The organism is Streptomyces sp. NPDC000348, from assembly GCF_042898795.1.
GTDB lineage: Bacteria > Actinomycetota > Actinomycetes > Streptomycetales > Streptomycetaceae > Streptomyces.
Genome location: NZ_JBIAZD010000012.1, coordinates 57,672 through 114,008, shown reverse-complemented (window position 1 = coordinate 114,008; position 56,337 = coordinate 57,672). Strand labels below are relative to the sequence as shown.

The following is a 56,337-nucleotide window of genomic DNA, read 5'->3' as shown; positions in this document are numbered from 1 at the left end:
TCTCCGCATCCGAACTCGCGAGCGCGCTGGCGGGCGCCAACCCGCCGGTGCTGCTCGACGTCCGCTGGCAGCTCGGCGCGGCCACGGCGGCCGGTGAACCGCCGTTCGACGGACGGGCCGCGTACGGGGCCGGGCATCTTCCCGGCGCCGTCTTCGTCGACCTCGACGAGGAGCTGGCGTCCGCGCCGGGCGGTCACGGACGCCATCCGCTGCCGGACCTCGCGGTGTTCGGCGCCGCGATGCGGCGGGCGGGCGTGTCGTCCGCCGCGCCGGTGGTCGTGTACGACGGCGGCATGGGCTGGGGTGCCGCCCGCGCGTGGTGGCTGCTGCGCTGGACGGGTCACCCGGACGTGCGGGTCCTCGACGGCGGGTTGCCGTCCTGGGAGGGCCCGTTGGAGACGTCGGTGCCACAGCCGGCCGAGGGCGACTTCGTACCGGTGCCGGGGGCGGCCGGGCTGCTCGACGCCGACGGCGCGGCGGCGCTGGCGCGTTCGGGGGTGCTGCTGGACGCCCGCGCGGGGGAGCGGTACCGCGGTGAGGTGGAACCGATCGACCGGGTGGGCGGGCACATTCCCGGCGCGGTCTCGGCGCCCACGACGGAGAACGTCGGCGCCGACGGCCGTTTCCTGCCCGCCGCGGAACTCGGCGCCCGCTTCGAGGAACTGGGCGTGTCGGAGGATGCACCGGTCGGCGTGTACTGCGGCTCGGGCGTCTCCGGCGCGCACGAGGTGCTGGCGCTGGCGGTCGCGGGCATTCCGGCGGCGCTGTACGTCGGTTCCTGGTCGGAGTGGTCGTCCGACCCCGGGCGGCCGGTCGCGGTGGGGCCGGATCCGCAGTAGACCGCTCCGCGGCGCATGAAGGGGCGCCCGCCGTACGGCGGGCGCCCCTCGCCTCACGTCAACCGGCCGCGGTCACGGACCACTCGAACCGGCTACTCCTGTTTCTTCCGGCGCGTCCCGAACACGATCTCGTCCCAGCTCGGCACCGCCGCGCGGCGGCCCGGACGGACGCCGTCCGCCTCGGCCTGACGGTCGGTCGAGCCGATGAGCCGGTCCCGGTGGCTGCCGACGGAACGTGGCATGAGGACGTCCGCGTAGGCGGACCCGGCCGAGGCCGCGGGGGCCGGCGGATCCTCCGCCTCGGGCTCGGGGTCCGGCTCCTCGGGAGCGGCCTCGGGCGCGCGCTCCGGGACCACCAGGTCGCCCCGGAAGCTCGGCACCGCCTCCAGCAGGCTGGTCAGCGAGTCCCGTTCGCCCGACGCCGTGGCCGTCAGGGACTCCTCCTCGGGCTCGGCCGCCTGCGCGGGCAGACTCGGCCGCTCGCGGTCGCCGGGACGGTCGAGCGGGCGGTCCCGCGGCAGCCGGGCGATGCGCGGCACGAACGGGAAGCTGGGCTCGGGCGCGGCGAGGTCGTCGGACTCGCCGATCAGCGAGCGCGCCTCGTCGTCGACGGCCTGGACGAGCCGCCGGGGCGGGTCGTAGGTCCAGCTCGCCGAGTGCGGCTCGCCCGCGACCCGGTAGACCAGCAGCACCTCCCAGGTGCCGTCGTCGCGGCGCCAGGAGTCCCACTGGACGGTGTCCTTCTCCGCGCCGCGCAGCAGCAGCCGCTCCTGCACCGCTTCACCGAGCGGGGGACCGGAGTTCTCGCCGGGGCGGCGGACCGGGGTCTTGCGGGCACGCTCGGCCATGAACGCGCGCTCGGCGAGGACGGGGCCCTCGAAGCGGCGTACGCGGTCCACGGGGATGCCGGCCATCTGCGCGACCTCTTCCGCGGTCGCGCCGGCCCTTATGCGCGCCTGGATGTCGCGGGGGCGGAGGTGGCTCTCCACCTCGATCTCGATCTGGCCGAGGCGGGGACGGTCGCCGCGCACGGCGGCGCGGAGCCGTTCGTCGATCGGAAGCGTGTACTCCGTGCTGTCCGCAGCCTTCAGCACCAGCCGTGTGCCGTCATTCGAGACGGCCACGACACGCAGTTCCGGCATGGGGACCTCCCGGGTGGTGCCTGCCGACGTCACGTGCGTCGCTGCTTCCGCTAGTCGAGTGTGGCCTGCCCGGGTGCAGCCTGCCACAACCTTGCCGAGTTGCCCGGCGTGTCGGGCGCGGGCCCTGGATCGCCGTTATGGCACGGTTACTTATTCGCAACGCTAAGTGACCAACTGCCTCACCCTGCGCAACTAGTCCCCTCCCGGCGGTCCTCAGGGTCCCGAGCACCCTGACGGGAGACCGGACCCAGGGCTCGCCACAGTACTCCATTTGGGCCACCTGCGTGGATTGGCACGCCGCGCAACGAATCTTCTACGACCCCAGGACCCTCCGCAAGTAGTCGTTGCGGAACCGGCGTTCCGGGTCGAGCCGGTCCCGGAGCGCCGTGAACTCCTCGAAGCGCGGATACACCCGGGAGAGGTATTCCGCGTCCCGCGTGTGGATCTTCCCCCAGTGGGGCCGCCCCTCGTGCGCGGTGAAGATGCGCTCGGCCGCGGTGAAATACCCCTGATAGGGGGTGCCCTTGAACATGTGGACGGCGATGTAGGCGCTGTCCCGGCCGGACGCGGTGGAGAGCGTGATGTCGTCGCGCGGGGCGGTGCGCACCTCCACGGGGAAGCTGACCCGCAGCGGCGAGCGGTCGACCATCGCCTTCAGCTCCCGCAGCGTCTCCACCAGGGCCTCGCGCGCGACGGCGTACTCCATCTCCACGAAGCGCACCCGGCGCGGCGAGGTGAACACCTTGTACGGGAGGTCGGTGTAGGTCCGCGCGGACAGCGCCCTGCTGGAGACCCGCGCGAGGGCCGGAACGCTCGCGGGGACCGCACGGCCGACCCAGTTGGCCACCCGGAACACCCCGTTGGAGAGGAACTCGTCCTCGAACCACCCCTTGAACCGCGGTACCGGCCGCTCCGGGCCCGCGCTGCGGTTGTTGCGCTTGGTGTTGGTGTTGCCGGTGTGCGGGAACCAGTAGAACTCGAAGTGCTCGTTCTCGGCGTGCAGCCGGTCGAACTCGGCGCAGACCCGGTCGAAGGGCATCGGCTCCTCGCGGGCCGTGAGCAGGAAGACCGGCTCCACGGCGAAGGTGATCGCGGTGACGACGCCGAGGGCGCCGAGCCCGATCCGGGCGGCGGCGAAGACGTCCGGGTTCTCCTCCTCGGAGCAGGTGAGCACCGAACCGTCGGCGGTGACCAGCTCCAGGCCCCGGATCTGGGCGGCGACGGAGGCCGAGTCGCGGCCCGTGCCGTGGGTGCCGGTGCTGGTGGCCCCGGAGACCGTCTGCTCCATGATGTCGCCCATGTTGGTCAGCGACAGGCCCTCCCGCGCGAGGGCCAGGTTCAGTCTCCTGAGCGGGGTGCCGGCCTCCACCGTGACCGTGCCGGCCGCGCGGTCGATGTGCCGTATGCCCGTCAGCAGGTGAGGGCGGATCAGCAGGCCGTCGGTGGCGGCTATGGAGGTGAAGGAGTGCCCGGTGCCGACCGCCTTCACCGGCATCCCGTCCTCGGCGGCCCGGCGCACCTCGGCGGCCAGCTCCTCCACGGAGGCGGGCGCGGTCTCCCGCGCGGGACGGACGGATACGTTGCCGCCCCAGTTACGCCATGTGCCGTTCCCCGTGCTCGCTGTGCTGCCCAACGGAGCCTCCCCGACCCGGAGCCGGCCGCTTGAGCCGACGGTACCCGAGGAAACCGACCGCGACCGCGACGGCCCCGGCCACCGCCGGAACCCCGTACCCGGCACGCGCCCCGGCCTCGTCGATCACCCAGCCGGCCACGGAGGAACCGACGGCGATCCCGACCGCGAGCCCGGTGCTCACCCAGGTCATGCCCTCGGTGAGCTGCGTGCGCGGTACGTGCTCTTCGATGAGGGACATCGTCGTGATCATCGTCGGAGCGATGGACAGACCCGCAACGAACAGCGCCACGGCCAGAAACGGCAGGTTCCCGACCAGTAGGAGTGGGATCATACTCACGGCCATGGCGCACACGCCCAGCAGCCAACGACGTTCCGGCGCCCCCGCGAAGTGCAGCAGCCCGAACACGACGCCCGCCACGCAGGAACCCAGCGCGTACACGGCGAGCACCACGCTCGCGGCGGCCTTGTGCCCCTCCTCCTCGGCGAAGGCCACGGTGACCACGTCCACGGCGCCGAAGATCGTTCCCGTCGCCACGAAGGTCGCGACCAGCACCTGAAGGCCCGGGGCGCGCAGTGCCGTGCCGCCGCGCCGGTGCTCGCGCGGGTGCGGCTCGGGCTCGGTGGCGCGCTGCGCGGTCAGCCAGAAGACGCCGGCCGCCAGGAAGCAGGCCGCGAGCAGCGGGCCGGCCTCCGGGAACCAGGCCGTGGAGAGCCCGATGGAGATGATCGGCCCGAAGATGAAGCAGATCTCGTCCACCACGGACTCGAAGGAGTACGCGGTGTGCAGTTGCGGGGTGCCCCGGTACAGGGCCGCCCACCGGGCCCGGGTCATCGCGCCGACGCTCGGCACGCAGCCGATGCCGACGCACGCGACGAACAGCACCCAGTCCGGCCAGCCGTAGTGCGCCGCGAACAGCAGCACCGCCGCCGCGGTGAGCGAGACCAGCGTCGCGGGGCGCAGCACCCGCCGCTGCCCGTACCGGTCCACCAGACGCGAGACCTGCGGGCCCGCCACGGCGGCGGCCAGCGCGATGGTCGCCGACAGGGCGCCGGCCAGCCCGTACCTCCCGGTGAGCTGGGAGACCATCGTCACGACGCCGATGCCCATCATGGACAGCGGCATCCGGCCGAGGAACCCCGCGGCGGAGAAGGCCCTGCTGCCAGGGGCGGCGAACAGGGCGCGATAAGGGCTGGGCACGGGATCTCCGAAGGTCTCAGTAAGGTGCGAACGCAGTCGATACAGCTTACGGGTTAGGTCACCCTCATACACCCGTTCCCGCCGCGTCGCGGCCGGTGGCACCCCCGCCCCGTCCCGCCCGCCGGCGTCGAATGGCAGGATCGAGACATGCCAGACGTGCTCGATGCCACCCCTTACGACGCCCTGCTCCTGCTCTCTTTCGGCGGTCCCGAAGGCCCGGACGACGTGGTCCCGTTCCTGGAGAACGTGACGCGCGGGCGCGGCATCCCCAAGGAACGCCTCAAGGAGGTCGGGCAGCACTACTTCCTCTTCGGCGGGGTCAGCCCCATCAACGACCAGAACCGCGCCCTGCTGGACGCGCTGCGGGGGGACTTCGCCGGCCACGGCCTGGACCTGCCGGTCTACTGGGGCAACCGCAACTGGGCGCCCTACCTCACCGACACCCTGCGCGAGATGGTCCGCGACGGCCACCGCCGCATCCTCGTGCTCGCCACCAGCGCCTACGCCTCGTACTCGGGCTGCCGCCAGTACCGCGAGAACCTCGCCGACGCCCTGGCGGCCCTGGAGCAGGAGGGGCTGGAGCCGCCGAGGATCGACAAGCTGCGGCACTACTTCAACCACCCCGGTTTCGTCGAGCCCATGATCGACGGGGTCGTGCGGTCGCTCGCCGACCTCCCCGAGGACGTCCGGGACGGCGCGCACATCGCCTTCTGCACCCACTCGATCCCCACCTCCGCGGCCGACACCTCCGGCCCGGCCGAGGGGCACGGCGACGGCGGCGCGTACGTCCGGCAGCACCTGGACGTGGCCCGGCTGATCGCCGACGCCGTCCGCGAGCGCACCGGTGTCGACCACCCCTGGCAGCTCGTCTACCAGTCCCGCTCCGGCGCCCCGCACATCCCCTGGCTGGAGCCCGACATCTGCGACCACCTCGAGGAGCGGCACGCGGCCGGTGCGCCGGCCGTGGTCATGGCCCCCATCGGCTTCGTCTCCGACCACATGGAGGTCCTCTACGACCTCGACACCGAGGCCACCGCCAAGGCGGCGGAACTGGGCCTCCCGGTGCGCCGCTCGGCGACCGTCGGCGCCGACCCGCGGTTCGCCGCCGCGATCCGTGAGCTGATCCTGGAGCGCGCCGCCGCCGAACGCGGACAGGACGTCGCGCCGTGCGCCCTGGGATCGCTCGGCGCGAGCCACGATCTCTGCCCGGTGGGCTGCTGCCCGGCCCGTGCCCCGCGCCCCGCCGCCGCGGGCGCCGACAGTCCCTACGCGTGAGGAGCGCCGTGACCGACCCCCTGCACGCGGAACTGCTGCAGCTCGCCCGGGAGGCGGCCCGCCGCGCGGGTGAGCTGCTGCGGGACGGCCGCCCGGCCGACCTCGCGGTCGCCGCGACCAAGTCCAGCCCGATCGACGTCGTCACCGAGATGGACATCGCGGCCGAGAAGCTGATCACCACGTTGATCGCCGAGCGCCGCCCGGAGGACGGCTTCCTCGGCGAGGAGGGCGCCTCCACCGAGGGCAGCAGTGGCGTCCGCTGGGTGATCGACCCGCTCGACGGCACGGTCAACTACCTGTACGGCCTGCCCACCTGGGCCGTCTCCATCGCCGCCGAGCAGGACGGCGAGACCGTGGCCGGGGCGGTCGCGGCCCCCATGCGCGGCGAGGCGTACCACGCGGTACGCGGCGGCGGCGCCTGGGCCACCGGTGCCTGGGCGGGCGAGCGGCGGCTGACCTGCCGTCCCGCGCCGCCCCTGGACCAGGCCCTGGTGTCGACCGGCTTCAACTACGTCACCGAGGTCCGCGCCCACCAGGCCGACGTGGCACAGCGGCTGATCCCCCTGCTGCGGGACATCCGGCGCGGCGGCTCGGCCGCGATCGACCTGTGCGACCTCGCCGCGGGGCGTCTCGACGGCTACTACGAGCGCGGGCTGCACCCCTGGGACCTGGCAGCCGGTGACCTGATCGCCCGCGAGGCGGGCGCGCGCACCGGAGGCCGCCCCGGAGACCGCCCCTCCCGGGACCTCACGGTCGCGGCGACCCCGGGCGTCTTCGAGCCGCTCCAGCACCTCCTGGAGGACCTGGGGGCCTGGCACGACTGACGGGTCGCCGGCGGGGGTGGCATCCGGCCGAGGTCCGGCATCGGGGCAGGTGAACCAGCGGCAAGGGGCCACCGGCGCCCACTGTCCCCACGCGTCGGCCGTGAGAGAGCCACCGGCGCGCCCCGAAGGCGAACGAACGGACACGAACGGGCCCCGGCGCTGGATTCGCCGGGGCCCGTCGTCGGTGCGAGCCGGTCAGAGGCTGTACACGCCGACCTCCACGCCGTGTTCGGCGGCGAGGCGGCGCAGGTCGTCGAGTTCGCCCTGTTCCACGTCGACGAGGAAGTCGTCGCCCTCGTCGCGGGCCCGCGACAGATCGGACTCGGTCGCCTTTATGCGCTGCAGAAGTCCTGCGGTGAATGCGTCCATGCTGCGCCCCCTCGTCCTGGGTCGGTGGGTCGGTGGCACGGGGGTGTGCCGGTTCGGAAGGGACGATCACGTCCGGAGCGGATGCCCAGCGCCGCTCGGCCGGGCGGCGACGGTGCCGGACATCCACGCCCGCTCTGCGGAAGCGGACTGATGCGCACCGCGTGGTGGCGCGGTACGTGCAGAGCGTGATCGCGGGATGTAAAACCCGTCCTCCCCAAGCTCTCTTCCGAGGAAACCTCACCGGACGAGAAAATCTTGTATTCCCGGCCCGTTCGCCCGGACGTTCCCCGGTTTCGCACCCTCCGGCCACCGTCCGTTCCCCGCCTTACAGCCGACTTACGGCCGAAAAGGGCAGGATGGAGGCAACACACCCACCCGTACCCCTGCCCGAGTGCGCCCTGCGGCGCTGCCCGATCGATCGAGGGCGGGACCCGAGGAAGGACAAGCGACGTGCGCGTACTCGTCGTCGAGGACGAGCAGCTGCTCGCCGATGCGGTGGCCACCGGACTGCGCCGGGAGGCCATGGCCGTCGACGTCGTGTACGACGGTGCGGCCGCCCTGGAGCGCATCGGCGTCAACGACTACGACGTGGTCGTCCTCGACCGCGACCTCCCGCTCGTGCACGGCGACGACGTCTGCCGCAAGATCGTCGAGCTCGGCATGCCCACGCGCGTGCTGATGCTCACGGCGTCCGGCGACGTCAGCGACCGTGTCGAGGGGCTGGAGATCGGCGCCGACGACTACCTGCCCAAGCCCTTCGCGTTCAGCGAGCTCATCGCGCGCGTGCGTGCCCTGGGGCGGCGTACGAGCGTGCCGCTGCCGCCCGTTCTGGAGCGTGCCGGGATCAAGCTCGACCCCAACCGCCGCGAGGTCTTCCGCGACGGCAAGGAGGTGCAGCTCGCGCCGAAGGAGTTCGCCGTCCTGGAGGTGCTCATGCGCAGCGAGGGCGCGGTCGTCTCCGCGGAGCAGCTGCTGGAGAAGGCCTGGGACGAGAACACGGACCCGTTCACCAACGTGGTGCGGGTGACCGTGATGACCCTGCGCCGCAAGCTGGGGGAGCCGCCGGTCATCGTGACCGTGCCCGGCTCCGGATACCGGATCTGATGACCGATGGCCGCCACACCCGCGCCCCCCGCGGCGCCCCCCAAGCCCACCTGGGACCCGAGGAAGGGCGATCCGCCCTTCCCGTGGCTGCGTCCCACCATCCGCATACGCCTCACACTGCTGTACGGCGGCATGTTCCTGATCGCCGGGATCCTGCTGCTGTCGATCATCTATCTGCTGGCCGCCCAGGCCCTCCATGACGGCGGCAGCGGCCAGTCCTTCCAGGTGACCGGCAGCAACATCGACATCACCAGCGCGACCTGTCCGCAGCTGGACGGCGCGACCACCAACGGCCAGCTCAACGACATCCTCAAGCAGTGCAACACCGCCCAGCGGCAGCACGCGCTGGACGATCTGCTCAGCCGCTCCCTGGGCGCCCTGCTCGGTCTCGCGATCATCGCCTTCGCCTTCGGCTACGCCATGGCCGGCCGGGTCCTGTCGCCGCTGGGCCGGATCACCCGCACCGCCCGCGCGGTGGCCGGCTCGGACCTGTCCCGCCGGATCGAGCTGGACGGCCCGGACGACGAGCTGAAGGAGCTGGCCGACACCTTCGACGACATGCTGGAGCGGCTCCAGCGGGCGTTCACCGCCCAGCAGCGCTTCGTGGGCAACGCCTCGCACGAGCTGCGCACCCCGCTGGCGATCAACCGCACCCTGCTGGAGGTGCACCTCTCCGACCCCCACGCCCCGGTGGAGCTCCAGCAGCTGGGCAAGACGCTGCTGTCCACCAACGAGCGCAGCGAACAGCTCGTGGAGGGCCTGCTGCTGCTCGCCCGCAGCGACAACCAGATCGTCGAGCGCAAACCCGTGGACCTCGCCGAGGTCGCCACCCAGGCCATCGACCAGGTGCACGGCGAGGCGGAGGCCAAGGGCGTGGAGATCCGCGGCGCGCGCCGGCCCGCGGTCGTCCAGGGCAACGGCGTGCTGCTGGAGCGGATCGCGCTGAACCTGGTGCAGAACGCCGTGCGGTACAACGTGCCCGAGGGGGGCTGGGTCGAGGTCACCACCGAGGTGGAGCACGGACAGGCGGTCCTGGTGGTGTCGAACACCGGCCCGGTGGTACCCGCGTACGAGATCGACAACCTCTTCGAGCCGTTCCGGCGGCTGCGCACCGAGCGCACGGGCAGCGACAAGGGCGTCGGACTCGGTCTGTCCATCGTGCGCTCGGTCGCCCGGGCGCACGGCGGGCACATCTACGCACAGCCGCGCGAGGGGGGCGGGCTCGTGATGCGCGTCACCCTGCCGATCTGAGATGATGCCGCCGACACAACGCGGTGTTCGCTTTGAGCGGAATTTCCGGGGCGCCTCTCCGGCAATCCCGTGTGTGATCGATCACAAGGGCGATTCTCCGGCCGTCCACTCTCCGTGATCATGTATCCCCGTGAAAGTCGGGAAAGTCCCGGTTTTCAGGGGGCCTGATCACGGGAAGTACACGGTGAGGCGCCTTTGAAGTGCGGCATTCGGACCGTGTACGGTCCCCATCGCCATCCAAGCCGATCACCCGTGAGGGGCCCGGTTGGGTGTCGATTGAGTAACAGACCTTGATGTGAGGCAAAATCTCCGCCTCAGGTCGGGCACAAGTCCGGCCTCTCACGCGTTACGTGCGCTGGAGACACCGCATACACCCAGAGGGGGAGAGCGACAATGGCAACCGACTACGACACTCCACGCAAGACCGACGACGACGTCGACTCGGACAGTCTCGAAGAGCTGAAGGCCCGGCGGAACGACAAGTCGGCCTCGGCCGTGGACGTCGACGAGTTCGAGGCCGCCGAGGGCCTGGAACTGCCCGGAGCGGACCTCTCGAACGAGGAGCTGGCCGTCCGGGTCCTGCCCAAGCAGCAGGACGAGTTCACCTGCATGAGCTGCTTCCTGGTCCACCACCGCAGCCAGCTGGCCCGCGAGAAGAACGGCCAGCCGATCTGCCGCGACTGCGACTGAGGCGGGGTCGGCCGTGACTGGCTCGACCCCTCCGCGGAAGCGCCGCTTCTTCACCAGGGGAGCGGACCCAGGGCCCCAGGAGGGCCCGCAGCACGACACGCGTGACCAAGAGCGGGGCTCAACCGGTACCGGGGCGGCCTCGCTCGGAGCGGCAGCCGGCCGGGGTGACCTCCCGGCACCCCTGGAGGTCACCGCGCCCGTGGCGCACCGGCGGGCCGCCGTGATCCGTGAGAAGGCCCTGCAGGGCGCCCGCAAGGGCGGTGCCCGCGCCCGCGCGGGACTGGCGCACCTCGCGGACCGGATCATCGAGATCGCCCCTCGGGTGCCCGTACGCGATCTCGGGACGCTGCGCCGGCAGTTCCCCGGGCTCGGCCCCGAGGAGCTCGCGGACAGGCTCGTGGCGGGCGCCGCGAAGGCCACGGCGACGGTCGGGGCCGGAGTCGGCGCGGCGGCCATGATGCCCGTACCGCCCGCGATGCCGACGGAGCTGGCCGCCGAGATCACCGGCGTCGCCGCGATCGAGCTCAAGCTGATCGCCGAACTCCACGAGGTCTACGGCGTACGACCGCCCGGCGGTCTCACCCAGCGCAGCACCGTCTACCTCAACTCCTGGTCGGAGGAGCGCGGCATCGAGGCCACCAGGCCCTCGACCGTGAACGCGGCGCTGAACAGCCGCATGAAGCGCGAACTGCGCCAGCGGATCATGAAGCGCACCCTCCGCAACCTGCCGAACCTGATGCCGTTCCTGGTGGGAGCCGCCGTGGGCGCCGCCATGAACCGCAGGGACACCAGAAAGCTCGCCGCACGCATCCGCGACGACCTGCGCCGGATCCAGGTGCCCTGGGACGCGCTGCCGGCCCTCCCCGCCCTCGAGCGCCCCGAGGACGTCCTGCCGGAGGACGCCCTCAAGGAGCTCGGCGGCCGTCCCGGGAAGCACGACGGGCGTCAGGCGCCATGATTCCCCCCGGGTGACGCCTCGCCCGCGTGTCCCTCGTGCCGCCCCTACGCGGCGTCGGCGGCGTCCTTCGCCGCCCGGAGCGCCTGCGCCAGCCGCCGCGGCTCGCGCGTCGACAGGAAGACGTAGGGAGTCGGGTCCTCGGGATCCGTGACGTCCACGCGCAGGGCGCCGGGGACGTACGCCCGCAGCAGCATGAAGCAGCGCGGGTCGGCCTTGTGGGTGCGCCAGGCCCGGGCCTCCTCGGCGTCCAGGACCTCCGCCTCGCCCAGCGCCGACACCGGGATCCTCGCCTCGCCCGCGATCAGGTGGCCGCCCACGACCCGGATCCGCACCGAGCCGTACGAACTGACCACGACCGCCGCCGCGGCGGTGCCGCCGGCCAGGCCGCCGAGCATCGGCAGCGTGCCGAACGGCAGCAGGATCAGCGCCAGGGAGACCCCCGCCAGGAAGGAGATCAGCCACCAGGAGCGGGGGGCGGTGAGGCGTTCTTCGTACGGGGTGGCGGAGAGCTGCATGGATCCAAGCTTGGCACGGTGTCGGGGCGGGACCCGCGCGCGGGTAAGGTCTGCGGCTGTGAGTGGTACTTCCGCAGCTCTTCAGCCCCCGGCCGACGCCGTGCGACCGGTGCGCCATCCGGACGCCCCCGCACCCGGCGAGCTCCTGGGCGCGCACTACGGACAGTGTTTCGGCTGTGGCGGCGAACAGCCCCACGGGCTGCACCTCGAGGCCCGCGCCGGCGAAGGCGTGTCGATCACCGCCGAGTTCACCGTGCAGCCCGCCCACCAGGGCGCCCCGGGGCTCGCGCACGGCGGGGTGCTCGCCACCGCCCTGGACGAGACGCTCGGCTCGCTCAACTGGCTGCTGCGCACGATCGCGGTGACCGGCAGGCTGGAGACCGACTTCGTCCGGCCCGTGCCGGTCGGCACCGTGCTGCACCTGGAGGCCGAGGTGACGGCGGTGGCCGGACGGAAGATCTACTGCACCGCCACCGGACGCATCGGCGGCCCCGACGGGCCGGTCGCGGTCCGCGCCGACGCCCTGTTCATCGAGGTCAAGATCGACCACTTCGTCGACCACGGCCGCCAGGAGGAGATCCGGGCCGCCCTGGAGGACCCCGACCGGCTCCGCCGCGTCCGCGCCTTCGAGGTGAACCCGTGAGCGGGCCCCGCCCCGCCGCACTCGAGGTGCTGATCAGGCGCGTCGACCCCGAGGTGCCGCTTCCGGCGTACGAGCACCCGGGGGACGCGGGCGCCGACCTGCGGACCACCGAGTCCTGCGAACTGGCTCCCGGCGAGCGGGCCGTACTGCCCACGGGGGTGTCTGTGGCGCTGCCCGACGGGTACGCGGCCTTCGTGCACCCGCGATCCGGTCTCGCCGCCCGCTGCGGCGTCGCCCTGGTGAATGCCCCGGGGACGGTTGATGCCGGGTACCGTGGGGAGATCAAGGTGATCGTGGTGAATCTCGACCCGCGCGAGACCGTGCGGTTCGAGCGCTTCGACCGGATTGCCCAACTGGTCGTCCAGCAGGTCGAGAGGGTCCGCTTCGTGTCGGTCGCGGAGCTTCCCCCCTCGGTCCGGGCCGACGGGGGCTTCGGTTCCACCGGCGGCCACGCCGCGGTGGGAGAAGGTAAGAGCGGCACAAGCGTTCAGGCCGCCATGGGCGGTACAGCGGGTGGGAATCGATACGCTTCGGTCGTATCCGACCGGGAAGGACAGTGACGTGTTCGGACGTCGCAAGAAGAAGGATGCCGCCGACGGTGCGGCCGGCGAGGCCGAGCAGGTCGTCGACGGTGTCGACGCTGAGGCGGGCGAGGAGGCCGAGCGGCTGAGGCTCGAGCCGGCGCCGCGGCCCGACGGGCCCTGGGACAGCACCGAGGTCGGCCGGCCCGGCGAGGGCCGGGTCGACCTGGGCGGCCTGTTCGTACCCGGTGTCGACGGCATGGAGCTGCGGGTGGAGGTCGCGGGCGACGCGATCGTCGCGGCCACCGTCGTGCTGCGGGACAGCGCCATCCAGCTGCAGGCCTTCGCCGCGCCCAAGCGGGAGGGCATCTGGGGCGAGGTGCGCGAGGAGATCGCGGCCGGCATCACGCAGCAGGGCGGCATCATCGACGAGGTCGAGGGCCCGCTGGGCTGGGAGCTGCGGGCCCAGGTGCCGGTGCAGCTGCCGGACGGCACCGGCGGTTTCCAGGTCGTGCGGTTCGTCGGTGTGGACGGCCCCCGCTGGTTCCTGCGCGGAGTGATCTCGGGCCAGGGCGCGGTGCAGCCGCAGGCCGCCGGGCTCCTGGAGCAGATCTTCCGGGACACGGTCGTGGTGCGCGGCGAGGGCCCGATGGCCCCGCGCGACCCGATCGTCCTGAAGCTGCCGAACGACGCGCAGATGGTCCCCGAGAACGTGCAGCAGGAGGAGGGCTCCCGCTTCGCCGGTGGCATGGGCCAGCTCCAGCGCGGACCGGAGATCACCGAGGTGCGCTGACCGGCCGGTCGAAGGGCCGGGTCCCGCCGGGACGCGGTCCTTCCCCACGGCCGGGTGCGGCTCCGGCCCGGTCACCGAGACCGGCCGCGACGCCCCGCACGACCGCCCGGGCCGCGCCGTGACCGGCACCCGGGCGCACCCGCCCGTCCGGCGACGACCACCTCTCCGCCGCCCGGGAGCCCGTCCCCACGGGGACGATCCGGCCCGGGGCGTTGATCGGCCGGGCACCGGGCGGGGACACCGGCGCCCGGTCCACGGGGGAGGGCAGCCGCATGGGTCAGGTGGTCACCGAGACCATGGTGCGCGTCGAGGACGTGCACAGGTCGTACGGCACCGGCGCCGCCGCGGTCCACGCGCTGCGCGGTGTCTCCTTCGAGGTCCCGCGCGGCGAACCGGTCGCCCTCAAGGGCCGCTCCGGGTCCGGCAAGACCACACTCCTGAACATCGTCGCCACCCACGACACCACCCTCCTCGACCTCGCCGACCGCGTCCTGGAGCCGTGCGACGGCGGGATCACCGCGCACTGACGCCCGTCGGCCGGCACGTCAGGGTTCCGTCAAGGACGGGCCGCGCGCCCCGCCCGGCACCCTCCCCCGCGGATGACGGCCGTATGGTCGGATCCGCGTGACAAGGGTGACCGGAAGACAATGAGGCCATGGGACGCGGCAACCTTCGGATCCATCTCGGTGCGGCACCGGGCGTCGGCAAGACGTACGCGATGCTCTCCGAGGCCCACCGCCGTGTCGAACGCGGCACCGACTGCGTGGTGGCCCACGCCGAACCGCACGGCAGGCCCCGCACCGAGGCACTGCTGCACGGACTGGAGCGGATCCCGCACCGGGAGATCGAGTACCGCGGGACCGTCCTGACGGAGATGGACCTCGACGCGGTCCTCGCCCGCCGTCCCCGGGTGGCCCTCGTCGACGAACTCGCCCACACCAACGCCCCCGGCTCGCGCAACGCCAAGCGCTGGCAGGACGTGGAGGAACTGCTCGCGGCCGGGATCGACGTCCTCTCCACGGTCAACATCCAGCACCTGGAGTCGCTGGGCGACGTCGTGGAGTCGATCACCGGCGTACGGCAGCGGGAGACCGTACCGGACGAGGTGGTGCGGCGGGCGGACCAGATCGAGCTGGTCGACATGACGCCCGAGGCGCTGCGCCGCCGCATGGCGCACGGCAACATCTACCAGCCGGACAAGGTCGACGCCGCGCTGTCCAACTACTTCCGCCCCGGCAACCTCACCGCGCTGAGGGAGCTGGCGCTGCTGTGGGTGGCCGACCGGGTCGACGCCCACCTCCAGCGCTACCGCAGGGAGCACGAGGTCTCGGCGATATGGGGCTCCCGCGAGCGGATCGTCGTCGGCCTGACCGGCGGTCCCGAGGGCCGCACCCTGCTCCGGCGGGCCGCACGGCTGGCGGAGAAGGGCGCCGGCGGCGAGCTGCTCGCCGTCTACATCTCCCGCAGCGACGGGCTCACCGCGGCCTCACCCGGGGAACTGGTCGAGCAGCGCGCGCTGGTGGAGGACCTCGGCGGCACCTTCCACCACGTCGTCGGCGACGACATCCCGGCCGCTCTGCTCGCCTTCGCGCGCGGGGCCAACGCCACCCAGATCGTGCTCGGCTCCTCGCGCCGCCCGGCCTGGCAGTACGTCCTCGGACCCGGCGTCGGCGCGACCGTCGCCCGGGACTCGGGACCCGACCTGGACGTGCACATCGTCACCCACGAGGAGGTCGCCAAGGGCCGCGGGCTGACCGGAGCCCGGGGCGCACGGCTCGGGCGCTCCCGGCTGGCCTGGGGCTGGGCGGTCGGCGTGGCCGGCCCGGCGGCGGTGGCGGTACTGCTCAGCGCCGTGGACCTGGGACTCGCCAACGACATGCTGCTGTTCCTGGCCCTGACGGTGGCGGCGGCCCTGCTCGGCGGGCTCTGGCCGGCCCTGGCCTCCGCGGCGGTCGGCTCGCTGCTGCTGAACTACTTCTACACCCCGCCCCTGCACCGCTGGACCATCGCCGACCCCAAGAACATCGTCGCCATCACGATATTCGTCGCGGTGGGCGCGGCGGTGGCGTCCGTGGTCGACCTCGCGGCCCGGCGCACCCACCAGGCGGCCCGGCTGCGCGCCGAGTCGGAGATCCTCTCGTTCCTCGCCGGCAACGTGCTGCGCGGGGAGACCGGTCTGGAGGACCTGCTGGAGCGGGTCCGGGAGACCTTCGGCATGGAGTCCGCCGCCCTCCTCGAACGCGCGGGCGACGTCGAGCCGTGGACCTGCGCCGGCCGGGCAGGGCGCGGCCGCCCGGTCGAACGGCCCGAGGACGCGGACGTGGAGGTGCCGGTCGGCGACCACATGGCGCTGGCGCTGACCGGCCGGGTGCCGCCCGCCGAGGGCCGCAGGGTCCTGGCCGCCTTCGCCGCGCAGGCCGCCGTCGTCCTGGACCGCCGCCGGCTGCGCGAGCAGGCCGACCGGGCCCTCGCCCTCGCCGAGGGCAACCGCATCCGCACCGCCCTGCTGGCCGCCGTCAGCCACGACCTGCGCACCCCGCTGGCCGGCATCAAGGCCGCGGTCTCCTCGCTGCGCTCCGAGGACGTCGAGTGGTCCCCCGAGGACCGGGCCGAACTGCTGGAGGGCATCGAGGACGGCGCCGACCGCCTGGACCACCTGGTGGGCAACCTGCTGGACATGTCCCGGCTGCACACCGGCACGGTCACCCCCCTGATCCGCGGGATCGACCTGGACGAGGTGGTGCCGATGGCGCTCGGCGGGGTGCCCGAGGGCAGCGTCACCCTGGACATCCCCGAGGCCCTGCCCATGGTCGCCGTGGACCCGGGGCTGCTGGAGCGGGCGATGGCCAACGTGGTCGAGAACGCCGTCAAGTACAGTCCCCCCGGCCTGCCCGTCCTGGTCGCCGCCAGCGCCCTCGCCGACCGGGTCGAGGTGCGGGTGGTGGACCGCGGCCCCGGCGTCCCCGACGAGGCCAAGGAGCGCATCTTCGAACCCTTCCAGCGGCACGGCGACGCCCCGCGCGGGGCCGGTGTCGGTCTCGGACTGGCGGTCGCCCGTGGCTTCGCCGAGGCCATGGGCGGCACCCTGAACGCCGAGGACACCCCCGGCGGCGGCCTCACGATGGCGCTCACCCTGTGCGCCGCCGTGGCGTGCCCGGAGAACCCTCAGGCCGCAGTGGCCGCAGAACCCGAAAGGCAGCCCTCATGACCCGTGTGCTGGTGGTCGACGACGACCCGGCCATCGTGCGCGCCCTCGTGATCAACCTCAGGGCACGCTCGTACGAGGTCGACTCCGCCCACGACGGCGCCGGCGCCCTCCGTACGGCCGCCGCCCGCCACCCCGACGTCGTCGTCCTCGACCTCGGCCTGCCCGACATGGACGGCGTCGAGGTGATCAGGGAGCTGCGCGGCTGGACCCGGGTGCCGGTCCTGGTGCTGTCCGCCCGGCACGCCTCCGCCGAGAAGGTCCAGGCGCTGGACGCGGGGGCCGACGACTACGTCACCAAGCCCTTCGGCATGGACGAACTGCTGGCCCGGCTGCGGGCCGCCGTACGCCGCGCGGAGCCCGCCGGGGACGGGGGCGACGTGGTGGTGGAGACCGCCGCCTTCACCGTCGACCTGGCCGCGAAGAAGGTCAACCGCGGCGGCCGGGACGTACGGCTGACCCCCACCGAATGGCATCTGCTGGAGGTGCTGGTGCGGGCCGGCGGCCGGCTGGTGGCGCAGAAGCAGCTGCTGCGGGAGGTGTGGGGGCCCTCGTACGGCACGGAGACGAACTACCTGCGCGTGTACATGGCGCAGCTGCGGCGGAAGCTGGAGGCGGATCCGTCACATCCGAAGCACCTCATCACCGAGCCGGGCATGGGCTACCGTTTCGAGAAGTGAAGGTCAGCGGTGTCCCCGTGCGAAGCGCCCCGCGAAGGCCCGTTCGGACCGGGGCGGCAGGGGGTACGTGACCGTCAGTGCACCCCGGTACGCTTCAGATATGAGTGCTGTTCCTCGACCCGAGAAGCCGGCAGGCCGGTTCCGGCGCATGCTCGACCGGCTCTCCTCGTCTCAGGAGGACCTGGAGTCCGAGGAGCTGCGTGAGGACGCCGAGACGGCCGGCTGCACACGGATAGGCGACTGCCGCGACCGGCAGATCGTCACGGTTACTGGTACCTTGCGCACGGTCACGCTGCGGCCGCGCGCGGGGGTCCCGGCCCTGGAGGCCGAGCTGTTCGACGGCTCCGCCGCGCTCGACGTGGTGTGGCTCGGCAGGCGCTCCATCGTGGGGATAGAACCGGGGCGCAAGCTGATCGCATCGGGCCGGATCTCGATGAGCCGGGGCCGCCGGGTGCTGTTCAATCCGAAATACGAACTGAGACCCCTCGGACGGGAGTAGCCGGTGACGTCACTCGACAAGCCGACGACCGAAGACACATCCGCGGACGACGCCCGGGCGGTGACCGAAGCCGCCCTCTTCGAGGCGTTCGGCGGGGTGCGGGGCATGGTCGAGACGGTGCTCCCCGGGCTGCTCTTCGTCAGCATCTACACGGTCAACAAGGACCTGCACATGTCGGCGATCGCGGCGCTCGCCGTGGCGCTGGCGATGGTCGTGGTCCGCCTGGCGATGAAGGACACCGTCAAGCACGCCTTCAGCGGCGTCTTCGGCGTCGCCTTCGGCGTGGTCTTCGCGATGATGACCGGCAACGCCAAGGACTTCTACCTGCCGGGCATGCTGTACACCCTGGGTCTGGCCCTGGCGTACATCGTCACGGCGATGGCGGGCGTCCCGCTGATCGGTCTGATGCTGGGTCCCGTCTTCAAGGAGAACCTCTCCTGGCGCACCCGCAACCCCGGCCGGAAGAAGGCGTACACCAAGGCCAGTTGGGCCTGGGGGCTGATCCTGCTCGGCAAGAGCGCGATCCTGTTCCCGCTGTACTGGTGGGCGGACACGACCCAGTTGGGCTGGGTACTGGTCGCGCTGAAGATTCCGCCGTTCCTGCTCGCCGTGTATCTGACCTGGGTGTTCCTGGCGAAGGCGCCGCCGCCGATCGACGTGTTCGCCGAGATGGAGGCGGAGGAGCGGGCCGAGGAGGAGCGCAAGGCCGCCGCCGCGCCGGACACCGGGCCGACGACGCCCGGCCGTCACCGCCGCGAGTCCTAGTCCGTACGGGGAAAAGGGGGCGCCCGGACGGTCCGGGCGCCCCCTTCCTCACAGCTCCCTGCGGACCGAGAGCAGGTCCTCCAGTTGTTCCTCGCGGGCCTGGGCGGCCACGAAGAGCAGTTCGTCGCCCGCCTCCAGGGAGTCCTCCCGGGTCGGCGTCAGGACGCGGGTGCCGCGGATGATGGTGACCAGCGAGGTGTCCTGCGGCCACTCGACGTCCCCGACCTGGGTGCCGGCCAGCGCCGACTCCTCCGGCAGGGTCAGCTCGACCAGGTTGGCGTCACCGTGGCTGAAGCGCAGCAGCCGGACCAGGTCGCCGACGCTCACCGCCTCCTCCACCAGGGCCGACATCAGACGCGGGGTGGAGACGGCGACGTCCACGCCCCAGGACTCGTTGAAGAGCCACTCGTTCTTCGGGTTGTTCACCCGGGCGACGACGCGCGGGACGCCGTACTCGGTCTTGGCGAGCAGCGAGACCACCAGGTTGACCTTGTCGTCGCCGGTCGCGGCGATGACGACGTTGCAGCGCTGGAGCGCCGCCTCGTCCAGGGAGGTGATCTCGCAGGCGTCGGCGAGCAGCCACTCCGCCTGCGGCACGCGCTCGACCGAGATGGCGGTCGGCGCCTTGTCGATCAGCAGGACCTCGTGGCCGTTCTCCAGCAGCTCGCCCGCGATCGAGCGGCCGACGGCGCCGGCTCCGGCAATGGCGACCCTCATCAGTGACCGCCCTCCTGTTCGGGACCCTTGGTGAACGCCGCCTCGACGCGGTCGATCTCATCGGTGCGCATCATCACATGCACCAGGTCCCCCTCCTGCAGCACCGTCTGCGAGCTGGGCAGGATCGCCTCGCCGAGCCGGGTCAGGAAGGCCACCCGCACGCCGGTCTCGTCCTGCAGCCGGCTGATCCGGTGCCCCACCCAGGCCGTGGAGGCGTGCACCTCGGCGAGCTGGACCCCGCCGGTGGGGTCGCGCCACAGCGGCTCGGCGCCCGAGGGGAGCAGCCGGCGCAGCATCTGGTCGGCGGTCCAGCGCACGGTCGCCACGGTGGGGATGCCCAGGCGCTGGTAGACCTCCGCGCGGCGGGGGTCGTAGATGCGGGCGGCGACGTGCTCGATGCCGAACATCTCCCGGGCCACCCGCGCGGCGATGATGTTGGAGTTGTCGCCGCTGGAGACGGCGGCGAAGGCGCCCGCCTCCTCGATGCCCGCCTCGCGCAGGGTGTCCTGGTCGAACCCGACTCCGGTGACCCGACGGCCGCCGAACGTGGAGCCCAGGCGGCGGAAAGCGGTGGGGTCCTGGTCGATCACGGCGACCGTGTGCCCCTGTTCCTCCAGGGCCTGGGCCAGGTCGGAACCCACCCTTCCGCAGCCCATGATGACAATATGCATCGCGTCACACCGTGCTTCCTGCAGGCCGTTCGACCTTCATGACCTTCGTGCTCATGTCTCTCTTTCGGCTCGCCAGGCAAACATCGCGGCCTGCGTGCGGGCCGCCAGGCAACATCATGCCGGGGGATCGCGGTCCCGACGCCCTCCGGGGCCCGGCCGCGCGTTCGCGTGCCAGGTCCAACGTATCCGCACCGCCCGGGCGCGCCCGAGGCCCGGGGCAAGGAGAGAACCAGCCATGACTGCCGAGATCGACGTCCTCGTCCTGGGCGGCGCGGGCGTGGACACGATCGTGCACGTGCCCGAGCTGCCCGTCCCGCTCGCCGACAGCCACATGATCCGGCCGGGCATCGTCACCCGCGCGGGACAGAGCGGCGACTTCGTCGCCCTCGGCACCAGCGCCCTCGGCCTGCGCACCCACCACCTCGACCTGATCGGCGACGACCACGAGGGCGACCTCGTCCGCGCCCTGCACCGGGACCACGGCATCGCGCTCACCGCCGTACCGCAGCCGTGCGGCACCAAACGCGCCGTCAACCTGGTCGGCCCCGACGGCCGGAGGCTCTCCCTGTACGACGCGACCCGCTGGGCCGAGGCGGACCGGCTGCCCGAGGAGACGGTGCGCGAGCTGGCCGCCGTCAGCCGGCACGCCCACGTCGTCATCACCCAGCCGTGCGCCGACGCCCTGCCCCTGCTGCGCGAGGCGGGCGTGACGATCTCGACCGACCTGCACGACTGGGACGGCGCCAACCCCTACCACGAGACCTTCGCCCTCGCCGCGGACCTCGTCTTCCTCTCCGCCGCCGCCCTGACCGACCCGGAGGCCACGATGCGCCGGATCGCCGGCCGGGGCAGGGCGCGGACCGTCGTCGCCACCGCGGGCGCCGCGGGAGCGTACCTGCTGGCCGACGACGAGCTGACCCACGTCCCCGCGGCCGAGCCCCCGGCACCGGTGGTCGACTCCAACGGGGCCGGCGACGCCTTCGCGGCCGCCTTCCTGCACGGCTGGCTCGACGGCGAAGACGCCCTCCACTGCGCCCGGCTCGGGGCGGTGGCGGGGGCGTACGCCTGCACGGTGCCGTCGACACGCGTGGCCGCCATCGGACCGGAGGCACTGCTCGCCGGAGCCGCCGGGCCCGTCCCCGGGACGGTCAACGGCGCGTGATGCTGCGCACGCTCGCCAGCGTGAGGAGGCCGAGGCCGACGAGGGCGGCCGCGGCGCCGATCAGTTCTGGGGTCGGGTGCATGGAACCTCCACGGAGCGGCGACGGACGGGGAAGCGGCCGGGACGGCGGACGGCGTCCGGTCGTACAGGCATGGAAGTACCCCGACCTGCCGAATCCGCGGTTCGGTCGTCCGGTGATTCACCCGGAGGGCAGAGGCCGTATGGATGCCGTATGGATGTGGGGTGGTGGTTGGGCGGCCGCCCGTCGGAAGGCTTACGATCCTCTGCTGTGTCCAAATTGACCGACGTGCCCAAACGGATTCTGATCGGGCGCGCACTGCGCAGTGACCGGCTCGGCGAAACGCTCCTGCCGAAGCGCGTCGCACTGCCCGTCTTCGCCTCCGACCCGCTCTCCTCCGTGGCGTACGCCCCCGGCGAGGTGCTGCTGGTCCTGTCGATCGCGGGCCTGTCGGCGTACCACTTCAGCCCCTGGATCGCCGTCGCGGTCGTCGTGCTCATGTTCACGGTGGTCGCCTCCTACCGGCAGAACGTGCACGCCTACCCCAGTGGTGGCGGCGACTACGAGGTGGCCACCACCAACCTCGGCCCCAGGGCCGGACTGACCGTCGCCAGCGCCCTGCTCGTCGACTACGTCCTCACCGTCGCCGTGTCGATCTCCTCCGGGATCGAGAACCTGGGCTCGGCGGTCCCGTTCGTCATCGAGAACAAGGTGGCCTGCGCGATCGGCGTGATCGTGCTGCTGACGCTGATGAACCTGCGCGGCGTCAAGGAGTCGGGCACGCTCTTCGCGATCCCCACGTACGTCTTCGTCGCCGGCGTCTTCACCATGATCGCCTGGGGCGCGTTCCGCGGGATCGTGCTCGGTGACGACATGCGGGCGCCGACCGCGGACTTCGAGATCAAACCCGAACACCCGGGCCTCGCCGGCTTCGCCCTGCTCTTCCTGCTGCTGCGCGCCTTCTCCTCCGGCTGCGCCGCGCTCACCGGTGTCGAGGCGATCTCCAACGGCGTACCGGCCTTCCGCAAGCCCAAGTCGCGCAACGCGGCGACCACGCTCGCCATGATGGGCCTGCTCGCCGTCACCATGTTCTGCGGCATCATCGGGCTGGCCATGGCCACCGACGTCCGCATGGCCGAGAACCCCGCCGAGGACCTGGTCCACGACGGCGCCCCGCTCGGCGCAGGCTACGTCCAGGACCCGGTGATCTCCCAGGTCGCCGAGGCCGTCTTCGGCCACGGCAGCCTCCTGTTCATGATCCTCGCCGCCGCCACCGCGCTGGTGCTGTTCCTCGCCGCGAACACCGCCTACAACGGCTTCCCGCTGCTCGGCTCGATCCTGGCCCAGGACCGCTACCTCCCCCGCCAGCTGCACACCCGCGGCGACCGCCTCGCCTTCTCCAACGGCATCGTGCTGCTCGCGGGCGCGGCCGCCCTGCTGGTGTGGATCTACGGGGCCGACTCCACGCGGCTGATCCAGCTCTACATCGTCGGCGTGTTCGTGTCCTTCACGCTCAGCCAGACCGGCATGGTCCGCCACTGGAACCGGCTGCTGGCCGTCGAGAACGACCCGGCCAGGCGCCGCCACATGATCCGCTCGCGGGCCATCAACACCTTCGGCGCCTTCTTCACCGGCCTGGTCCTGGTCGTCGTCCTTCTCACCAAGTTCACCCACGGCGCCTGGGTGGCGCTGCTCGGGATGTGCATCTTCTACGCGACGATGACGGCGATCCGCAGGCACTACGACCGCGTCGCCGAGGAGATCGCCGCCCCGGAGGCGCCGGGCGACGACACGGCGCGGCCCTCCCGCGTCCACTCGGTCGTCCTGATCTCCAGGATCCACCGCCCCACGCTGCGCGCGCTCGGCTACGCCAAGCTGATGCGCTCCGACAGCCTGGAGGCGCTCAGCGTCAACGTGGACCCGGCCGAGACCAAGGCCCTGCGCGAGGAGTGGGAGCGGCGCGGCATCGACGTCCCCCTGAAGGTGCTCGACTCCCCGTACCGGGAGGTCACGCGGCCGGTCATCGACTACGTCAAGAGCCTGCGCAAGGAGTCCCCGCGCGACGTGGTCTCCGTGATCATCCCCGAGTACGTGGTCGGTCACTGGTACGAGCACCTGCTGCACAACCAGAGCGCGCTGCGGCTCAAGGGCCGGCTGCTGTTCACACCGGGCGTGATGGTGACCTCGGTGCCGTACCAGCTCCAGTCGTCCGAGGCGGCCAGGAGGCGCGCCCGCAAGCGGCAGGAATGGGCCGCGCCCGGTTCGGTGCGCCGCGGTCCGGCGGAGCGGGCGAAGGACTCCTCCTCGCACACGTAGACTGGTGGGCTGTTGTCCCGGGCCTTGAGGGGCCCGTCCGCTCTCGATGTTGTGGAGTCACCCCGCCATGCAGGCAGAACCGAGGAAATCACTGGTGGGGGAGGAGTACGAGGTCGAGGTCGGCCCCGTCGCCCACGGCGGCCACTGCATCGCCCGCACCTCCGAGGGCCAGGTCCTCTTCGTCCGGCACGCCCTGCCCGGCGAACGGGTCGTCGCGCAGGTCACGGAGGGCGAGGAGGGGGCCCGCTTCCTCCGCGCGGACGCGGTGCGGGTGCTGGACGCCTCCAAGGACCGGATCGACGCCCCCTGCCCCTTCGCCGGCCCCGGCCGCTGCGGCGGCTGCGACTGGCAGCACGCCAAGCCGGGCGCCCAGCGGCGCCTGAAGGGCGAGGTCGTCGCCGAGCAGCTGCAGCGCCTCGCCGGACTCACCCCGGAGGAGGCCGGCTGGGACGGCACGGTGATGCCGGCCGAGGGCGACAAGGTCCCCGCCGGACAGGTCCCGGCCTGGCGCACGCGCGTGCAGTACGCCGTCACCGCCGACGGCCGCGCGGGACTGCGCCGGCACCGCTCGCACGAGGTCGAGCCGATCGACCACTGCATGATCGCCGCGGAGGGGGTCAGCGAGCTGGGCATCGAGAAGCGGGACTGGACGGGCATGGACTCCGTCGAGGCGATCGCCGCGACCGGCTCCCAGGACCGCCAGGTGATCCTGACCCCCAAGCCGGGCGCCCGCCTCCCCCTGGTCGAACTGGACCGCCCGGTCTCGGTCATGCGCGTCGACGAGCGCTCCGGCCAGCTGCACCGCGTCCACGGCCGCCCCTTCGTCCGCGAACGCGCCGACGGCCGCACCCACCGGGTCGCCGGCGGCGGCTTCTGGCAGGTCCACCCGAAGGCCGCCGACACCCTCGTCACCGCCGTCATGCAGGGCCTGCTGCCCCGCAAGGGCGACATGGCTCTCGACCTCTACTGCGGCGTCGGCCTGTTCGCGGGCGCGCTGGCCGACCGGGTCGGCGAGTCGGGCGCGGTCCTCGGCATCGAGTCCGGCAAACGCGCGGTGGAGGACGCCCGCCACAACCTCGCGGACTTCCCGCGCGTCCGCATCGAGCAGGGCAAGGTGGAGTCCGTCCTGCCCCGCACGGGCATCACGGAGGTCGACCTGGTCGTCCTCGACCCCCCGCGCGCCGGCGCCGGCCGCAGGACGGTGGAACACCTGTCGTCCCTGGGCGCGCGTCGCATCGCGTACGTCGCCTGCGACCCGGCGGCGCTGGCACGGGACCTGGCGTACTTCCGGGACGGGGGGTACCGGGTGCGGACACTGCGGGTGTTCGACCTGTTCCCGATGACGCATCACGTGGAGTGCGTGGCGATCCTCGAGCCCGCCGCAAAGGGCCTCTGACCTGAGGCTTTCATAGGTGCCTCAGATGCGGTCGGGTGGGCTCGACCTGTTTCCCCGAGCGCACGGCGTGGAGCACCTTCTCGGCTCGCGAAGGCTGTCCGACCTGGCGTTCCTGTGGTGGCTGTCGAATCGACGTGATCGTCTTTCCGTATCTCGTCCCGGACAGCGACAGCCGTCTTGACGCTCGGACGACGCTCTTTCTGACGAGGCATCACCGCAGGGGCGGCGGCCGTACGGGCTGTTCTGCCGATGTCGTCGCGAGGAGTCCCCCTGGGCTGCCGTGCACGATGCGAGGCAGGGTGCACGGTCAGGGCCTCGATGTCGGCGGCTGCCGGGTCGCGCAGACGGAAGCGGAGACGCCGGGAACCGAGGGAGTCTTCGGGGCCGGGCAGGGGGTAGCCGATGCGGCAGTCGTCGCCGCGGTACAGGATGTCGACGTCGCGCGGGAAGCGGCGGCCGGGACCGAGCGCGGAATCGTCGGCCAGGCCGAGCCAGATGACGTACCCGGCGAACGTGGCGTGCGGGTGCTCCGGGGCCACGGCACGGCGTACGACGCTGCGGTGCCGGCTCCGACGACGACGTCGGCGGTGTGCGTCGCCGCTGTCGGTGGTGGCCCGGGCGGCCGGGCACCCTCGACTCGGGCAGTCGGCGCACGGCGCCGGCCATGGTCACCGGGGCGACCGGCACGGCCGGCGGGAAGAGCCACCGCCACTCGGCGTGCTCCACACGTGTTTCCCGGAAGCGCAGAGGTGGAGTGCCGTGCGTCAGGCCACGCGCGGACAGCGACAGGACCATCTCGTCGACGGCGGTCAGCAGCCTCCGCCGTTTCTTGGCGATCTGCGGATCGAAGCTGTTGTCGCGGTCACGCGGCACCGGACCGGTCATGCTTCTCGTAGCCGAGGTGGTCGGTGACCTCGCCTTCCGGAGCGGACTCCGTCACGAGCTTGATCAGCTGCAGCAGCCCGCCCTCGCCGGTCAGCTTCAGGCCACTCGCACGGGCCCGGTCGATCAACTGCCCGAACTGCTCGCCAGCACCATGATCGGGAGCTACACCGAAGACCGTACAGACCTGCGGGAGCCGGCCGAGGCCATGCCGAGCCACGTGTGGGGGTTACCTTCCCAGCACCAGCCGAGTTTGGGAGCGTGCCGGCTGATCCAGATCGCTGGGACGCGGCGGTCGCCGGAACGTGAACCGCCGAGAGAGAAGCACTTGTTCTTGACCAGGATCTCGGGGAAGTGGGTGATCATCGCGATCCCTTCCTCGATGGTGAGCAGGCTCCGTCCCTTCGCGGTGATGGCGTCCATGGCGTCGTTGGGTACGGCGCCGCAGAACTGCTCTCCGCGCTCGATGTCCAGCAACAGGTAGGCGCACTGGTCGGGGAGGCCGGCCTCCTTGATGGTGACGAATCGCTCAAGGGCGCCGGGCTCGAAGGACCGGTCGACGAAGCCGGGCTTGGCCTTTCCGCGGAGAGTGGTGCGGGGCATCATCTGCTCGATTGCGACGACATCGCGAGTGACTACGAGCAGGAAGGGGATGTGTCCGGTGCCCGGTTCCCCTACGCCGTGTCCGATGTCGGCGGCGAGGTTGCGTAGGGGTGCGACCAGGGCGGTGAACTGTTGTGGGGTCAGGCCGGCCATCGTCGGGTAGTCCCGTTCGATGAGGTGGCGGACCTGCCGGTCGAATTCGGCGCCGGGGTCTATGGCGGTGTGTGTCATGGAGTCCTTTCGGGTGGTGCGGTTCACAGGTAGGGCTTGCTGATCATTTCGATGGTGTGGCCGACGGGGTCTTCGAAGTAGACGCCGCGGCCGCCGTGCTCGGTGTTGGTCTCGCCGGGGCGCGTCATCCGGGGATCGGCCCAGTGCTCAGTGCCGCCCGCCTGGAGGCGGGCGTGGGCCCGGTCGACCAGGTCGTTATCGAACGGGAACGCGTAGTGGTGCATGTGTATCTGGTCGACGTCGGGCAGCCCGGCGAATTGCAGCAGCACGCCTTCGGCGAGCTGAATGGTGGCGAACGGGCCCCACGACGGTGCCTTGGGCAGTTCGAACAGCTTGCGGAAGAACCCGGCCGACTCATCGCGGTTCCTGGCGGGGATGACGGTGTGATTGAACGTCACCGGCATCGTTGTCTCCTGGGCTACGGCAGCGGTTCTCTGGTGATGCGGGCGAGGGCGCCGGTTTCCAGCGCCGTCCACAGGGCACCGTCAGGGCCGAGGGCGATGCCGTGCGGCTCAGAGCCGGATGTGGGCAGGTCGTGCACCTCGATCACGCCGTCGGTGGTGATGGATCCGACGCGGTTGCCGCCCCACTCCGTGAACCACAGGGCGCCGTCGGCGCCCGGAGTGATGGCGTGCGGTCGGCCTGTGCGGTCGGGCAGCGGGAACTCTGTGACCTCGCCCTCGGTGGTGACGCGGCCGATGTGACCGGCGGCGATCGCGACGTACCAGACGGCGTCGTCGGGACCGAGCGTGACGCCCACCGGTGCGGCGGCCGCGGTGGGCAGCGGGTGGGCGGTGACCGTGCCGTCGGTGCCGATCCGGCCGATCGCGTTGGCCTGGTTCATGGTGAACCACATCGCGCCGTCCGCGCCTGCGGTGATCGCGGACGGGAACGCGCCGGTGACCGGGAGCGGGAACTCGGTCAGTTCACCGTTGGTGGTGATGCGACCGATGCGGTCGCCTGTGGTCTCGGTGAACCACAGCGCCCCGTCGGATCCGGCCGCGATGCCGAACGGCCCGCTTTCCGGGGTGGGCAACGCGAACTCCGCGACGGCGCCGTCGACGGTGATCCGGCCGATGCGGTGTGCTTGATATTCGGTGAACCACAAGGCGCCGTCCGGCCCGGTGGTGATGATCGTCGGCCCGCAGCCCGGGTCGAGCTGGCAGCTCTCCGGTTCGTCGCCGGGCACGAGCCGGCCGATCTGGCCACTGTGGACCAGCGTGTACCACAGTGCGCCGTCCGGGCCGGTGGTGATCGCGTACGGTCCGCTGCCGGCCACGGGATGTTCCTCGATCGACACGTCTGTCACACGGCCTCCAGTCCGTGGTCGGTGGCGATGCGGGCGATGTCGGCCGGGGTGCCGGCCATGATGGCGTGGGCGTGCTCGGTGACCAGCTCGTCCGGCCAGTCCCACCAGGCGGCATGAAGGAGCTGGTCGATGTCGACGTCGTCGAACCGTTGCCGGATCAGGCGGGCCGGGTTGCCGCCGACGATGGTGTACGGAGGTACGTCCGCAGTGACGACCGCTCCCGCGGCGATGATGGCGCCGTCACCGATTCGTACGCCGGGCATGACGGTGGACCGGTGGCCGAACCAGACGTCGTTGCCGACCACTGTGTCGCCCCGGCTGGGCATGCCGGTGACGATGTCGAGGGTCCGCTTGGCCCACTCACCGCCGAACATGGTGAACGGGAAAGTGGACACGCCCATCGTCGGGTGCTCGGCGCCGGCCATCAGGAACCGGGTGCCCGCGGCGATGGCGCAGTACTTGCCGATGACCAGCCGTTCCGGGCCGTAGGCATAGAGCACGTTGTGGTGCTCGAAACCGGTGGCGCCGTCCGGGTCGTCGTAGTAGGTGTACTCACCGACGGCGATCTTCGGTGAGCTGACCAGTGGTTTGAGGAACACCACCCGGTCATGTGCCGGCAGCGGGTGAAGGACCATCGGGTCAGGTGGCAACTTCCAGCTCCTGATGAGGGGATGTGTGCGGGGACGGGGTCGAGGAAGCCGTGAACGCGGCGCAATCGGGTCTGTTCGTAGACCATGACGATCTGGCCGATGACCACCGGAGGGCCACCGACCGGCGCCAGTTCCCAGGCCAGGCGCGCCACACCGTGATGGCCGTCGGCGTTCCCGGCCGGTACACCAGGCCGGGGAACTGACGCTGGGCCGTGGCCACCACGTCCTCTACGGCGTCGCGGCTCTCGGCAGCCACGATCGGCGAGGTAGCCGGCGTCGTCGGTCCAGAGCCCATCGACGAGCGCCCGGCGCCTGGCCGGGTCGCGCTCGTTCCAACCCGCCAGGTACCGCCTGGCCAGCTCATCGATGCCGGACATGGTCGATCTCCCTACGCCTCGCTGCTCCGTTCATCAAGCTACGGCCGTTGACGGGGTGCGGAATCTGTTACGTCCCGGCAATCCAGCGTGGGATTCCCGGACGGCTTAAGTACCCTCGCCAGGTGTTGCACGGACGGAGTGACGAGATATCAGTCATCGACCGGTTGCTGGCGGACTGCCGGACCGGTCTCAGCGGTTGCCTGCTCATCACCGGGGAGCCGGGTATAGGCAAGACCGCGCTGCTGGAGCACGCGGCGTCCGCGGCCGACGGGCTGCGGGTCGTGCGCAGCACCGCGATCGAGTCCGAGGCACACCTGCCGTTCGCCGGCTTGCACCTGCTGCTGCGACCCGCTCTCGACCGCACGGACGCCCTCCCTGCACCGCAGGCGCGTGCCTTGCGCGGGGCCTTCGGTCTCGCCCCGGCCGAACCGGGCGACCGCATGCTCGTCGGCCTCGCTGTTCTTTCCCTCCTCGCCGAATTCGCCGCCGGTGGTTCCGTCCTGTGCCTCGTCGACGACGCGCAGTGGCTGGACCGGGCGTCGGCCGAGGCTCTGCTGTTCGCCGCACGGCGGCTCGACGCCGAGGGCATCGCGTTGATCATCGCCGCCCGGACCGGCTTCGACGCCTCTGGACTCGCCCATATGCCCCTGACGGGGCTTGACGCGCCTGCCGCCGCCGGACTACTGGCCGAGCACGCCGCCACGCTGGCCCCCTCCAACCGGTACCGGGTGCTGGCCGAAGCACAAGGCAACCCTCTCGCCCTCCTCGAGCTGCCGGTCGCCCTCGCCGCGGACCGGCCGGCCACCACCGGTCAGGCCCTGCCCATGACCGACGCGGTCCAGGCGGCATTTCTCGACCAGGTGCGGCGGCTACCCGAGCCGAGCCAGCATCTGCTGCTCGTCGCGGCATCTGAGGACACCGGTGACCGGGACGTTGTGCTGCGCGCGGCCGGACCTCTCGGCTGCCGCCCCACGGATCTGGTGCCGGCGGAAACGGCGGGGCTGCTCCGGGTGGACAACCACACCGTGCGCTTCCGCCACCCCCTCGTGCGGTCAGCCGTCTACCAGGCGGCGCCGATCAGCCTCCGCCTCGTGGTGCACACAGCCCTCGCCGAAGTCCTGCACCGGCCGGAAGACGCCGACCGGCGCGCCTGGCACCACGCCGTGGTGGCCGTCGGCCCCGACGAGCAGGTGGCCGCGGAACTGGAGAGCACCGCCCAACGGGCCACCGAGCGAAGCGGATATGCCGCCGCGGCGGCGGCCTACGAACGGGCAGCACAGCTGACGGAGTCCGGCACGGACCGGGCCCGCCGATTCGTACTGGCCGCAGAAGCCATCGCAGAGGAAGGTGACATCGAACGCATGACCGAGCTCGCCCGTCACGGCGCCGCCGCCACCGACGACCCGGACTTGACTGTCCGCGTCATCCGAGTGCGTGCCGCCGCGGCGTTCCATCACGGCTTGCTCCGCACGGCCCGCCAGTTGCTGATGGAGGCAGCCGAGCTCACCCGGGCCGGCGATCCGGCATCGGCCGCCCACATGATGCTCGACGCGGTGCACGCCGCCTGGTATCTCGGGAAGCACGAGATCGCGGACTCCGCGGACCGGCTGGATGCCTTACCGTTGCCGCCCGACGACCCGCTTACCCACGTCGCCCGCCTGCTGAGCTGGGTGGTGCGGTCCGCGATCGGACAAGGGGACCGGGATCCCGAGACTCTCACACGACGGATCGCAGCCGCCGAACGGACGGGATTCGGCGGCCCGCACGACACGATCCTGGTCGGAGCCACCAGCCTTCAGGCCGCCGGCCAGGACACCGAGGCACACCGGGTGGCCGGCGAGCTCCTCGCCCAGTGCCGCGGCCGTGGGTGGATCGGCCGCACGCCACCGGTACTGGCGTGTGCGGCCCGAGCGTCACTGTTCCTCGGCCGTCACACCGAAGCCTGGGACGAGGCGACCGAAGCGCTGCACATCGCAGAGGAGCTCGGACACCGGCAGTGGATCGCCGAAATCAGTGGCGTGCTGGCCTACCTGTCCGCGGTGGCGGGCGACGAGCGACGCTGCTACGCCTTCGCCGACGACGCGCTGGCCGCGCCAGAGCCTGGCACGCCCCCGCCCGGCATGTCCTGGGCGCACTGGGCGCTGGCCCTGCTCGACCTCGGTCACGCTCGATGGGAGTCCGCCCGCACCCGCCTGGCCGCCCTTCACACCGGACCGGTGCGGCATCAGCTTCCCGGCTTGCGCAGCATTCCTGACCTGGTCGAGGCAGCGGTGCGACTCGGCCGGCCGGCCGACGCCCACAAGCCGCTCGCACGGCTCACGGACTGGGCACACGATGCCACGCAACCGTGGATCGACGCGCACGTCCAACGCTGCCGCGCACTGCTCGCGCCGGAAGCAGACGCTGCAGAGCTGTACCAGGCCGCACTGCGGCTGCACCCCGATGACCGGCAGTTCGAACGCGCGCGAACCGCTCTGCTCTACGGCGAATGGCTGCGCCGCATGCGCCGCAAGACCGAGGCCAGGACCCAACTCCGCGACGCCTTCGAGACCTTCCGGCGACTCGGCGCCACGCCTTGGGCGGAGCGAGCCCGCGCCGAGCTCGACGCGACCGGGGAAGCCGTACCGAAGCCCGAGGCCGGCGCGGGCGGACCACTGGCCGTGCTCACCTCGCAAGAACGGAAGATCATCCGGCTGGCGGCGCGCGGCCTGTCCAATCGGGACATCGCCGCACAGCTGTTCCTCAGTCCGCGCACCATCGGATATCACCTCTACAAGGCGTTCCCCAAACTCGGCGTCACCGCACGAACCGAACTCGCCGCCCTCGAACTCACAGATGCCGCACCATGACCCCGTTTCGTGGCCCAGGCCGGCCTTGGGCCCCGCCGAGCGCGGCAGCTGATGTACCGCCTTCCAGCGGTCCGCAGTACGACGCCACCGCCGGGCGGCTGTGACGCTCGTCTGACGCTCCGGGCACCAGACGGCACGCTGACGGGACCAAAAACGTGGCCTGACCCGGGGGTTCTCCCATTCCGGGCGTCGCGACGTGCTTCCGATGACGCATCACGTGGAGTGCGCGGCGATTCTCGAGCCGACTGACAAGGGCCTCTGACCTGCGGTTTTGTTGAGTTTTTCGGCGTGGCCGATGCGCTCGGCCTGTTTCCCGCAGTACACGACGTGGAGCATGCCGGGGGACCAGGGAGAGGTATTGACCTGCTGCTCTGTGAGCGTCGTGCGAGAGGGTGGACGCGTTGTCCCTGCGCCGCGGGGCGTACGGGAAACCTCATGACGCTCGTTTGACGCCGGTCCCGACGGAGCGTCAGGCGAGTGACCCGGGGTCCGCACGGTCGTCTGCCGCCCACGCGGTCTTTCCCCCTGGACGGACGGTGCCGGTTGAAGAGATCGGCGAGGCTGAGCTCGGCGACCCGATCGCGCTGCGGGCGTCCTGGACTTCACCCTCGATGATTCCTCCGAGCCAGAGAAGCCGTTCACAGCCAACCGCACCGCTCCCCGCCGCCGGTCCCCGTCCGGACTTCCCGGGTCCCTCTCAAGGACCTGCCTGGACGGGGTCTCGTTGTCTGCGCCTGTCGGGCGGCCAAGCCCCGCGAGACTCGCGGTGACCGTGGGGCTCATCGCCGGGGCGTTCCTTTTCCCGGGCGGGGCGCGGTCCCGGATCTGCTCGCGGCAGCGGGCGTGGCCGGCCTGGCCGTGATCCGCCCGCCCGTCCGGGATCTCCTGAACCGGGGCGGAGAGCTTCTCATCGACGGTTCGTCCACCACCGGGGAACCAGAGACCGGGGACGAGGAGCCCAACCGCCCGGTGTCGTCCCGCTCAACCCCCGTCCCCACTGCCCTGTTGATCGGGCGTCACCGCGGGATCACGGACGGTAGGGTGAGGGGCGATCGCAGCGGACACGGTGATCGCGTACGGGATGAGGGGGAGGGCGACCAGAGGACATGGCGGCGTTGGAGGAGAGCCAGGGGCGTACACGGGACCAACGGTCGGTGTTCGAGCGGTACCAGGACGCCGCGGCTGACGGCGGGGAGCATGAATCCCCTTTGTTCTCCGTGGAGGTCACCACCGACGGCCGGCTGACCGACATCGAGCGCGAGGAGGCCGAGGATGTGGTGATCGAGCAGATCACCTCTCCCTTCGACCCCGAGCACATCGACATCGACACCCGGACGACGACCGTCGATCTGCTGTTGTCCCGGCTGCGCAACGAGATGATCGACCTCGCCCCGGACTTCCAACGCAAGGCGGGCATCTGGACCGATGGCAAGCAGTCCCGGCTCATCGAGTCTCTGCTGCTGCGCATTCCCATCCCGTCCTTCTACGCCGCCGAGAAGAAGGACGGCAGTTGGGCCATCGTCGACGGCATTCAGCGCCTCACGTCCATCGCGCGTTTCGTGGAGCCCGAGGCGGTCGGTGCCGACCCGCTGAAACTGACGGGTCTGGAGTACCTGCGCAACTTCGAGAGCACCGGCTTCGCGAACCTGTCCGGGAAACTCCAGATCCGGCTGCGTGAGACCGAGGTCGTCGTCCACGTCATCCGGCGAGGTACCCCCGAGCCGGTGATGTTCAACGTCTTCGCGCGCATCAACACCGGAGGCGAGCCCCTCACCCGGCAGGAGATCCGGCACGCGCTCATCTCGGGCCGGGCGCGCACGCTCCTCGCGGAGCTCGCGGAGACCGAGGAGTTCCGGCGGGCCACCGGTTACAGCGTCGTCGGGGACCGGATGGCCGACCGGGAGATGGTCCTTCGCTTCCTGGCCTTCCGGATGACCTCCCCGCACGCTTACAAGCCCGGTGACTTCGACGCGTTCCTCGCCGAGGCGATGCACCAGGTGAACCGTCTCGACAGCGCGGAGGAGAACCGGCTGCGGACCGAGTTCCTCACGGCGATGCTCGCGGCCGAGGAAGTCTTCGGCCCCCACGCCTTCCGGAAGTACCGCCGGAACCAGCAGCGCAAGTCACCCATCAACAAGGCGCTCTTCGAGGCGGTCGCCGTCAATCTCGCGAGCCTCGGCGACGACGAGCGCGAGGTGCTGGGGCAGACCGACGTCCTCGACGCCTTCGCGGAGCTGATGGAGGACGTGGAGTTCGAACGTGCCATCTCGGTGGGCACCGGTGACGCCAGGAAGGTCCGCAAGCGCTTCGACGCGGTCAAGGAGCTTCTGGAGACGGCGCTCAGCGAGGGACGGAGCGGGACCGGGCAGTGATCAACCACATCACGCTGATCAACTTCAAGGCGTTCCGGCGTCTGGAACTCCCCCTGGGCCCGCTCACGCTCCTCACCGGTCTCAACTCCTCGGGCAAGAGCAGTGTCCTGCAGGCGCTGGGGCTGCTGCGGCAGTCGTACGAGACGCAGATGCTCGTCCGGACCAGACGTGCCGGGGGCGGGTTGCTGCTCAACGGTGACCTCGTGACCCTGGGAACCGCACAGGACGTTCTGCACGAGGACTTCGGGCCGGTGGAAGAACTCCCCTCCGTCCGCGAGCCGCTCGTCGGCTTCGTCATCGAGGAGGACGGCGAGCAGCGGACCTGGGCCGCCGCGTACGACATCCGCCACCCCGACCGGGACGTCATGCCGCTGGCGGAGGGATCGGTCCGCGCGCACCTCGCCGAGCAGCCGTTCCAATACCTGCACGCCGACCGCATCACCCCGGCGGTCACCTACCCCCGCTCCCACCAGATCGCCGTCGCGCGAGGCTTCCTCGGCGTACGTGGTGAACACACCGTCAACTACCTGCGTCACCACACGGACCAGGACGTACCCATGGAGGTGCCCGACGGTCCACTCCGCCATCGCGGCGCCACGTCTCCCCAGCTCCTGGACCAGACGATCGCCTGGATGCAGGAGCTGTGTCCGGGCGTCAACATCGAGACCGACCCCATCGAAGGCACCGACTCGGTCCGCCTCTCCTACGGCTTCGGCGGCACCGCAGGCATCAACGCCACCCGCCGCAGGCGCCCCACCAACGTCGGCTTCGGTCTCACCTACGCGCTGCCCGTGGTGGTCGCCTGCCTGACCGCGACGCCCGAGAGCCTGATCCTGCTGGAGAACCCCGAGGCCCATCTGCACCCGAAGGGGCAGAGCAGGATGGCGGCACTGCTGTCCGCGGCCGCCGCCACCGGCGCCCAGCTGATCGTCGAGACGCACAGCGACCACGTGCTGAACGGCGTTCGCATCGCGGTGAAACAGGGTGTCCTCCAGCCGCAGGACACGGTCGTCCACTACTTCAGCGGCAATGGGGCGGGCACCGAGGTCGTCACCCCGCGCATCGACAAGGACGGCATGCTCGAGCAGTGGCCCGAGGGCTTCTTCGACGAGTGGGAGAACTCGCTCGACCAACTGCTTGATTGACGCCACGGGATGACACAGGGGGAGAGGAAAACGTGTCACTGCTGTTTCTTAACGAGAAGTCCTGGGGGACGGCCTGCGACCCGGCACGGGCCGAGCGGGCCATGGCCGACTTCGTGGCCGTCGTCCGTGCCGCTGCGGCCGCGGGAGGCGCGACCCTCGTGAGCGAGGTTGACGTCAAGGCGCTGGAGATCGCCGAGGGTTACCCCGTCAACAAGTGGATCGGCGCCAGCCCGCGCAACCGCGCCCTCTGGCAGCGCCTGCGGGCCTTACAAGGCCGCTCTCCCGTGCGGAGCGTCTTCCCCGCGGAGGATGCCGCCGACCATCTGGAGTACCGCCACGACGGCGAGGTGGCCCTCGGCCTGGGCGCCGCGCACTTCATGGACGGCATCGCCGTCAGCCTTCCGGTGGCCCGTCCCTGGCAGACCGACCAGGTCACACTGGAGCGCGCGGAACTCGTCGAGGACGATGAGGGCACGCTGGAGATGCGGCATGACACCGTCGACGTCCGGCATCTGTCAGCCGAGCCGCATCTCGACGGGCATCTGGAGTGGATCCGGAAGGCGCGCCGGGAGAGCGTCACCACCGGCCTGCGGATCTGGGACAGCCGGGCCGACCTCTACCCGCACCTCACCTTCCTGCCGCGCGTCGAGGGCCAGCTCGTCGGCCTGCACCCGCACTGGGTGGTGCCCGTACGGCGAGCCCTGGAACGGCTGGAGGAAGCCGTTGCCGCGTGGGATCCGACGACCATGGCCGAGCCCGAGTGGCGGAGCAAGGTCAGCCCGGAGGGCGAGACCCGCAAGCGCGTGTGCCGTTTCACCGACCTGGACGGGGACACACGCACCTTCGACCTGCACGCCCGCTTCACGCCGGGCGCCGGCCGCATCCACTTCCGCCTGGTCCCGGAGAAACGCACGATCCGCCTCGCCCACATCGGCGGCAAGATCCGGCCGGAGGTCTGACAGCGCCCGTCAGAACATCGGCAGTGAACGCGCTTCCCCGTCGAGCAGTGCCAAGCTGTCCGCCGGGCCCACGAGCGGTGGCCGTACTCGGCGGTGGCGCCCGGCGGGGCCGGCCCGGCCCCTGTCACCTCGTCCAGCCCGCCGGCGGCCTCGGTGGCCGTCGTGGGGCTCGTCCGATGCTCCGGCCGGTCCGAAGACCGGTGTGCGGGTCTGAGGACGTGATCCGACCCGCCGTCTGGCGTGCCCCATACTCCCCGGAACGTTGCGCTCCGGCTGGATCAATATCTGTGCCGGCGGGCTGAGATTTCGACGGAACACGCAGACAGATTCTCTGCCGCAATAAGTGAACTCGATTCTTCCCCGCACGCAGGCCGCTGCGGCGTGCTACTGTCGATCCCAGTTGCAGTTGTGGTTCCCGAAAACTTCAAGTGCCTCCGGCTCGGCTCCTGTGCCGCTGGAAGCGCTTTTGTATATCCGGTCTTTTCCCGGGCGGGGTGATCATCGCGGCGACACGGGGTCCGCACAGTGCGGCCCCCGAGGCACTGCCCCAAAGGAGAAATGACATGGCTGCTGGTACTGTGAAGTGGTTCAACGCGGAAAAGGGCTTCGGCTTCATCGAGCAGGACGGTGGCGGCGCCGACGTGTTCGCCCACTACTCGAACATCGCCGCCCAGGGCTTCCGTGAGCTGCTCGAGGGCCAGAAGGTGACCTTCGACATCGCGCAGGGCCAGAAGGGTCTGACGGCCGAGAACATCGTTCCCGCCTGACGCTGACGCGCATTTCGTAGCTGGGACCCGCATCCTTTGGGGTGCGGGTCCCAGCTGCTTGCGTTTCTCTTAGCTGTTTCTCCTGTGGATGACCACCAGGAAACCCGTGAAGCATCCTTCAAGGGTGCACGCAACCCGTCATGGCCTCATCGCTATGGACGCCCGGACATTGCGTCCACTTCATGTCACTCATTTCAGCGCCTGTGCGCGTACGGATTTCCGTCGGCCAGATGCGCTGTCGCGTCCCACCGGCCCGTTCTTGCAATTCTCCGTGCTGCTCATCGCTGTGGGAATTCCTTGATATGTGCCGCATCGAGGAAGGTTCCGCATGAACCGCACACGTACGAACGACCGTTTCGCCCTTACCCGTAAGGGCGGTGTCGGCTCCGGAAGGGGCGGCAGCCGATTCGGTTCGTCGGCCCCGAACCGGTCGGGCAGCTCGAGCCGTTCCGGCGGTTACGGACGCCGGCCTGCCGCGATTCAGGGAGAGTTCGCCCTCCCGGAGACGGTCACTCCCGCGCTTCCCGCCGTGGAGGGCTTCGCCGATCTCGACATGCCCAAGGAGCTGTTGGCCGCGCTGGGTTCGCAAGGTGTGACCGTGCCGTTCCCGATCCAGGCCGCGACCCTGCCGAACTCCCTCGCCGGGCGGGACGTCCTCGGCCGTGGCCGCACCGGCTCCGGCAAGACCCTCGCTTTCGGGCTGGCGCTGCTGGCCCGTACGGCCGGGCAGCGCGCCGGGGCCCGGCAGCCACTGGGACTGGTCCTCGTACCGACGCGTGAGCTGGCGCAGCAGGTCGCCGATGCGCTCACCCCCTACGCCCGCTCCGTGAAGCTGCGGCTGGCCACCGTGGTGGGCGGGATGCCGATCGGCAGGCAGGCGAGCGCGCTGCGCGGTGGCGCCGAGATCGTCGTCGCCACACCGGGACGCCTCAAGGACCTCATCGACCGCGGCGACTGCCGGCTGGACCAGGTGTGCGTCACCGTCCTCGACGAGGCCGACCAGATGGCCGACATGGGCTTCATGCCGCAGGTCACCGCCCTGCTCGACCAGGTCCGTCCCGAGGGCCAGCGCATGCTGTTCTCCGCCACCCTCGACCGCAACGTCGACCTGCTCGTGCGCCGCTACCTCAGCGACCCCGTCGTGCACTCCGTCGACCCCTCGGCGGGCGCGGTCACGACGATGGAGCACCACGTGCTGCACGTCCACGGCGCCGACAAGCACACGGCCACCACCGAGATCGCCGCGCGTGACGGCCGCGTGATCATGTTCCTCGACACCAAGCACGCCGTCGACCGCCTCACCGAGCACCTCCTGAACAGCGGGGTACGGGCCGCCGCCCTGCACGGCGGCAAGTCGCAGCCACAGCGCACCCGCACGCTGACGCAGTTCAAGACCGGGCACGTCAACGTGCTGGTGGCGACCAACGTCGCGGCGCGCGGCATCCACGTCGACAGCCTCGACCTCGTCGTCAACGTCGATCCGCCCACCGACCACAAGGACTACCTCCACCGCGGCGGCCGCACGGCCCGCGCCGGCGAGTCCGGCAGCGTCGTCACCCTGGTCACCCCGAGCCAGCGCCGCGCCGTGACCCGCCTCATGGCAGCGGCCGGCGTCGTCCCGCGGACCACCCAGGTCCGCGTCGGCGGGGAAGCCCTGCACCGCATCACCGGAGCCCAGGCCCCCTCCGGCGTCCCGGTCGTCATCACTGCACCGGTGGCCGAACGTCCCAAGAAGCGCGGCGCGACCTCACGCGGCCGACGCCGTCCCGCTTCGGCGGCCCGCCGCGCTTCCGTACGGCAGCCGACCGTCGGTACGGCGGCGTAGAACCTTCGTGATCGGAAAGCCGGCCCATCTCCGCAGGAGGCACCCTTTGACGCTGGTCCAGACGCAGTTCCGCCCGGAGAGTGCCCACCGCGTGCACGGCACGGTGGCCGACACCATGGAAGCGGCCGGACCGCAGGTCTGGGAGGACATGACCGTGGAGGTGGCACTGTCCGTGATGGCCGCCGCCCGTACGGCTCATCTGGTCGTCTGCGACGACGACGGTCTGTGCACCGGTCTGGTCACCCGGACCCGGCTCACGGCCGTTCGTGACGGCTCCGGGTACACGGACCGGATCCGTCTGCGTGACATCGCCGACGTCATCGCTCCCTTCGCCTCGCCGCTGACCACGAGGGCCGAAACCGAGCGTGCGATGCGGCGCCGCCGGCTCGGGGCCCTGCCCGTGGTCGACGAACAGGGCAACGCTCTGGGCGTCCTCGCCCTCTCCCGCTGAACCGCTTCACGGCGGTCGGCCCCGTCCCTCCTTCTCCCCGTGAGGCATCATGCGCTGTGTCGTCGCCCGCTTCCCGTTCGACCCGACCAGGAGCGGCGTACTGGAATCGATGAAGGACATCAGGCCCGAACCGGTCACCGGCGAGTCTGTGATCACCGGACGACGCCACTACCCCGCCAAGCAGGCCGGCGAGGTCGTCACCCGCCAGGACCGCCGCGATTTCAGCGCCGGCGAGGTGCTGCGGGCCATGTCCCGGCTCGGCTCCACCTGTCGCGCCCTTCCCGAGGCCGCGTCTGCGCGCGTGGACAGCCCGTTGCGGCGGGCTTCCGCGATGCTCGGCACCCCCTTGCCCGGCTGGCCCACGGGACGAGCAGGAGCCGAACAGAGCGGTGGGGGCCCTACCGGCACATGCCGGTAGGGCCCCCACCGCGTGACGTGCCGCTCCCGGCGCGGCGGTGGGTCAGTGGTCGGAGTAGCTGAAGTCCCCCACGGTCCAGGCGCTGACGTCCTCGATCGCTATGCGGTACATCCCGCCTGTCTCCGGGATCCCCACCGTGCCCTGCAGGATCCGGGCGACGTGGAAGTGCAGATGCGTGGGCGGCCCGTCCTTCTTCGCGGGGGTGTCGAAGACGGCGGAGAACTCGCCCAGGTGTGCGGAGTCCGTCAGCACCTCCGACACCCTCTGCCGCCACACGGCTTCGGGAGCCAGGCGACCGGTGATGACAGCGCCACCGGTGACCACGGTCAGGGACATCTGATTGCTCCGCCCGGACTCCACAAGGGCGGCGATGTCAACGATCAGCTCGTCAGGTTTCGGCATGAGATCGAATTCTATGCGTCGGTCCGTCCGGGCGTCCCGGCCGGTGGCACCACCGGCCGGGACGGGGTGCACACGGCTCGCCCGGTGCCGCACTACGGGGCGGTGGGTTCGTATGCGCGGCGACTGTGAGCCAGGGGCCGTGGACGGCCACCTCGATGGTCAACGGGTGGGTCGTCCGTTCCTGTGTGCGGATCCCCCGCCGTGGCGCGGAGCGTCGGTGACGAGCCCGGACCGGACGCCGCCCACCAGCACGGCCGCAAGGTCGCCTTCGTCGGCCGGTCGATGGTCCGCACCATGGGAATCGCCCGTGACCTGGGCTACCTGAAGGTCCCCTCCGGTCTGGTCGTGAGCACGAAGGAGCCGGAGAGGCTCCCGGACCACAAGGTCACTCTGGTGTGCACCGGCTCCCAGGGCGAACCGATGGCCGCGCTGTCGCGGATGGCCAACCGCGACCACATGATCCGCATCGGCAGGGGCGACACCGTCCTGCTCGCCAGCTCCCTCATCCCCGGCAACGAGAACGCCATCTACCGGGTGATCAACGGACTCACCCGGTGGGGCGCCCACGTGGTCCACAAGGGCAACGCCAAGGTGCACGTCTCCGGGCACGCCGGCGCCGGCGAGCTCGTCCACTGCTACAACATCGTCAAACCCCGCCACGTCATGCCGGTGCACGGCGAATGGCGCCACCTGCGGGCCAACGGCGACCTCGCCATCCGTACCGGCGTCGACCCCGACCGGGTCGTCATCGCCGAGGACGGCGTCGTCACGGTGGTGGCGATCGTCGACGCGGACACCGGCGCCCTCGCCGAGGCCCCCGACTTCCTGGCCCGCGGCTTCGTCCACGACGACACCACCTTCGAGCCGGTCGTCCCCGTCATCGAGAAGACCCTGGCCACCGCGGCCGAGGAAGGCGTCGGGGACGCGCACCAGCTCGAACAGCTCATCGCCCGCGCCGTGGCGAACTGGGCGTTCCGCACCCACCGAAGTACACGATGCGGAGACTCACCGCAACCTCCTCGGCCGCCGCTGACCTGGTGTTCCACCCGTCATGCGAAGGCGGCCGATCCGGCTCGGACGGCCCGGCCTCGCGTCTGTGGCACGTGGTCTTGACGTTCGATCGACGTTCGTTCTGACGGCTGGTCAGTGAGGCTGCCGCCGGACGAGTCGGACGCGCTGTGGGGGTCCGCGGGGCAGATACACGTACGCCGATCACCCGACCGGGACCGGACTGCGCCCACGACCGGCGCCATCTGGGAAACCCGCCCCTGGCACACAAGACGATCACGCGACCGGGCGTCGTTCCGGTCTGGCCCGCACAGCCCACAGGTCGAGGCTGATGAAGCGGCCGAGGGTGTCGGCCTGCGGCGCCGCCGAGCCTGTCGGGCCCCAGCGGCCCGGTCGGCTTGCAGGTCAGGTCGCCGGGACGGGCCGCAGCCGGTAGGCGCCCCCGTGCGCGACGACACGGCCGGCTGTGGGCGGGGCGAAGTGGGTGCCGAGGAGGAGGGTGTCCGTGTCGGCGATGGAAGCGAGCAATTCACCGCGGGTGGTCTCGGACTGCTGTGGGTCGATGTCCACGCAGGCGCCGATGGCGGGGTGGGCGAGTTGGACCGGGTGGTGAATGCAGTCACCGGTGATCAGCGCCGTTTCACCCTGACTGCTCAGTTGGACCGCGACATGGCCGGGGGTGTGACCGGGGGTGGGGACCAGGCGCAGGCCCGGGCTGATCTGCACGCCATCGGCCGGGACGTCGACCAGGTCGAGCAGACCGGCCTGCTCGACCGGGATCACCGAGTCGCGGAACATCTGGCGGCGCGCCTCCTCCATGTCGTACGCGGCCCAGAACTCCCTTTCGGCGCGTGCGGTGAGGTAGCGCGCCTCGGGGAACGTGGGGACCCACTCGCCGTCCGCCTTCCGGGTGTTCCAGCCGACGTGGTCGGCGTGCAGGTGGGTGAGGACGACCAGGTCGACGGAGTCGGGCGGGAAACCGGCGGCGGTCAGGCGCTCGGGGAAGTCGGTGCGCAGGTTGTGCCAGGCCGGGTTGGCCCGTTCCTTGCCGTTGCCGATGCCGGTGTCGACGAGTACGCGTAGCCCGTCCACGGCGAACGCGAAACTGTGGCTGTCGATGTGGAGGATGCCGTCATCGCCGGCGAAGTGGGGGCGCAGCCAGTCCTGGCCGGCTACTACCTGAGAAGTGGCGTCGGGCAGCAGCCAGGGTCCGGTCGCGGGCGGCAGCGGTGTTTCGTCGATGCGGTGGACGGTGATGTCGCCCACGGCCCAGGAGGGGATGGGGGTGTCCGAGGGAGTCTGCATGATCTGTCGTTTCCTTTGCTCTTCAGCGGAGTGGTCGGTTGCGCGGACTGCTGTAGGGCCTTGTTCGGGTTCGTGACACGGCGAGCGCTGTGAGGGCCGCTGCAGCGAGGAGCGCGGCGATGACGGCGTAGGCGTGCGAGGTGGTCCTGAGCCCGTAGTGCTGGGTGGCGGCCCCCGCGGCGATGGCGGGCAGGCTCATGGAGAGGTAGCTCAGAACGTAGTAGGCGGCCAGCGTCGCGGCGCGGTGCTGCTCGTCGAGCGAGGCGAGGAGCATCCGAAGCACCCCTTGGGAGACGGCGCCGAAGGCTACGCCGGCCAGGGCCGCGCCGCCGTAGACGGCCGGCGGTCCGGCGCCGTGCAGACCGCTCAGGGTCAGGACCGCGGCGGGCAGGACGGAGAGGCATCCGCCGATCGCGGTGGTGAGGGGATCGGTGCGCCGCAGTACCCACATGGTGAGTGCGGCTGCGGCGCTGAGGGCGAAGAAGACCATGCCGAGGGCCGCCTGCGGGGCGTTGGGGGCCACCAGGCGCACGAGGGCCGGCCCGAGGGAGGAGTGGAAGCCGCCCAGTGCCCAGATGGCGACGATTGCGGTGCCGGTGGTCAGCAGGGTGCAGCGCACTGCGGGCGGTACACCGAGCTGCGGGCGCAGCGATCGGAGCGCGCCTGCCCGGCGGTCGACTGTCTCCGTGGTGAAGGTGACGGCGATCGCCTGGGCGGCGAACAGCGCTGCCATCAGTGCGTAGACGGTGACCGTGGGGGCCGGGGCGAAGCGGACGAGGAGGGTGGAGACGAGAACGCCCGCGGCCATGCCGGCGACCGGGGCGATGGTGTTGGTCAGGGCGGACCGACCGGGATGCCGCGGGTTTTCCAGGTCGAGGAGAGCCGCGCCCGCTGCGCTGATGGCCACGCCGGTGGCCACTCCTTGCAGGAGGCGGGCCGCTGTCAGGGAGCCTGCGCCGTCCGCTGAGGCGAGGAGAACCATGGCGACGGTCTGCGCGCCCAGGGCGCCTGCCAGGACCGGCCGCCGTCCCAGGCGGTCGGAGAGCGCTCCGGTGGTGAGAAGGGCCGACAGCAGCGCCAGGGAGTATGCGCTGAAGACCACCGTGACGGCGAGCGCTGAAAGGCCCCACTGGTCCTGATAGAGGGGGTACAGCGGTGTCGGGGCACTGGATGCCGCCAGGAGGGCCACGAGTGCGGACGCGTCCAGACCGAAAGAGGCGGCACGGTTCTTCCCGTGGGCGCGGCTGCCGCCGACAGGGCAGTGCGCGAGTGAGCCGGACACGACGTCGGACATGAAACTCCTCCCTAAAAGCAACGCGTTTGCCTTAAGGGACGATAGGGCTTACGGTCGAGCTAAAGCAAATCAGTAGCTTTTGCTGTGGGGTGCCTCGTCGCTCCAGGCCCGACCAGGGGAGAATCCATGTCCTCCGCCGAACTCACACCGCCCGAGGCCGCCCGCTGGGCCGCCCGTGCCGGGCTTCCGCTGCCCGATGACCGCCACTCCGCGGTCGCGGCCACCGCCAACCACATCCACTCCGTCGTCGCGGTCCTGCGCGCGCTGAACTTCGGTGACACCCCGCCCGCCGGTGCCTTCCGTGCGGAGAAGGAGAAGCACGATGCAGCCGTATGAGTTGTCCCTCGCCGCCGCCGCGCAGGAGATCCGGGAGCGACGGCTGTCCCCCGTCGAGCTGGTCGACTCGGTCCTCGACCGCATCGAGCAGGTGGAGCCGCAGGTTGCGGCCTACGTCGCGGTCTCCGCTGATCAGGCCCGCGTGACCGCCCGCGAGGCCGAGCGCGAAGCCGCCCAGGGCTCCTACCGGGGCCCTCTGCACGGGATCCCGGTAGGGCTCAAGGACTTGATCGATGTCGTCGGCGTGTCCACCACGGCAAGCTCCAGGACCCGGGCCGGTCATCGCGCGGCCTCCGACAGCACGGTCGCCGCGAGTCTTCGGGCGGCCGGCGCGATTCTGATCGGCAAGACGCACACCCACGAGTTCGCCTACGGGCTGACCACCCCACAGACCAACAACGCCTGGGATCGCGGCAGGGTCGCCGGTGGCTCCAGCGGCGGCTCCGCCGTCGCCGTGGCCTCCGGTGCGGCGACATTCGCCCTCGGCACCGACACCGGCGGATCGATCCGGGTGCCCGCCACCCTGAACGGGGTGGTCGGACTCAAGCCGACGTATGGACTCGTGCCCCGTCATGGCGTCACGTCGCTGTCCTGGTCGCTCGACCACGTCGGCCCGATCACCCGCACCGTCGACGACACGGCCCTGGTCCTGGCCGCCATCGCAGGGCACGACCCCCGCGACCCCGCCTCGGTGGCCGTCCCCAGCGCCGACTACCGGCCGCGCCTCGATCCGGACCTGACGGGAGTGCGCGTCGGCGTGCCTCGCAACTACTACTTCGAACACGTCGACGCGGAAGTCGCGGCCGCCGTCCGCCGCGCCATCGCGCAGCTGGAGGCGCTCGGCGCCCGGCTCATCGAGATCGACATACCGATGACCCGCTACATCCAGGCCATCCAGTGGGGCCTGATGGTGGCGGAAGCCACCGCCTACCACGAAAGCACCCTGCGTACCGTCCCCGAGCTGTACCAAGCGGACGTCCGGATCCTCCTGGAGGCCGGCGAGCTGATGGGCGCGGGCGACTACCTGCGGGCGCAACGCGCCCGGACGCTGATGCGCGACGAATGGGCCCGCATCCTGGCAGGAGTCGACGTGATCGCCGCCCCTGCGGTCCCGATGGCCGCGGTCCCGTCGGGCCAGGAGGCCGTCACCTGGCCCGACGGCACGGTCGAGAGCGTCTCCGACGCATACGTGCGCCTCTCCTCCCCGGCCAACATCACAGGAGTGCCCGCACTCTCCGTCCCGGTCGGCCACGACACGGCAGGCATGCCCATCGGCATGCAGTTGCTCGGGCGGCCCTTCGCCGAGCGGACGCTGCTGCTGGTGGGCCACGCATACGAGCGGTCGCAGTCCGCCCGATCGCTCGCACCCCTCACCTGAGAGCGGTGTGTGGGCCGGCCCGGCCCACACACCGCTCGGCTCTGTGGGGATCAGGGCCAGACGCCCGCGTCGATGAGATCGGCGAGGGCTCCGGCACAGCCGTCGAGCAGGCGCTCGCCCTGTGCCGCGGAGGCGGTGCGGGCGTCAGCCGCGGTGCCGGAGCGTGATGATGCGGAAGCGACGGAACGATGGACGGCCGAGGGACCCTCGGCCTGCAGGAAGATTCCGGGCCCACCACCTGGGCGACACGCTCCGTGCGTCCATGGCCGGGGAAGGCGGCCAGCGCCATGGAGGTCTCGCCCTCGCAGGCATGCATGAGGTACTGCTGGGTCTCCAGCGTGTCGGCGATCACCTCACGCCCGGCCGTGAAGTGGCTGGTGACCGTGATCGGTGCGTCCAGCTCGACCGTCAGCTCGTTCACCAGCGCGTTGAGCGCGGTGACGTCGCCGCCATGCCCGTTGCCGATCAGGATGTGCCGGAATCCGGAGCGCAGGATCGAGCGGCACACATCCCGCAGGAGTGCGTGGAGGGTCGGCAGCGGCAGGGTCACGGTGCCACCGAAGGGCATGTGGTGCTCGGCCAGGCCGCACCACACCGACGGGGCGACGACCACGGGAACATCGGCGGCACCGGCAGCTTTGCGGCATAGCTCACTGAAGCGAATACGTGGCTTTGGTGAGCCCGGGTATCGGGGTCCGTTAAACGCAAGGACTGCGCTTTAAGCTGGTGTGATGAGCAGCAAGCAAAGGGTCCGCCCCGGCGGGCGCAGCGCGCGGGTCCAGGCGTCGGTGCACACCGCTGTACGGGAACTCATGGAGGAAAGGGGCCGCGAGGCACTGACCGTCCCACTGGTCGCCCAGCGCGCCGGAGTCACCCCGTCGACCATCTACCGACGCTGGGGCAACCTGCAGGAACTGCTGTCGGACGTCGCGGTGGAGCGGCTGCGACCCGACACCGAACCGGAGGACCACGGCGACCTGCGGTCCGACCTCACGGCATGGGCCGAACAGTTCCTCGACGAAATGACGTCCGCCTCGGGCCGCGCCTATATCCGCGACGCCCTGCTCGGCGACCCGGACGGCAGCAACGCCGGCCAGTGCTCGGCCTACGCGGCTGAACAGATCAACGTCATTCTCGCCCGAGCGACCGACCGCGAGGAGAACACTCCCGACGTCGAGACGGCCATGGACCGCATCGTCGCCCCCATGATGTATCGCATCCTCTTCCGCCCGGACGGGCTCGACGCCGCGTACGCCCGCCGGCTTGTGACCGAGCTCTTCGGCATACGCCGGAAGGGCGACCAGTGACCGGGCGACTGTCTCCGTCGCCTGCGAAAGCGCTCGCGCGGCCCACGTCCCGACGGACGCTCCGGCGACTTCGCCCGTCGCCCGGTGAGACGGGCACGAGGGCTCCGGGGTCTGGCAGGAGGCGAACGGGCCGGCGGCGCCCACGGTCATCCGGTCCGTGGGCGCCGGCTCGGTCAGCTGCCGACGGTCAGCTCGCCACGCGCAGGACGAAGGGCCACCGCGCCGCGTAGGCTGCGACGTCTCGGCCTGCCGGCTGGGCACCAGGCGCTTCGACGTTGTGCGGGAGGCCCAGGCGGCGACCAGCGCGGCCACCGCGGTGAGGGGGTGCCCACGGCTGTCTTCGCGAAGGCGAGCCGGCCGGTGGCGTCGTGCACATAGAGCCACTGCTTCACCACGAGCCGGGCTCCGAGGACGAGCGCTGCGGCGAGGGCGGCGATGTCGTGTCTGCTCTTTCTCTCGGCGGGCGCAGGCCAACACCTTTTCGATGACGCATCACATGGAGTGCGTGGCGATCCTCGAGCCCGTGGCGGTGAGGACCATGCCGCCGCACCCCGAGATCGCCGCGTTCCTCACCACTCTTCCGCCCCCGCCTGGGCCGTTCAACGCCTTCTACCTTCGACAGCCGCGCCGACCCGGCGGACCCGCTGAGTGGGACCCGCAGGTGCCGCTGGTCCGGTTGAACTGCGAGCGCCACTCGCTGGGCCGTCCCGTCGCCGCGTACGTCCGTGAGGCGGCCGCCACCGAGCCCGGCGTGCGGGTCACCGTGCTGATCCCGGAGACCGAGCCGGAGCGGCTGTGGCAGCGGCTGCTGCAGAACCAGCGGGGCGCGGTCGCCGCCCATGCCGTACGGCGGGAGACAAACGCGGTGATCCGCCGGCTCCGCTTCCGGCTGCTGTGAGCGGACCACCGGCGGTCGCAGGCGCCCCGGTCACCCGTTCGGCCGATGTCGTAAGGGAACCGTCAAAACCGCCGACGCCACCGTCAGAGAGACGTCAACGACCGGCCCGTTCCGGCCACGGAGGCGCTTTCCTCTAATCGTCCGTTCCAACAGAACCTCACTCCAGGAGTTCACGATGGCCGATCTGGCCTTCGTCGTCACCACGATCGCGGTCTTCGCGCTGGTGGCCTTCGTCGCCAGGGGGGTGACGAAGCTGTGATTGCCGAGAACATCGTCGGCCTCGTCGTGGCCGTCTCCCTGCTGGGCTACCTCGTCCTCGCCCTGCTCTTCCCGGAGAGGTTCTGAGACAGGAGATGGGTCCCGTACTCGCCGGCGTCCTCCAGGTGCTCGCCCTGACGGCGGCACTGGCACTCGCCTGCAAACCCCTCGGCACCTACATGGCCAGGGTCTACTCCTCCGACAAGCACCTGCGCGTCGAGAAGTGGATCTACAAGGGCATCGGCGCCGACCCCGGCACCGAGATGCGCTGGTCCGCGTACCTGCGCGGCGTCCTCGCCTTCTCCGTGGTCGGCGTGCTCTTCCTCTACGCCCTCCAGCGGCTCCAAGGGGTCCTGCCCGGCTCGCTGGGTTTTGCGTCGATCGACCCGGATCAGGCATTCAACACGGCCGTCTCCTTCGTGACCAACACGAACTGGCAGTCGTACTACGGCGAGCAGGCCATGGGCCACGTCGTGCAGACCGCCGGCCTGGCGGTGCAGAACTTCGTCTCCGCCGCCGTCGGCATGGCCGTCGCCGTGGCGCTCGTGCGCGGGTTCGCCCGCTCGCGCACCGGTGAGCTGGGCAACTTCTGGTCGGACTTGGTGCGCGGCGTCGTCCGCGTCCTGGTCCCGATCGCCGCCGTGGGCGCGGTCGTGCTCGTCGCGTGCGGCGTGATCCAGAACTTCTCGGGCATTCACGAGGTCGGCCAGTTCATGGGCGGCACGCAGGAGTGGAACGGCGGTGCGGTCGCCTCGCAGGAGGCCATCAAGGAGCTGGGCACCAACGGCGGCGGCTACTTCAACGCCAACAGCTCCCACCCCTTCGAGAACCCCACCCCGTTCTCCAACCTCTTCGAGATCTTCCTGATCCTGCTGATCCCGTTCTCGATCACCCGTACCTTCGGCCTGATGGTCGGCTCGGTCAAGCAGGGCTACGCGATCCTCGCCACCATGGCCACCATCTGGCTCGGCTTCGTCGCGCTCATGATGTGGACCGAGTTCGCCCCTCACGGCCCGGCCTTCCAGGCCGCGGGCGGTGCGATGGAGGGCAAGGAGGTCCGCTTCGGAGTCGGCGGCTCCTCGATCTTCGCGGTGTCGACCACGCTCACCTCGACCGGTGCGGTGGACTCCTTCCACTCCTCCTTCACCGGCCTGGGCGGCGGCATCACCATGCTCGGCATGATGCTGGGCGAGATCGCGCCCGGTGGCGTGGGCTCCGGCCTCTACGGCATGCTGATCATGGCGATCATCGCGGTGTTCATCGCCGGTCTGATGGTGGGCCGCACGCCCGAGTACCTGGGCAAGAAGATCGGCTCCCGCGAGATCAAGCTCGTGGCCTGCTACATCCTGATCACCCCGGCGCTCGTGCTCGCCTTCACCGCCCTCGCGATGGCCCTGCCCACCCCGGCGAACTCGATGACCAACAGCGGGGCACACGGGTTCTCCGAGATCCTGTACGCCTACACCTCCGGAGCCAACAACAACGGCTCGGCGTTCGCCGGCCTGAACGCGGACACGCAGTGGTTCAACACCACCATCGGCCTGGCGATGCTGCTCGGCCGCTTTCTGCCGATGATGTTCGTGCTGGCGCTGGCCGGCTCGCTCGCCGAGCAGAAGCCGGTCCCGGCCACGGCGGGCACCCTGCGTACGGACAAGCCGCTGTACACCGGGCTGCTGGTCGGCACCATCATCATCATCACCGGTCTGACGTACTTCCCCGCCCTCGCACTGGGGCCGCTCGCCGAGGGGCTGGCGTGATGACCACTCGTACAGAGAAGTCAGAGGACTCCATGTCCACACTTACTCCCACCCGTGCTCCGCACACCGACGTACCCACCGCGCACAAGCCCGCCGAGGGCCGTGTCGGCGCCGGCCTCTTCGACCCCGGGCAACTGGTCAAGTCGCTGCCGGACGCCTTCCGCAAACTCGATCCGCGGGTGATGATCAAATCCCCCGTGATGTTCGTGGTGTGGATCGGCTCCGTGCTGACCACGGTCTTGTCCTGCACGGACCCGGGTGACTGGTTCGGCTGGACCATCAGCGCCTGGCTGTGGCTGACGGTGGTCTTCGCCAACCTGGCGGAGGCCGTTGCCGAAGGCCGGGGCAAAGCCCAGGCCGACACCCTGCGCAAGGCCAAGACCGACACGGTGGCGCGCCGCCTCGTGGGCGACCGCGAGGAGCGCGTGCCCGGCACCGAGCTGAAGATCGACGACCTGGTCGTCTGCGAGACCGGCGACATCATCCCCGGTGACGGAGACGTCATCGAGGGTGTGGCCTCCGTCGACGAGTCGGCGATCACCGGCGAGTCGGCCCCCGTGATCCGCGAGTCCGGCGGCGACCGCTCGGCGGTCACCGGTGGCACGAAGGTCCTCTCCGACCGGATCGTCGTCAAGATCACGACGAAGCCCGGCGAGACCTTCATCGATCGGATGATCAACCTGGTCGAGGGCGCGGCCCGGCAGAGGACGCCGAACGAGATCGCGCTCAACATCCTCCTGGCCTCGCTCACCATCGTCTTCCTGCTGGCCTGCGCCACGCTTCCCCCCTTGGCGGACTACGCGGGCACCCATCTGACGATGGTGGTGCTCGTCGCTCTGCTCGTCTGCCTGATCCCGACCACCATCGGGGCCCTGCTCTCCGCGATCGGCATCGCCGGCATGGACCGGCTGGTGCAGCGCAACGTGCTCGCCATGTCGGGCCGTGCGGTCGAGGCCGCCGGTGACGTCTCCACCCTGCTGCTGGACAAGACCGGCACCATCACCCTGGGCAACCGGCAGGCCGCCGAGTTCGTGCCGGTGCGCGGCACGACCGAGGCACAGGTCGCCGACGCGGCGCAGCTGTCGTCGCTGGCCGACGAGACGCCCGAGGGTCGTTCCGTCGTCGTACTGGCGAAGGAGAAGTACGGGCTGCGTGAGCGCCACCAGGGCGAGCTGGTGGGTGCCGAGTGGATCGCCTTCACCGCGCAGACCAGGATGTCCGGCGTCGACATCGACGGCCGCAGGATCCGCAAGGGCGCCGCCGGTTCGGTCACAGCGTGGGTCCGGGAGCGGGGCGGCACCGTCGCCGATGACGCGTACCTGATCGCCGACCGCATCGCCGAGGCCGGCGGTACGCCCCTGCTCGTCGCTGTCGAGGACGCACGCAGGGCCCGTGTGCTGGGCGCCGTCCACCTCAAGGACGTCGTCAAGCACGGCATGCGGGAGCGGTTCGAGGAACTGCGCCGCATGGGCATCAAGACCGTCATGATCACCGGCGACAACCCCCTGACCGCGAAGGCGATCGCCGAGGAGGCCGGCGTCGACGACTTCCTCGCCGAGGCCACCCCCGAGGACAAGATGGCCCTCATCAAGCGGGAGCAGGCCGGCGGCAAACTGGTCGCCATGACCGGTGACGGCACCAACGACGCGCCCGCGCTCGCCCAGGCGGACGTCGGCGTGGCGATGAACACCGGTACGTCGGCCGCCAAGGAGGCCGGCAACATGGTCGACCTCGACTCCAACCCCACCAAGCTCATCGAGATCGTGGAGATCGGCAAGCAGCTGCTGATCACGCGTGGCGCGCTGACGACGTTCTCCATCGCCAACGACGTCGCGAAGTACTTCGCGATCATCCCGGCGCTGTTCGCGGCCGTCTACCCGGGCCTGGACAAGCTCAACATCATGGGCCTGTCCTCCCCGGACTCCGCGATCCTGTCCGCCGTCGTCTTCAACGCACTCGTCATCATCGCGCTGGTGCCGCTGTCCCTGAGAGGCGTGCAGTACCGGCCGGTCAGCGCGGACAAGCTGCTGCGGCGCAACCTGACGATCTACGGCCTCGGCGGCCTGGTCGCGCCGTTCATCGGCATCAAGCTCATCGACCTGCTCATCTCCCTCGTCCCCGGAATCGGCTGAAGGCCATGAACAACTCCGTAACCAACACCGCCCGGCTGCTCGGAGCGGGCCTGCGTGCCCTCCTCGTGCTGACCCTGGTGACCGGCGTCCTCTACCCGCTGGTCGTCACCGGCATCGCGCAGGGGCTGTTCCCTGACAAGGCGAACGGCTCCGAGGCCGAGGCGGACGGCGGGGTCGTCGGTTCGTCCCTCATCGGGCAGGCGTACAACCTGCCCCTGAAGAAGGGAGAGGAGACCCCGGCACCGGACCCGAAGTGGTTTCAGGGCCGCCCGCAGAACGGCCTCGGCACCAACAGCGTCAACACCCGGTACAAGCTCATCCTGTCCGGCGCGACCAACCGGTCAGGGGACGACGAAGAGCTCATCCAGTGGGTGAAGGACGCCAAGGCAGCCGTCGTCGAGGACAACTCGACGGGCACTTACAAGGTCGAGCCGTCCGACGTTCCTGCCGACGCGGTCACCTCCTCCGGATCCGGACTGGACCCGAACATCTCCCCGCAGTACGCGGACATCCAGGTCCATCGCGTCGCCGAGAAGAACGGCCTGTCCGCAGGACGGGTGCAGAAGCTGGTCGACGAGCACATCGAGGGCCGCACGCTCGGCTTCATGGGCGAGCCCCGGGTGAACGTCCTCGAGCTCAACATCGCCCTCAAGGAACTCGTGGCCAAGAGCTGATGGCCCTACGCGATCCCCAAGGGGGTCGACGGCCCCGGAGAACTCCCGGACCCGCCGGCTCCCACGGCTGTGCAGCCGGCGTCCCAGCCGGCGCGCACGCCTCGGCGTACGTGGGACAGGAGAGGCACGCACCCATGACCCGTGTGCTTGTGGTGGAGGACGATCCGCAGCTCGTGCGGGCCCTCGTGATCAATGTGCAGGCACGTCACTACGGCGTGAACGCAGCCCCCGACGGTGCCACGGCCCTGCGGCTCGCCGGCGCGCGTCAGCCGGACGTCGTCCTGCTCGACCTCGGTCTGCCCGACATGGACGGCGTCGACATCATCAAGGGCCTGCGGGGCTGGAGCCGTGTGCCGATCCTGGTCCTGTCCGCCCGCCAGGCGTCCGACGAGAAGGCCGCAGCCCTCGACGCCGGCGCCGACGACTACATCACCAAGCCGTTCAGCATGAACGAGCTACTGGCCCGGCTGCGGGCCGCGGTACGCCGTACCGAGGACACCTCGGTGGGTGCGGCGGCGACTCTGGTCGAGACGGACGACTTCACCATCGACCTCGTGTGCAAGAAGGTCGTCCGGGACGGGCGGGACGTGCGGCTCACCCCGACCGAGTGGCACCTGCTGGAGATCCTGGTGACCAATCCCGGCCGGCTGATCACGCAGGAGCACCTTCTCCAGGAGGTCTGGGGCGTTTCCCGGAGCGGTGGGACCAACTACCTGCGTGTCTACACGGCCCAGCCGCGCCGCAAACTGGAGAGGGACCCCTCCCGCCCCCGCTGTCCGATCACCGAGCCCGGCATGGGCTACCGCTCCGAAGGCTGACCGGGGAACGACATGGCACGTGGCAGGCTTCGGATCTACCTCGGCGCGGCTCCCGGTGTCGGCAAGACGTACGCGATGCTGTCGGAGGCGCACCGTCGCATCGAGCGGGGCACCGACTGCGTGGTCGCCTTCGTGGAGCACCACGGCCGGTCGCGCACCGAGGTGATGCTGAACGGACTGGAGCAGGTGCCCCGCAAGGAGCTCGAGTACCGGGGCGGCACCTTCACCGAGATGGACGTCGACGCCGTCCTGCGCCTGCCGGATCCGAGGGCGTGGTCGACCGTGAGCGTGCGTGGGGTCTGCCCACCGAGTTCGTCACGGATCCGGATCCGGCGATGCGTCCGGGGACCGTGCCGGGGTCTGCATGTCACCGCGGTGCGGGAGGAGGGCGGCTGCCGGTGATCCGGCGGTTCGGCGACGCCATCGCGGCCCACGCGGGTCTGCGGCCCGGCAGCCGCAGTTGACCGACGGGCGTGAGGTCCTGTCCCACGCCCTCGACGTCACCGCGCGCTCACGGACTCCGCCGCCGGTGATCGACGGGTTGCCGTATCTCCTCCAGCACTCTCCCGGGATCCTCGGCCTGCTGCAGCAGCTCCACGACGAGCGCCGGCGGGGCACCGGGGCCGTCCCCGGAGCGCGGGTGATCCGGTGCTGGTCCGCGATGAGCGTCGTGCACGAACTGCCGGCGGAGCGGCAGGACGCCGACGTGCAGAGGGCGGGCGGCCGTCAGGCGGAGAGCGCGGCGGCGAGCATCCGCCGGACGACTGGGGTCAGCTCGGTCACGTCGGGCGCCGGACGGGTCGCGGCCGTCGCGCCGGCGAGCCGGTCGTACAGCAGGCCGTCGGTCCAGGCGACGAGCAGCTCCGCCGCCGGCGCCGGACGGGGAGCGCCGAGCGCCGCCAGCAGGGTGGCCGCCCTGGACCGTGCGGCGAGGCCGGCGGTCCGCAGGTCGGCACGCAGTTCCGGGCGGCGGGTCGCCTCCAGGCTGAGTTCGAAGCGGGCGAGCTGGCGGTTCCGCTCCACCGTCAGCCAGTGGTGCAGCAGTGCGGCCAGCGCCTCCGCGGCGGAGTCCGGGTCGGGGCGCCCGTGCTCCGCTTCCCACCGGTCCACGTCGGCGACCGACAGTTCGGCCAGGCGCAGGTAACAGGCGCTGATCAGAGCGCTGCGCGTGCGGAAGTAGTACGACGTGCTGCCGGCCGGCAGCCCCGCGGCGGCGTCGACCGCGCGATGGGTCAGGCCGCGCAGCCCGGCGGTGGCCACGGTGTCGATGGCGGCGTCGGCGATCAGGTCTCGGCGATCGGGGAGGGACACACCCGCACTCTACAGGTGTAGAGTGCGGAGCATGGGCCTCTACACCTGTAGAGGCGATGTGCCGGTGAGTGGGGAGGCGTCCGACATGGGTGTGCGTCATGCCGTCGTGGCCGGAGGCGGTGTCGGGGGACTGACCGCGGCGGTGGCCCTGAGCCGCCGCGGATGGCGTGTGACGGTGTGCGAACGGGCTTCCGCCCTCACGGGCGCCGGCGCCGGCATCGTGCTCGCCCCCAACGCGCTGCGCGCCCTGGAGGCGATCGGCCTGGGCCCCGGGACGTGGGCGGGTGACGCCCTGCCCGGCCCGGTCGGACTGCGTACACCCGGCGGAGCGTGGCTGAGCCGATCCGACGACGGTGCTCCGTCCGCCCGCTACGGGCTCTCCGCCCGTGCCGTGCACCGCGGCTTCCTGATCGACGCCCTCGCCGCCGCCCTGCCGCCGGGCGTCGTGCGCCTCGGCGTATCGGTGACCGGCGTGGACGACGCCGGGGGCGCGGTGGTCGTGCGTACGACGGCGGGCGACCTGCGCGCCGACGTCGTGGTGGCGGCCGACGGTATGCGCAGCGTGCTCCGCGGACAGCTCTTCCCCCGGCACCCCGGGCTGCGGCACGCCGGTGAGGCCGCATGGCGGGCGGTGGTGCCCGGCGCCGGTCTGCCTCCCCAGCGGGCGGCCGAGACCTGGGGCCCGGGCGAGCGGTTCGGCGTCGTTCCCCTCGCCGACGGCAGGATCTACGTCTACGCCACCGCCGTCACCGGCCCCGCCGCGCGGCCGGCCGACCACCACGCGGAACTGACCCGGCGCTTCGGCGCGTGGCACGACCCGATACCCGCGCTGCTGGACCGGCTGGGCCGGCGGAACCCCGACCCGGTCGGCATACTCCACCACGACATCCACGAACTGGCCCCGCCCCTGCCCCGGTTCCACGCCGGCCGGGTGGCCCTGCTCGGTGACGCCGCCCACGCGATGACGCCCAACCTGGGCCAGGGCGGCTGCCAGGCCATCGAGGACGCGGTCGTCGTGGCCCACCTCCTCGCACGCGACGGCGACGTACCGGCCGCGCTCGCCGCCTACACGAAGGCACGGCACCGGCGGACCACCCGTATCGGCCGCCGCTCCCGGCGCATCGGTGAACTCGCCCGGCTCTCCCACCCCCTCGCCGTGTCCGTCCGGAACCTCGCCGTACGGGCCACGCCGCAGGCGGTCGCGGTGAGGGCCCTGGACCCGGTCCTCGGCTGGCAGCCCCCTGCCGGCCCCGCCCCCGCGCACACCCCCGTCGACGTCGAGGAGCAACCATGAACACCGCGGCCACCTCCCGCTCCCTCCTCCGTGCGGACCCCGTGCGGCCCTTCACGGTCGGCGCCCACGGCTTCGTCCTCCTGGGCATCGGCCACCTCGCCCTCTCCGCCGTCGAGGCGTCGGCCGCCCGGACACCGGAGCG

At 71.2% G+C, this 56,337-nt stretch carries 52 protein-coding genes and 6 pseudogenes (2 of these 58 running past the window's edge); 40 read left to right on the top strand and 18 right to left on the bottom strand.

The window, feature by feature from the left end; genetic code table 11:
* Positions 1 to 839: the 3' portion of a sulfurtransferase gene (locus ACFY3N_RS23665; protein ID WP_390818689.1), read on the top strand. 13 nt of this gene lie to the left of the window's left edge; the window shows 839 of its 852 coding nt (coding positions 14-852); the start codon falls outside the window, past its left edge; it ends in the stop codon at positions 837 to 839.
* 92 nt (positions 840 to 931) lie between these two features.
* Here ACFY3N_RS23665 and sepH read toward each other — a convergent pair whose 3' ends face one another.
* The 3 genes from sepH to ACFY3N_RS23650 all read right to left on the bottom strand — a co-directional run bounded on the left by sepH (position 932) and on the right by ACFY3N_RS23650 (position 4,812).
* The gene (gene sepH / locus ACFY3N_RS23660; RefSeq protein ID WP_390818688.1) at positions 932 to 1,981 is read right to left on the bottom strand and encodes a septation protein SepH; all 1,050 of its coding nucleotides are present in this window, start codon (positions 1,979 to 1,981) and stop codon (positions 932 to 934) included.
* 313 nt (positions 1,982 to 2,294) lie between these two features.
* Positions 2,295 to 3,614, bottom strand: a complete 1,320-nt coding sequence (locus ACFY3N_RS23655) for a D-arabinono-1,4-lactone oxidase (protein WP_390818687.1) — start codon at positions 3,612 to 3,614, stop codon at positions 2,295 to 2,297.
* A complete protein-coding gene (locus ACFY3N_RS23650; RefSeq protein ID WP_390818686.1) occupies positions 3,574 to 4,812 on the bottom strand; it encodes an MFS transporter in 1,239 nt (412 codons plus the stop codon). The genes ACFY3N_RS23655 and ACFY3N_RS23650 overlap by 41 nt, the downstream gene beginning before the upstream one ends.
* A 147-nt stretch (positions 4,813 to 4,959) precedes the next feature.
* Between ACFY3N_RS23650 and ACFY3N_RS23645 the strand changes: the two genes are divergently transcribed.
* Together ACFY3N_RS23645 and ACFY3N_RS23640 are read left to right on the top strand one after the other, a co-directional pair.
* Complete coding sequence (locus tag ACFY3N_RS23645) at positions 4,960 to 6,087, top strand: ferrochelatase (RefSeq protein WP_390818685.1); 1,128 nt, start codon at positions 4,960 to 4,962, stop codon at positions 6,085 to 6,087.
* Positions 6,088 to 6,095: 8 nt separating this feature from the next.
* A complete protein-coding gene (locus ACFY3N_RS23640) occupies positions 6,096 to 6,911 on the top strand; it encodes an inositol monophosphatase family protein (protein ID WP_390818684.1) in 816 nt (271 codons plus the stop codon).
* 195 nt (positions 6,912 to 7,106) lie between these two features.
* On the opposite strand, the gene ACFY3N_RS23635 is transcribed toward ACFY3N_RS23640, so the two are convergent.
* The gene (locus ACFY3N_RS23635; RefSeq protein ID WP_390818683.1) at positions 7,107 to 7,280 is read right to left on the bottom strand and encodes a hypothetical protein; all 174 of its coding nucleotides are present in this window, start codon (positions 7,278 to 7,280) and stop codon (positions 7,107 to 7,109) included.
* Between the two features lie 450 nt (positions 7,281 to 7,730).
* Here ACFY3N_RS23635 and ACFY3N_RS23630 point away from each other — a divergent pair, with 450 nt between their 5' ends.
* From ACFY3N_RS23630 to ACFY3N_RS23615, 4 genes are all read left to right on the top strand, one after another.
* Complete coding sequence (locus ACFY3N_RS23630; RefSeq protein ID WP_003993508.1) at positions 7,731 to 8,384, top strand: response regulator transcription factor; 654 nt, start codon at positions 7,731 to 7,733, stop codon at positions 8,382 to 8,384.
* 6 nt (positions 8,385 to 8,390) lie between these two features.
* Positions 8,391 to 9,635 (top strand): sensor histidine kinase, encoded by a 1,245-nt coding sequence (locus tag ACFY3N_RS23625; RefSeq protein ID WP_390818682.1) that lies wholly within the window; start codon positions 8,391 to 8,393, stop codon positions 9,633 to 9,635.
* Between the two features lie 393 nt (positions 9,636 to 10,028).
* Entirely contained in the window at positions 10,029 to 10,325 is a 297-nt protein-coding gene (locus ACFY3N_RS23620; RefSeq protein WP_003993510.1) for a DUF4193 domain-containing protein, read from the top strand.
* A 13-nt stretch (positions 10,326 to 10,338) separates the two neighbouring features.
* A complete protein-coding gene (locus ACFY3N_RS23615) occupies positions 10,339 to 11,283 on the top strand; it encodes a hypothetical protein (RefSeq protein WP_390818681.1) in 945 nt (314 codons plus the stop codon).
* Positions 11,284 to 11,327: 44 nt separating this feature from the next.
* On the opposite strand, the gene ACFY3N_RS23610 is transcribed toward ACFY3N_RS23615, so the two are convergent.
* Positions 11,328 to 11,798, bottom strand: coding sequence for a DUF3093 domain-containing protein (locus ACFY3N_RS23610; RefSeq protein WP_390818680.1), 471 nt, complete (start codon positions 11,796 to 11,798; stop codon positions 11,328 to 11,330).
* 58 nt (positions 11,799 to 11,856) lie between these two features.
* Here ACFY3N_RS23610 and ACFY3N_RS23605 point away from each other — a divergent pair, with 58 nt between their 5' ends.
* The 8 genes and pseudogenes from ACFY3N_RS23605 (at position 11,857) to ACFY3N_RS23570 (ending at position 18,904) form a co-directional block, all read left to right on the top strand.
* On the top strand, positions 11,857 to 12,441 hold the full coding sequence (locus ACFY3N_RS23605) for a PaaI family thioesterase (RefSeq protein ID WP_390818679.1): 585 nt from the start codon (positions 11,857 to 11,859) through the stop codon (positions 12,439 to 12,441).
* On the top strand, positions 12,438 to 13,001 hold the full coding sequence (dut, locus tag ACFY3N_RS23600) for a dUTP diphosphatase (RefSeq protein WP_390818678.1): 564 nt from the start codon (positions 12,438 to 12,440) through the stop codon (positions 12,999 to 13,001). The genes ACFY3N_RS23605 and dut overlap by 4 nt, the downstream gene beginning before the upstream one ends.
* Before the next feature lies 1 nt (position 13,002).
* Positions 13,003 to 13,755, top strand: a complete 753-nt coding sequence (locus tag ACFY3N_RS23595; protein ID WP_390818677.1) for a DUF3710 domain-containing protein — start codon at positions 13,003 to 13,005, stop codon at positions 13,753 to 13,755.
* A 272-nt stretch (positions 13,756 to 14,027) separates the two neighbouring features.
* Positions 14,028 to 14,219: pseudogene (locus ACFY3N_RS23590) on the top strand (ATP-binding cassette domain-containing protein); the annotation flags it as partial.
* A 191-nt stretch (positions 14,220 to 14,410) separates the two neighbouring features.
* Positions 14,411 to 16,963 (top strand): ATP-binding protein, encoded by a 2,553-nt coding sequence (locus ACFY3N_RS23585; protein ID WP_390818676.1) that lies wholly within the window; start codon positions 14,411 to 14,413, stop codon positions 16,961 to 16,963.
* Positions 16,960 to 17,640 carry a response regulator gene (locus tag ACFY3N_RS23580; protein ID WP_390818675.1) on the top strand — a complete coding sequence of 227 codons (681 nt, stop codon included), beginning with the start codon at positions 16,960 to 16,962 and terminating at the stop codon, positions 17,638 to 17,640. The genes ACFY3N_RS23585 and ACFY3N_RS23580 overlap by 4 nt, the downstream gene beginning before the upstream one ends.
* 100 nt (positions 17,641 to 17,740) lie before the next feature.
* The gene (locus ACFY3N_RS23575; protein WP_390818674.1) at positions 17,741 to 18,139 is read left to right on the top strand and encodes an OB-fold nucleic acid binding domain-containing protein; all 399 of its coding nucleotides are present in this window, start codon (positions 17,741 to 17,743) and stop codon (positions 18,137 to 18,139) included.
* A 3-nt stretch (positions 18,140 to 18,142) separates the two neighbouring features.
* On the top strand, positions 18,143 to 18,904 hold the full coding sequence (locus tag ACFY3N_RS23570; protein ID WP_390818673.1) for a DUF3159 domain-containing protein: 762 nt from the start codon (positions 18,143 to 18,145) through the stop codon (positions 18,902 to 18,904).
* A 48-nt stretch (positions 18,905 to 18,952) separates the two neighbouring features.
* Here ACFY3N_RS23570 and ACFY3N_RS23565 read toward each other — a convergent pair whose 3' ends face one another.
* Both ACFY3N_RS23565 and ACFY3N_RS23560 read right to left on the bottom strand, forming a co-directional pair.
* Complete coding sequence (locus ACFY3N_RS23565) at positions 18,953 to 19,621, bottom strand: potassium channel family protein (RefSeq protein WP_390818672.1); 669 nt, start codon at positions 19,619 to 19,621, stop codon at positions 18,953 to 18,955.
* Positions 19,621 to 20,292 (bottom strand): potassium channel family protein, encoded by a 672-nt coding sequence (locus ACFY3N_RS23560; RefSeq protein WP_390818671.1) that lies wholly within the window; start codon positions 20,290 to 20,292, stop codon positions 19,621 to 19,623. The genes ACFY3N_RS23565 and ACFY3N_RS23560 overlap by 1 nt, the downstream gene beginning before the upstream one ends.
* A gap of 235 nt (positions 20,293 to 20,527) precedes the next feature.
* Here ACFY3N_RS23560 and ACFY3N_RS23555 point away from each other — a divergent pair, with 235 nt between their 5' ends.
* The 3 genes from ACFY3N_RS23555 (at position 20,528) to ACFY3N_RS23545 (ending at position 25,185) form a co-directional block, all read left to right on the top strand.
* Positions 20,528 to 21,454: a PfkB family carbohydrate kinase gene (locus ACFY3N_RS23555; protein ID WP_390818670.1), complete on the top strand. Its 927-nt coding sequence runs from the start codon at positions 20,528 to 20,530 to the stop codon at positions 21,452 to 21,454.
* Between the two features lie 289 nt (positions 21,455 to 21,743).
* Complete coding sequence (locus tag ACFY3N_RS23550) at positions 21,744 to 23,789, top strand: APC family permease (RefSeq protein WP_390818669.1); 2,046 nt, start codon at positions 21,744 to 21,746, stop codon at positions 23,787 to 23,789.
* Between the two features lie 67 nt (positions 23,790 to 23,856).
* Positions 23,857 to 25,185, top strand: coding sequence for a class I SAM-dependent RNA methyltransferase (locus tag ACFY3N_RS23545; protein ID WP_390818668.1), 1,329 nt, complete (start codon positions 23,857 to 23,859; stop codon positions 25,183 to 25,185).
* Between the two features lie 21 nt (positions 25,186 to 25,206).
* Here the strand turns inward: ACFY3N_RS23545 and ACFY3N_RS23540 are convergent, their stop codons facing one another.
* Genes ACFY3N_RS23540 through ACFY3N_RS23515 form a run of 6 tightly spaced genes read right to left on the bottom strand, consistent with a single transcriptional unit; the run spans position 25,207 to position 28,845 of the window.
* Positions 25,207 to 26,070, bottom strand: coding sequence for a transposase (locus ACFY3N_RS23540; protein ID WP_390818667.1), 864 nt, complete (start codon positions 26,068 to 26,070; stop codon positions 25,207 to 25,209).
* Positions 26,048 to 26,197: a hypothetical protein gene (locus ACFY3N_RS23535; RefSeq protein WP_390818666.1), complete on the bottom strand. Its 150-nt coding sequence runs from the start codon at positions 26,195 to 26,197 to the stop codon at positions 26,048 to 26,050. The genes ACFY3N_RS23540 and ACFY3N_RS23535 overlap by 23 nt, the downstream gene beginning before the upstream one ends.
* 35 nt (positions 26,198 to 26,232) lie before the next feature.
* Positions 26,233 to 26,901: a DUF5701 family protein gene (locus ACFY3N_RS23530; RefSeq protein WP_390818665.1), complete on the bottom strand. Its 669-nt coding sequence runs from the start codon at positions 26,899 to 26,901 to the stop codon at positions 26,233 to 26,235.
* 23 nt (positions 26,902 to 26,924) lie between these two features.
* Positions 26,925 to 27,305: a VOC family protein gene (locus ACFY3N_RS23525; protein ID WP_390818664.1), complete on the bottom strand. Its 381-nt coding sequence runs from the start codon at positions 27,303 to 27,305 to the stop codon at positions 26,925 to 26,927.
* Between the two features lie 14 nt (positions 27,306 to 27,319).
* Positions 27,320 to 28,210, bottom strand: a complete 891-nt coding sequence (locus tag ACFY3N_RS23520; RefSeq protein WP_390818663.1) for a virginiamycin B lyase — start codon at positions 28,208 to 28,210, stop codon at positions 27,320 to 27,322.
* Complete coding sequence (locus ACFY3N_RS23515) at positions 28,207 to 28,845, bottom strand: CatB-related O-acetyltransferase (protein ID WP_390818662.1); 639 nt, start codon at positions 28,843 to 28,845, stop codon at positions 28,207 to 28,209. Before ACFY3N_RS23515 ends, ACFY3N_RS23520 begins: the two co-directional genes overlap by 4 nt.
* A 514-nt stretch (positions 28,846 to 29,359) precedes the next feature.
* Between ACFY3N_RS23515 and ACFY3N_RS23510 the strand changes: the two genes are divergently transcribed.
* The 8 genes and pseudogenes from ACFY3N_RS23510 to ACFY3N_RS23475 form a co-directional block, all read left to right on the top strand.
* Entirely contained in the window at positions 29,360 to 32,086 is a 2,727-nt protein-coding gene (locus ACFY3N_RS23510) for an ATP-binding protein (protein ID WP_390818661.1), read from the top strand.
* Positions 32,087 to 33,303: 1,217 nt separating this feature from the next.
* The gene (locus ACFY3N_RS23505; protein ID WP_390818788.1) at positions 33,304 to 34,458 is read left to right on the top strand and encodes a DUF262 domain-containing protein; all 1,155 of its coding nucleotides are present in this window, start codon (positions 33,304 to 33,306) and stop codon (positions 34,456 to 34,458) included.
* The gene (locus tag ACFY3N_RS23500) at positions 34,455 to 35,603 is read left to right on the top strand and encodes a DUF3696 domain-containing protein (RefSeq protein WP_345576784.1); all 1,149 of its coding nucleotides are present in this window, start codon (positions 34,455 to 34,457) and stop codon (positions 35,601 to 35,603) included. Before ACFY3N_RS23505 ends, ACFY3N_RS23500 begins: the two co-directional genes overlap by 4 nt.
* Positions 35,604 to 35,635: 32 nt before the next feature.
* On the top strand, positions 35,636 to 36,562 hold the full coding sequence (locus ACFY3N_RS23495) for a hypothetical protein (protein ID WP_390818660.1): 927 nt from the start codon (positions 35,636 to 35,638) through the stop codon (positions 36,560 to 36,562).
* 563 nt (positions 36,563 to 37,125) lie between these two features.
* Positions 37,126 to 37,329 (top strand): cold-shock protein, encoded by a 204-nt coding sequence (locus tag ACFY3N_RS23490; RefSeq protein ID WP_351999146.1) that lies wholly within the window; start codon positions 37,126 to 37,128, stop codon positions 37,327 to 37,329.
* A gap of 328 nt (positions 37,330 to 37,657) precedes the next feature.
* Entirely contained in the window at positions 37,658 to 39,154 is a 1,497-nt protein-coding gene (locus ACFY3N_RS23485; protein WP_390818659.1) for a DEAD/DEAH box helicase, read from the top strand.
* 46 nt (positions 39,155 to 39,200) lie between these two features.
* A complete protein-coding gene (locus tag ACFY3N_RS23480) occupies positions 39,201 to 39,605 on the top strand; it encodes a CBS domain-containing protein (protein WP_390818658.1) in 405 nt (134 codons plus the stop codon).
* Between the two features lie 49 nt (positions 39,606 to 39,654).
* Positions 39,655 to 39,954 (top strand): annotated as a pseudogene (locus tag ACFY3N_RS23475) (SCO5918 family protein); the annotation flags it as partial.
* A gap of 111 nt (positions 39,955 to 40,065) precedes the next feature.
* Here ACFY3N_RS23475 and ACFY3N_RS23470 read toward each other — a convergent pair.
* Complete coding sequence (locus tag ACFY3N_RS23470; RefSeq protein WP_390818657.1) at positions 40,066 to 40,425, bottom strand: hypothetical protein; 360 nt, start codon at positions 40,423 to 40,425, stop codon at positions 40,066 to 40,068.
* Positions 40,426 to 40,659: 234 nt separating this feature from the next.
* Here ACFY3N_RS23470 and ACFY3N_RS23465 point away from each other — a divergent pair.
* Positions 40,660 to 41,538: pseudogene (locus ACFY3N_RS23465) on the top strand (ribonuclease J); the annotation flags it as partial.
* A gap of 300 nt (positions 41,539 to 41,838) precedes the next feature.
* Here ACFY3N_RS23465 and ACFY3N_RS23460 read toward each other — a convergent pair.
* The gene (locus ACFY3N_RS23460; RefSeq protein ID WP_390818656.1) at positions 41,839 to 42,738 is read right to left on the bottom strand and encodes an MBL fold metallo-hydrolase; all 900 of its coding nucleotides are present in this window, start codon (positions 42,736 to 42,738) and stop codon (positions 41,839 to 41,841) included.
* 22 nt (positions 42,739 to 42,760) lie between these two features.
* Positions 42,761 to 44,032, bottom strand: coding sequence for an MFS transporter (locus ACFY3N_RS23455; protein ID WP_390818655.1), 1,272 nt, complete (start codon positions 44,030 to 44,032; stop codon positions 42,761 to 42,763).
* A 126-nt stretch (positions 44,033 to 44,158) separates the two neighbouring features.
* Here ACFY3N_RS23455 and ACFY3N_RS23450 point away from each other — a divergent pair, with 126 nt between their 5' ends.
* Together ACFY3N_RS23450 and ACFY3N_RS23445 are read left to right on the top strand one after the other, a co-directional pair.
* Positions 44,159 to 44,368, top strand: coding sequence for a hypothetical protein (locus tag ACFY3N_RS23450; protein ID WP_390818654.1), 210 nt, complete (start codon positions 44,159 to 44,161; stop codon positions 44,366 to 44,368).
* A complete protein-coding gene (locus ACFY3N_RS23445; RefSeq protein WP_390818653.1) occupies positions 44,355 to 45,746 on the top strand; it encodes an amidase in 1,392 nt (463 codons plus the stop codon). Before ACFY3N_RS23450 ends, ACFY3N_RS23445 begins: the two co-directional genes overlap by 14 nt.
* Here ACFY3N_RS23445 and ACFY3N_RS23440 read toward each other — a convergent pair.
* Entirely contained in the window at positions 45,739 to 46,410 is a 672-nt protein-coding gene (locus ACFY3N_RS23440; RefSeq protein WP_390818787.1) for a creatininase family protein, read from the bottom strand. The two genes, ACFY3N_RS23445 and ACFY3N_RS23440, sit on opposite strands and share 8 nt — an antisense overlap.
* A gap of 67 nt (positions 46,411 to 46,477) precedes the next feature.
* Between ACFY3N_RS23440 and ACFY3N_RS23435 the strand changes: the two genes are divergently transcribed.
* From ACFY3N_RS23435 to ACFY3N_RS23395, 9 genes and pseudogenes are all read left to right on the top strand, one after another.
* A complete protein-coding gene (locus ACFY3N_RS23435; protein WP_390818652.1) occupies positions 46,478 to 47,053 on the top strand; it encodes a TetR/AcrR family transcriptional regulator in 576 nt (191 codons plus the stop codon).
* Positions 47,054 to 47,696: 643 nt separating this feature from the next.
* Positions 47,697 to 47,951 (top strand): annotated as a pseudogene (locus tag ACFY3N_RS23430) (amino acid permease); the annotation flags it as partial.
* Between the two features lie 255 nt (positions 47,952 to 48,206).
* A complete protein-coding gene (kdpF, locus tag ACFY3N_RS23425; protein WP_390818651.1) occupies positions 48,207 to 48,296 on the top strand; it encodes a K(+)-transporting ATPase subunit F in 90 nt (29 codons plus the stop codon).
* An 8-nt stretch (positions 48,297 to 48,304) separates the two neighbouring features.
* Positions 48,305 to 49,966 (top strand): potassium-transporting ATPase subunit KdpA, encoded by a 1,662-nt coding sequence (gene kdpA, locus ACFY3N_RS23420; RefSeq protein ID WP_390818650.1) that lies wholly within the window; start codon positions 48,305 to 48,307, stop codon positions 49,964 to 49,966.
* Positions 49,967 to 49,998: 32 nt separating this feature from the next.
* Entirely contained in the window at positions 49,999 to 52,098 is a 2,100-nt protein-coding gene (gene kdpB, locus ACFY3N_RS23415; protein ID WP_390818649.1) for a potassium-transporting ATPase subunit KdpB, read from the top strand.
* A 5-nt stretch (positions 52,099 to 52,103) separates the two neighbouring features.
* Positions 52,104 to 52,772, top strand: coding sequence for a potassium-transporting ATPase subunit C (locus ACFY3N_RS23410; protein ID WP_390818648.1), 669 nt, complete (start codon positions 52,104 to 52,106; stop codon positions 52,770 to 52,772).
* A gap of 134 nt (positions 52,773 to 52,906) precedes the next feature.
* Positions 52,907 to 53,590, top strand: coding sequence for a response regulator (locus ACFY3N_RS23405; RefSeq protein ID WP_390818647.1), 684 nt, complete (start codon positions 52,907 to 52,909; stop codon positions 53,588 to 53,590).
* A gap of 12 nt (positions 53,591 to 53,602) precedes the next feature.
* Positions 53,603 to 53,845 (top strand): annotated as a pseudogene (locus tag ACFY3N_RS23400) (sensor histidine kinase KdpD); the annotation flags it as partial.
* Between the two features lie 17 nt (positions 53,846 to 53,862).
* A pseudogene (locus tag ACFY3N_RS23395) lies at positions 53,863 to 54,272 on the top strand (ATP-binding protein); the annotation flags it as partial.
* A gap of 44 nt (positions 54,273 to 54,316) precedes the next feature.
* Here the strand turns inward: ACFY3N_RS23395 and ACFY3N_RS23390 are convergent.
* Positions 54,317 to 54,901 carry a TetR/AcrR family transcriptional regulator gene (locus tag ACFY3N_RS23390; protein WP_390818646.1) on the bottom strand — a complete coding sequence of 195 codons (585 nt, stop codon included), beginning with the start codon at positions 54,899 to 54,901 and terminating at the stop codon, positions 54,317 to 54,319.
* Between the two features lie 85 nt (positions 54,902 to 54,986).
* Here ACFY3N_RS23390 and ACFY3N_RS23385 point away from each other — a divergent pair, with 85 nt between their 5' ends.
* Both ACFY3N_RS23385 and ACFY3N_RS23380 read left to right on the top strand, forming a co-directional pair.
* Positions 54,987 to 56,195, top strand: coding sequence for an FAD-dependent monooxygenase (locus tag ACFY3N_RS23385; protein ID WP_390818645.1), 1,209 nt, complete (start codon positions 54,987 to 54,989; stop codon positions 56,193 to 56,195).
* A protein-coding gene (locus tag ACFY3N_RS23380; RefSeq protein WP_390818644.1) for a hypothetical protein crosses the window boundary here: on the top strand, positions 56,192 to 56,337 show its start. 349 nt of this gene lie beyond the right edge of the window; 146 of the gene's 495 nt are visible here — the first part of the coding sequence; its start codon is at positions 56,192 to 56,194; the stop codon falls past the right edge of the window. Before ACFY3N_RS23385 ends, ACFY3N_RS23380 begins: the two co-directional genes overlap by 4 nt.

What these genes read in the sequence shown, in the direction of transcription:
- ACFY3N_RS23445 (WP_390818653.1), top strand. Translation starts at nt 44,355, where the DNA reads ATGCAGCCGTATGAGTTGTCCCTCGCCGCCGCCGCGCAGGAGATCCGG.
- ACFY3N_RS23460 (WP_390818656.1), bottom strand. Translation starts at nt 42,738, where the DNA reads ATGCAGACTCCCTCGGACACCCCCATCCCCTCCTGGGCCGTGGGCGAC.
- ACFY3N_RS23620 (WP_003993510.1), top strand. Translation starts at nt 10,029, where the DNA reads ATGGCAACCGACTACGACACTCCACGCAAGACCGACGACGACGTCGAC.
- kdpB (WP_390818649.1), top strand. Translation starts at nt 49,999, where the DNA reads ATGTCCACACTTACTCCCACCCGTGCTCCGCACACCGACGTACCCACC.
- ACFY3N_RS23410 (WP_390818648.1), top strand. Translation starts at nt 52,104, where the DNA reads ATGAACAACTCCGTAACCAACACCGCCCGGCTGCTCGGAGCGGGCCTG.
- ACFY3N_RS23610 (WP_390818680.1), bottom strand. Translation starts at nt 11,798, where the DNA reads ATGCAGCTCTCCGCCACCCCGTACGAAGAACGCCTCACCGCCCCCCGC.
- ACFY3N_RS23525 (WP_390818664.1), bottom strand. Translation starts at nt 27,305, where the DNA reads ATGCCGGTGACGTTCAATCACACCGTCATCCCCGCCAGGAACCGCGAT.
- ACFY3N_RS23435 (WP_390818652.1), top strand. Translation starts at nt 46,478, where the DNA reads ATGAGCAGCAAGCAAAGGGTCCGCCCCGGCGGGCGCAGCGCGCGGGTC.
- ACFY3N_RS23405 (WP_390818647.1), top strand. Translation starts at nt 52,907, where the DNA reads ATGACCCGTGTGCTTGTGGTGGAGGACGATCCGCAGCTCGTGCGGGCC.
- ACFY3N_RS23625 (WP_390818682.1), top strand. Translation starts at nt 8,391, where the DNA reads ATGGCCGCCACACCCGCGCCCCCCGCGGCGCCCCCCAAGCCCACCTGG.
- ACFY3N_RS23455 (WP_390818655.1), bottom strand. Translation starts at nt 44,032, where the DNA reads ATGTCCGACGTCGTGTCCGGCTCACTCGCGCACTGCCCTGTCGGCGGC.
- ACFY3N_RS23545 (WP_390818668.1), top strand. Translation starts at nt 23,857, where the DNA reads ATGCAGGCAGAACCGAGGAAATCACTGGTGGGGGAGGAGTACGAGGTC.
- ACFY3N_RS23645 (WP_390818685.1), top strand. Translation starts at nt 4,960, where the DNA reads ATGCCAGACGTGCTCGATGCCACCCCTTACGACGCCCTGCTCCTGCTC.
- ACFY3N_RS23490 (WP_351999146.1), top strand. Translation starts at nt 37,126, where the DNA reads ATGGCTGCTGGTACTGTGAAGTGGTTCAACGCGGAAAAGGGCTTCGGC.
- sepH (WP_390818688.1), bottom strand. Translation starts at nt 1,981, where the DNA reads ATGCCGGAACTGCGTGTCGTGGCCGTCTCGAATGACGGCACACGGCTG.
- ACFY3N_RS23560 (WP_390818671.1), bottom strand. Translation starts at nt 20,292, where the DNA reads ATGCATATTGTCATCATGGGCTGCGGAAGGGTGGGTTCCGACCTGGCC.
- ACFY3N_RS23580 (WP_390818675.1), top strand. Translation starts at nt 16,960, where the DNA reads ATGACCCGTGTGCTGGTGGTCGACGACGACCCGGCCATCGTGCGCGCC.
- ACFY3N_RS23450 (WP_390818654.1), top strand. Translation starts at nt 44,159, where the DNA reads ATGTCCTCCGCCGAACTCACACCGCCCGAGGCCGCCCGCTGGGCCGCC.
- kdpA (WP_390818650.1), top strand. Translation starts at nt 48,305, where the DNA reads ATGGGTCCCGTACTCGCCGGCGTCCTCCAGGTGCTCGCCCTGACGGCG.
- ACFY3N_RS23555 (WP_390818670.1), top strand. Translation starts at nt 20,528, where the DNA reads ATGACTGCCGAGATCGACGTCCTCGTCCTGGGCGGCGCGGGCGTGGAC.
- ACFY3N_RS23575 (WP_390818674.1), top strand. Translation starts at nt 17,741, where the DNA reads ATGAGTGCTGTTCCTCGACCCGAGAAGCCGGCAGGCCGGTTCCGGCGC.
- ACFY3N_RS23385 (WP_390818645.1), top strand. Translation starts at nt 54,987, where the DNA reads ATGGGTGTGCGTCATGCCGTCGTGGCCGGAGGCGGTGTCGGGGGACTG.
- ACFY3N_RS23540 (WP_390818667.1), bottom strand. Translation starts at nt 26,070, where the DNA reads ATGACCGGTCCGGTGCCGCGTGACCGCGACAACAGCTTCGATCCGCAG.
- ACFY3N_RS23565 (WP_390818672.1), bottom strand. Translation starts at nt 19,621, where the DNA reads ATGAGGGTCGCCATTGCCGGAGCCGGCGCCGTCGGCCGCTCGATCGCG.
- ACFY3N_RS23470 (WP_390818657.1), bottom strand. Translation starts at nt 40,425, where the DNA reads ATGCCGAAACCTGACGAGCTGATCGTTGACATCGCCGCCCTTGTGGAG.
- ACFY3N_RS23530 (WP_390818665.1), bottom strand. Translation starts at nt 26,901, where the DNA reads ATGACACACACCGCCATAGACCCCGGCGCCGAATTCGACCGGCAGGTC.
- ACFY3N_RS23635 (WP_390818683.1), bottom strand. Translation starts at nt 7,280, where the DNA reads ATGGACGCATTCACCGCAGGACTTCTGCAGCGCATAAAGGCGACCGAG.
- ACFY3N_RS23515 (WP_390818662.1), bottom strand. Translation starts at nt 28,845, where the DNA reads ATGGTCCTTCACCCGCTGCCGGCACATGACCGGGTGGTGTTCCTCAAA.
- ACFY3N_RS23585 (WP_390818676.1), top strand. Translation starts at nt 14,411, where the DNA reads ATGGGACGCGGCAACCTTCGGATCCATCTCGGTGCGGCACCGGGCGTC.
- ACFY3N_RS23485 (WP_390818659.1), top strand. Translation starts at nt 37,658, where the DNA reads ATGAACCGCACACGTACGAACGACCGTTTCGCCCTTACCCGTAAGGGC.